The organism is Postechiella marina (genome assembly GCF_039538365.1).
Lineage (GTDB): Bacteria > Bacteroidota > Bacteroidia > Flavobacteriales > Flavobacteriaceae > Postechiella > Postechiella marina.
In genome coordinates this window covers 288,357-346,027 of sequence record NZ_BAABCA010000005.1, presented here as the reverse complement: position 1 = coordinate 346,027, position 57,671 = coordinate 288,357, and the positions used below count along the sequence as shown (strand labels likewise).

The window sequence follows — 57,671 nt, the reverse complement described above, 5'->3', positions numbered from 1 at the left end:
AGTTAGAAGATCATTCAAATGATTTTGCTTACGTTATGAATCATTTATTTTATCCATTAGCAGAATATTCTAAAACAAAAAACACCAATATTTATGTACGTACTAAGCATAATTTTTGGCAAGGTAATGTGTATCTTCCTATGTGGAAACGTTTACTGTCTGGAGAATTTGCAGATGTTTTTGTACCGTCTATGGAAGAAACAACAGATAAGTCTATGGATATAAGTATAGCTAGTAGAGTAGGTGTGTGGGCAAGCGGATCTGTAAATAATTGGGGCACACGTACTGTACCAGACAACCCAAGTTACGATAGGTCTAGACAATTTAGCCATCAACGTTTACCAAATCACTTTTTACGCCATTTAATTTATCATATGGCAAATGGAGCTACATACATTAATAATTTTGCGATAGATCCAGATTATATGAGTATAGTCTGGGATTTAGTCGCTAAAGGTGCTTTGTTTGTGCCAAAACCAAGCGAAATTGTTAGTCTTTCTCCGGTACATTTAAGTATGTTAGAGCCAGATGAAGATTTTCTTGTAGAAGGAAGTAGCTTAAAATGGGCTACACATTATAACGAAGATTTTTTAAACAACAATTCTTTTGTGTTTAGCAGGCAGAATGCCAACTGGATGGGTGCTAAAGTAACACCATGGGATTTTTCGCGTTACGCAGGAGGAGTAAAAGATAGGCGTCAAAATTATTTGCCTACTTACTCAAACGGACTCGTTTTAATTACACCACCGCAAGCAGGTATTCATGCCGATGTAAATGCTGTTCGAGGAAATTTAAAAGATAATTTGCATCCGCTTTATAAAAATATTTTAAAAGAATACTATACAGATGGGCGTCACTACTATTCTAAAAACGGAACACAATTAGAGGCATCTAATTCGTTCTACCAAACCATAGAAGCAGATATTAAAAATGCATCTGCTTTAATTCCGTTAACTGTTACTGGCAACGTGGCTTGGGTTGTAGCGCAAACCTCGCCAACAAATTTGCGTTTAACATTAATAGATGGCGAATATTTAAATCCAAACGATAGAAAAGCTGTTGTTAAGTTTCAAACCATAACTCCAGTTTCTATAACCGATATTTTAGATGGCACAACCTATAATGTATCTAGCAAAAACGCTGTAGAAGTCGAAATACCTTGTGGGACCTTTAGATTTATAGATATTAAACTAAATGCACCTTTAAATTAATTAGCTGTGAAAAAGGCGTTTTTTAATAAAATAATTTATGGTATAATTCTTTTTTATACTTCTATAATTCATGTTTCTGCGCAAGAGTATATAAATGTATTAAATAGTGATTATTATGGTTTCGAAGTGGCTTCAGGTAACAATGGTTGGTGGATGCAACAACCAAATAATTTATCAATAGAAACTAATAAAGGTGCAAACGGATCTAGTAGGTGTTTAAAATACACCAATACTACAACTTATACCGGAAGTAAAAAGGCATTTGGAAGCACAACTATTGCAGATATGTTAATAGATTTAGAAGTTGGTGTTTACGATGTAAAAGCTATGGTTTGGGTAGAGGCTGGTGCCAATATATCTAACATAAAAGTTAATTTTAGAACATCTGGATTAAGTGATGTTAATGCTGTGTTTAATTTATCTACAATTAATACAGACCAATGGGTTGAAGTTAGTACGCAATTAAATTTAACTCATAATTTTAAAGATACCAATGTTAGAATTATGATGGATAGTAGTTATGGAGGTATAGGTACCATGTACTTTGACGATCTTCAAATTTTGGTAAAAGCGCCTCCAGCTATAGAAAAAATACCTGCTAGTTCGCAAATTTCTACCTCTGGAACAGAAAATTTAACTCTAGATAAAGGGCGCTATGCTATGAGTTTAAAAGTTTGGGTAGACCAAGAGGCGACAATTCAAAATTTTTATACTTATATAGTTGAACCTTGGGTAGCCAGTAGATGGAATATAGATGATATTGCTAAAAATGAATGGGTAACGTTAAAAACTGAAATTGTATTGGAAGACGATGCCATAGACTCAGAATTTAGAATAAAAGTGAATAATAATCCAGACTATGGTGGAGGAAAAGGACGTTTTTATATTGACGATATTTATTTGGTTAAAATAAAAGAGTCTTATGAAGAAAACGATAATTTTACCATACAAACCATAGGCGAAACATGCCAAGGAGAAAACAATGGAATAATTAAAATTAATGCCAATTACACTCAAGATTATAAAGTAGATATTGATGGTGTAAGCTATAACTTTTCTAATACCTTAAGTATAGAGAATTTAGAGCCAAACACTTATAATTTATGCATATCTGTTAATAATACTAATTTTAAAACTTGTTATGCATTGGTAATTGAAGAAGGTAGAAGCATTTCTGGAAAAATATTAAATACAAAAGCAAATACAATTTCTGTAAGTATAGATCAAGGTACAGCGCCATATATTGTAAATATAAACGATACAGAAATTTTAAGAACTAACGCCCAAAATTTTAACGTAAAAACTATTTCGGGAGGAGTTTTAAAGGTGCAATCTAGTAAAAGCTGCGAAGGGCTTTTGGTAGAACATATCGAGATTAATAATGATGTAAAGGTGTATCCTAATCCTGTAAGTCAAACTTTAATTATAGAAACACCAAAAAGTTCTAGCATAGAAATTTTTAATGTTTTGGGTAAGGCTGTCTTTTTTAAACAAAATGCACCAAATTATTATAAAATACCTGTGTCTTTAATAGTACCGGGTGTGTATATTGTTAAGGTGGTTACTGCAGAAAAAATGTTTTCTAAAAAAATAATCGTAAGGTAAATTTATAACTAGAGTTTACGCACAACAACATTTTATGTATTGTTGCGCACAACACTTTACAGTTATAATCTAACTTTACAAAGTGCTATTTTATTATAGTTACTACTTATGTTGTTCGTGTTAAAGCGCATTATTTAAAACAATAATATAAGTGTTTTGAGTTATTTTTAAGTTAGAAAAAGGCTGTTCATTTTTAAATGAATGGCTTTTTACATATCTCTTTATTTTGATATGATTTTTAATTTAACTCTGCCAATTTTATTAAATTTGATATCTATGATGCATCATATTTATAAAGTAATCTTTCTTTTTTTTTGCTTACCACTATTTTCGCAAGAGAAAGCATTAAACTACTCTCAGCAGTTAACAATTTCTGAAGGGTTAGCTCATAACGGAGTAACATCAATTTTTGAAGACTCAAAAGGTTTTATTTGGGTTGGTACATACGATGGTTTAAATAAATACGACGGATACAGTTTTAAAATATTCAAAAACACCCTAGAAGAAGATCTTTTAACAAGTAACCGAGTAAGAGATATTGAAGAAGATAAAAAAGGAAATTTATGGATTGGTACCGATGCAGGTATAACCATTCGTAATTGCTCTACAGATACTTTTAAAAAAATATATTCAGAAAAAATTAATAATACAGGCATTAGTGGTCCTGTAATTCGAAAAATAATAGTAAATAAAGACGCTAATTCTATACTTTGTATTTCGGAGCGTAAAGGGCTTTTTATTTTTAACGAAAACTACGAGTTAGAAAAACGTATTAAAATGCCTTTTACTTTAATATCTGCTGGTGTTAGTTTGTATGATGGGGTTAAAATTGATAAAAATAATTTTGTTTTTGCATCTTCTAGAGGTCTTGTTCATTATAATGATATTACAGGTAATTTCGATTTTGTTTTAAGAAATAAAACCAATGGCATTATAACAACAAACTCAATTTGCACTGTTAATAAAAACACTTTATTAGTTACTTTAAAAAGTGGAGTAGGGTTTATTTCTTTCAAAAAAGATAAATCGAATAAATTAAAATTTAAATTAAAATCTGTTCAACTTTTAGATTACGAATTTAAAAATGCAAGAGTAGATTATAAAAATAATTTATGGTTGGCTCACTTGCATAAAGGTATAAGCGTTATTCAGTCTATTAAAACGGAATTAGACAATAAAGAACTTGTTTTGGATAAAACCCTAGAACTAAATACTGCAGCACTGCGAGCTAGTTGTTTCGAAATATCTAAAAATAGTGGCTGTTGGGCAGGTACTTTTAATAAAGGGATTTATAGGTTTGATTTAAACGAAAACCCTTTTAAAAGTTTTGATGTAGGTAAGGCAAATAAATTTGGTGTTAGAACAAGTACTGTAACCTCTGTAAGTATGTACGATAAAGATTGTGTATTTGTTTCTGTAAGTAGAGGAGGCGCATCTTTATACAATACCAAAACAAAAGCGTTTGAAGATTTACCATTTAATATTTCTAATGACGAAAGGTTAAGAACATCTTCCATGTTTGTAGATTCTAACAAAAACATTTGGATTAAGTTTGTTAGCGATGGCAATTTGTATCGTGTAAAATCGGGTACTAAAACCATTAAAAAAGTAGAGTTTGAGAATGGAGAGTTAAATGTATCGGGTAACTTTCGGTGCATAACAGAAGACAAGCAAGGTAATTTGTTTTTAGGCACAGATAAAGAACTTTACAAGGTTGTTGTTAATAATAACCAAAATGTACTTAAATTCGAAAAACTCTCTAATAACCCTTTCTTTAAAGGTAAAGAGATAGCGTTATTACGTTGTGTTTATGTCGATCCGTTATACGATTTTTTATGGATAGGAGACGATGATGATGGTCTGTATAGACTAAAAATGGCGGGTAACAAACCGTTATCTAAGCTTAAAATAGACCATTATTATAAAGATGCAAGCAAGCCACTATCTATATCTAGTAATTTTGTAACTAGTATTGTGCGTTTACCTAACGAAGAGCTTTGGGTAGGTACAGAAAGAGGAGGTGTTTGTAAAGTTGTAAACAGTGACACAGAACCAGAGTTTATAGCCTTTTCAGAGAAAAAAGGACTATCTAATAATGTGGTAAAAAGTATTGTTTACGATAATGAATACAATTTATGGATATCTACCAATATCGGACTAAATAAACTAAACACAAAAGATTTTTCTATAAGAAAATTTAATAAAGAAGATGGTTTGCCTTTTGAAGATTTCTGGTACGCTGCAGATAGATTGCCTAACGGTTACATTTTTCTTTCTGGTTTAGATGGGTTTTGCTACTTTAAACCAGAAGATTTAAACGAAGCCGAAGCGTTACCAGCCATAGAGTTTGGCGATTTTAAAGTGTTTAATAAAACTATAAAACCAAACGATACACTTGGTAATAGAGTGCTGTTTAATAAACATATATCAAATAAAAGTACGGTAGATTTAAAGCACAACGAAAATGTTTTTTCGGTAGAGGTAACATCGCTTCATTTCTCCAATCCATCCAATCATCATTTAAAGTACAAGCTTTCTCCAATAGATGGTAATTATATAAATGTGCCCTCTAATCAAAAACAAATTCAGTATAACGGTTTACAACCAGGTCGTTATATATTAAGCGTAATGGCATCAAATTCCATTAACGAATGGACAGAAGCAAAAGAGTTAATTATAAATATAAAAACACCTTACTGGAAAACAGGTTGGGCCTATTTTATCTATTTTTTATTAGCCTGTTTAATTATTTATTTGGCGTTTTCTATTATTATTAAAATTCAAAAATTAAACCATAAAGTAGAAATAGAGCAGTTAGAAATTAATAATGTAAGGCATATTAATGCAGAAAAATTACGCTTTTTTTCAAATATATCGCATGATATTAAAACCCCATTAACCTTAATTTCTGGACCGGTAGATGCTCTTTTAAATCAAATTAAACCAAATTCAGAGTATAAAGAAAAACTAGAAATTGTAAAGCGACAATCTAAAAAAATATCTCAGTTAATAGATCAGGTTCACGATTTTCAACGTACAGATGCCGAGGTGTTAAAAATGAATTATACACACTTTTATTTTAATGATTTTATAGAAGAGATAATTTCAGACTTTTCTTTTATGGCATCTACCGAAGGTAAAACTCTGGAAATTAAAAGTAAGGTTGGCAATGTGTATGTATCGGCAGATAAAATATTGCTAGAAAAAGTATTTAATAACGTTTTAAATAATGCTTTTAAGTACACTAATACTGGCGATGTTATTACCGTTAATTATGGACTTGAAGATAAAGATTTACTAGTGTCTATTTCTGATACAGGAAAAGGAATAGATGCTCATGATTTACCTCATGTTTTCGAAAGGTTTTACCAAACACATAAAAAAAACAATGTTTATTCTGGAGGCTCTGGTATTGGTTTAGCTTTTTCTAAACGTTTGGTAGAAATGCATTATGGTTACATTGATATTGAAAGCGAAATAGGAATAGGCACAACCCTTAACCTTAGATTGCCAATTGTAAAAAAAACGCCAATACAAGACGAGGAATCTTTAACAGAAAAAGGACTTTTAAAAGCCGAAAAAGAGCATGAGTCTAACACCTTGTTAATTAATAACGATAATATAGACTTTGTAAAAGTAGACGAATCGTTTGCCGAATCGGTAATCTTTTATGCCGAAGATAATGTAGATATGCGTCTTTTTGTATCGCAAACATTATCTAAGTTTTTTAAAGTAAAAATTTTTAGTAATGGACAAGAGTTAATTGATGCCATGGAAGATGAATGGCCTGATATTATAATTAGCGACTTGCTAATGCCAGAACTAAATGGCCTAGAGTTATGTAAGCTTGTTAAATCGGATGTAAAAACAAGCCATATTCCTATTGTTTTACTTACCGCTTGTGCTACCAACGACGACAGGATTCAAGGCTTAAGAGATGGGGCTGATGCTTACATAAAAAAACCATTTAATATGGAGCATTTAGTAACAAGAACAGAGGCGCTATTGCTAAATAGAAAGCAATTAAGCGAGCGTTTTAAAATAGGGATTCCGTTAACTAAAGAAAACAATAAAAATAATAGAAACGACAATGCCTTTCTAGAAAAACTATATAATTTAATGTCTGATAATCTTGATAATCAAGAATTGGATATTAACGATTTAGCTAAACAATTGTATTTAAATAGAACTCATTTTTATCAAAAAGTAAAGGTGTTAACCAACCATACGCCATTCGAGTTGTTAAAAGATTTTAGGTTAAAAAAAGCAGCAGAATTTCTTGTAGAAAAACGCTTAACTGTAAACGAAGTTTTTGTTGTTACGGGTTTTAAAAGTAGATCGCACTTTAGTAAATTGTTTAAAGATAAATACAACATAACACCAGGTAAATTTGCTGCCGATAGGCATAGTAGAGTTTAGTATTATTGTGGTGATTAATAATTTAGGTACAAATAATATTTTTTTATGATTTCATTTATAATTTCCATTCTAGTTTTAGTTATCGGCTATTTTGTTTATGGTACACTTATCGAAAAAATATTCGGTATAAAAAAAGATCGAGAAACACCAGCAATAACAAAGCAGGACAATGTAGATTTTATGCCATTACCAACATGGAAAGTGTTTTTAATTCAGTTTTTAAACATAGCAGGTTTAGGGCCAATTTTTGGAGCTATTGCAGGTGCTATGTTTGGTCCGTCTGCTTTTTTATGGATTGTATTAGGAACCATTTTTGCAGGTGCAGTGCACGATTATCTATCTGGCATGTTATCGCTAAGGCACGATGGTTTAAGTATAAGCGAAATTGTTGGCGTGTATTTAGGCCCATATTTAAAACAATTTATGCGTGTTTTTACAGTGGTTCTATTAATTTTTGTAGGAACTGTTTTTCTTGTTGGTCCTGCAAAAATTATTGATGGAATGACAAATGGCTATTTGGGCTTGTGGGGTTGGGTTACTGTAATTTTATTGTATTACGTATTGTCTACTTTATTACCTATAGATAAGTTAATAAGCAAATTATATCCTGTATTTGGAGCAGCAATGTTGTTTATGGCAATTGGATTGTTCATGACTCTAATTTTTGGTGATTATCAAATACCAGAATTGATACCAGAAAATTTGGTAAATATGAAATCTAATCCAGATGAGACACCTTTGTTTCCTATTTTGTTTGTAACTATTGCTTGTGGTGCTATTTCGGGGTTTCATGCTACCCAATCGCCATTAATGTCGCGTTGTTTAAAAAATGAAAAATATGGTAAATCCGTGTTTTTTGGAGCTATGGTTACAGAGGGTATTGTAGCGCTAATTTGGGCAGCAGCTGCAATGGCTTTTTTTGATAATGTTGAAGGCTTAAACTCTATGATGGCTAAAAATGGAAACAATGCTGCGTGGGCTGCAAACGAGATTTCTTTAAACATGTTAGGTGCTTTTGGAGGTGTTCTTGCTGTTTTGGGTATAGTTGCAGCTCCAATAACGTCTGGAGATACCGCATTTCGTTCTGCACGATTAATAGTGTCAGATATTTTTAAGTACGATCAAAAGAAAATAACAAAGAGATTATATATAAGTCTTCCATTATTTGCTATAGCTTTTGTTTTAACTCAAATAGATTTTGCTATTATTTGGAGGTATTTTGCATGGAGTAATCAAACATTAGCAACCGTTGTTTTATGGATGCTTACTGCATATCTTATTTTAGAAAAAAAGCTGTATTGGGTTACTCTTATTCCTGCTATTTTTATGACTATGGTTTGTAGTACGTATATTTTAATTGCACCAGAAGGTTTTAAAATGGAGCATAACATGGCATATATTTTAGGAGCAGTTGTTACTTTTCTTATTACCTTAATATTTTGGCTCTTTATAATTAAGAAGAAAACTAAAAAAGCGATTACAACCACATCTTAATTTTTTAAAATATTTATTTCTAGAGTTTTACGTTTTTTTTTAAATTGTGTATTAAACGTATTATTTTCTCGCTTTTGTACACCATATGTCACTTGGTAAACTGTGTCTTGCTTTACACAGGTGCACATTTTGTTTATTAGTAAACACACCAAAACTTATAGATATTAATTTCTTTGTTTTAAATCTTAATTTGAAGCTTAACTAGCTTCATTATTAACTATAACCATTAAAACTAAGAATTATGAAAACATCTTTACTTAAAAAATTAATAACTTTAATAACATGTCTAGCTGTTGGTTATTGCAACGCACAAATAACAGGGTTCGACTCTTCTGCATATGGTTTTGAATACGATACGGGATATGAAGCAACTCCAGGAGATATGGGAGTACTTTATGCTGGCGGAAGTTCTACAGGAAATATAGTTGAAGCTTGGACACAGGTAGCAGGTTTCGAACAGTCTACAGATTTTACACATAACGGAAGTAGCTATAGTATGAAAGCAAATTACGATTCTAACACTGCTGGAGACTTAGGTACCGTAAAAGCAAAACTTCAAACATATAGGTCTAATGTAAATAAAGAAGGGAATTTTGATATAGTAACAGGAACATATGTTTTATCTGTTTGGTTTTATATTACAGGCACGCCATCTGGTAATGCTAAATTTACAGCTCAAAAGGGTGGAAGTGTTCCAGCTAATAAGTTTAATGAAGCAGCTAATTTTGATTTAAGTACTGTTACTGCAGGTGTGTGGACACAAATGCAAACAGAAATTACAATAACAACAGCAGATGGAACAGAGGCGTGGAGTACTATTAATATATCAACTGTACCTTCTACAGATTGTGTTATTTACATGGATGATTTTACTATAACACAAGGTACGCTAAGTGCTCAAAAAGCAAAGGATATAAAGTTTTTAGTTTACCCAAATCCATCAACTAACAATATAAACATTACATCAAGCGAAGCTATTCAGTCTTATAAAATATTAGACATTCTAGGAAAAACTGTTGCGTCTCAAAAATATAATAAAGATGCTATTGATATTTCATCTTTAACTAAAGGAGTATACGTATTACAATTGGCATCAAAAAATGGTATTTTTTCAAAAAGAATAGTAAAAAAATAATTTTTTAAACATCATTTAAAAAGGCTTCTTTAATGTAACGATTAAAGGAGTTTTTTTGTTAGTATAGTTTTTGTGTATACCAATTGAGACACGAACGCACAAATCTTGAATTTAAGAAGACATTAGTATACTAGCGTTATTTTAATTTGGCAGAAGTGAAAAAATGTATGTGTTTAAAAATTATGAATATGAAAAATATAATTTCTCTTTTAATAGTATGGCTAACGTTATACTCTAGCTATGCACAGTCTGCAAAGCCTAATTTAATTGTTATTCAAACCGATGAGCACAATTTTAGAACATTAGGGTGTTATCGCGATTTAATGGAAGATAATCAAGCTTTTATGTGGGGCAAACAAGCAGTTGTAGAAACCCCTTTTATAGATTCTATAGCGCAAAATGGAGCAATTTGTACCAATTATTATGCTACTTCGCCTGTTTGTACACCTTCAAGAGCCTCATTTGTTTCTGGGTTGTATCCATATGCAACAGGAGCAGATAAAAATGATAATCCGCTTAAAGACGAAATAGTAACCTTTGGAGAAGTGTTAAGGCGAGAAGGTTATGCCACATCTTACGTAGGCAAGTGGCATTTAGAAGGACGATCTAAAGAAGATTTAGCAAACGATAAAAAGAGTAAAATATGTCATATCCCAGAGCGTAATTTTGGTTTTACAGATAATAGATATATGATTAATAATGGCCATTCGCCATACATAAGAACTTTAAAAGATGGATCGTTAAGGTTTGTAAATAAAATTAAAGTAGCAATCGATAGTAGCGGTAAAGCAGGAAATTTACAATACGTAACAGATTTTTTAACCGATAAGAGTTTAGAAATTTTAGAACGCGATAAAAAGCAACCATTTTGCTTAATGTTATCTATTCCAGATCCACATACGCCAAATGTAACGCGCGAACCTTATACGTCTATGTATAAAGATATGGCTTTTAATATACCCGAAACTATGCGATTAATTACCGAAATTAAACGCCCAAAATTTGGTTCTCCTAAAAATAAAAATGAAGCCAAAGAGTTTGATGTTAATTATATGCGTGGCTATTTTGGAATGGTTAAATGTATAGACGATAATGTAGGACGTATTCTTAAGTTTTTAAAAGATAATAAACTTGAAGAAAACACGATTGTTGTATTTACATCCGACCATGGCGATATGCTTTTCGAGCATAAACGAAGAAACAAAAGTGTGCCTTACGAAGCAGCAGCAAAAATACCTTTTGTAATTAAATATCCTGCAAAAATACCAGCCAAAAAGGTAGTAAGTAAGGCCTATACCACAGCCGATTTTGCACCAACAATTTTAAATTTAATGGATGCGCCAAGTATACCTAATTTACATGGTATGAATGATAGTGAAGTTTTTAAAAGTGATAAAAAAGAAATTGTTTCAAACAGAATAGTTTATACCAGAAGCCCGGGAGGTTTTATCGTTTCTGCAATTTCTAACACCCATAAACTTGTTGTGTCTAAAAGCGAAGCTCCTTGGTTGTTCGATTTGGTTAAAGATCCAGACGAGTTGTATAACATGTATTCTAAAAAAGGGTATGAGAAAATTAAAGATAAAATGGTTTCAGAATTAAAATCTCAACTAGAAGTTTTTAAAGAGCCTGGCTTAAAAAATGGATCGGGTTATATTTTTAAAAAAAAAATAAACAATTAGGTAAAACTTGATAAGTGCTTCTTGCATATAGGTAATAAACGCACGATGTTTATTGATTTGTTTATCTTTATTTACGGTATAATTTTTTTTGGATTGATACATACACTATTTGTATTGATAGGCACACAGAATTTATATTGTTAGACTAAGTTTACAATACAAATCACACTTTTTTATGAAAGACTATTTTAAAATTTTAAAGTCAACATGTTTATTTGTCGGTTTTGCATTAATGTTTTTTACTTCGTGTGAAGAAAAACAGAATGCTAAAACAGAGCAATTAAAATCATCTCCAAATATTATATTATTTGTAGCAGACGATCATGGTACAGATGCTTTAGGTTGTTATGGAAACCCAGTTATAAAAACACCAAATTTAGATAAATTAGCATCAGAAGGTGTTATGTTTACAAATGCGTATTGCACCAGTGCAAGTTGCGCAGCAAGCAGGTCTGTAATTCTTTCTGGTCTGTATGGACATGCTACAGGATCTTATGGACATGTGCACGATTATCATCACTTTAGTACGTTTGATGGTGTAAAATCTTTATCTAATAGATTGTCTGAAGCAGGATATTTAACAGCCAGAATAGGTAAATACCATGTTGCTCCAGAAAAAGTATATCTTTTTGATGAGGTTTTAGAGGCAGACCCAAGAAATACAGTAGAAATGGCAGATGCCTCAAAAAATGTTTTAAATTCAGATAAACCATTCTTTTTATATTTCTGTACAGACGATCCGCATCGTGGTCACCCATTTAAACCTGAGACTTGGGATATTCCAAATACATTTGGAAATAAAGTTGGCGGATATAAAGATGTAAATCAAGTGGTATACAATCCAGACAATGTTATTGTTCCAGATTTTTTACCAGATAACAAACAATCTAGAGAAGAAATTGCGCAATATTATCAAAGTATATCTAGAATAGATCAAGGTTTTGGTAAATTAATGAGTCATTTAAAAGATGCAGGCAAGTTATATAATACCATTGTTTTTTACATATCTGATAACGGAATGGCTTTTCCAGGAGCTAAAACAACTGTTTACGAACCAGGAATTAAATTGCCATGTATTATAAAAGACCCTACAAAGGGTAAAAAAGGATCTGTAAATCATGCTAAAATTTCGTGGGTAGATTTAACACCAACCATTTTAGAAATGGCAGAGGTAAGCTATAACCCAAAAGACTTTCACGGTAAATCATTTAATACTATTATAGATAACGAACCCAATCAAGGTTGGGACCAAATATATGCATCGCATACCTTTCACGAAATAACCATGTATTACCCAATGCGTGTATCTATCGATAAAAATTACAAACTAATCTGGAATATTGCTTACCGTTTAGATTATCCTTTTGCTTCAGATTTGTGGGCAGCATCAACATGGCAAAGTATTTATAAAAATGATATTGAATACTACGGAAAACGTAAGGTGAAAGACTACATGTTTCATCCAGAATTTGAGTTGTTTGATTTAGATAAAGATCCAGGAGAATTAAATAATCTTGCAACAAACGCAAATTTTGAAGCAGTTTTGGAAAACATGAAAAAGAAAATGAAAGCTTTTCAATTAAAAACAAAAGACCCTTGGTTAATTATGTGGGACCACGATAATTCGTTACAAGGTACGGGAGTAGATTTATAAAATGATAAAAATACAAATGATTTCAACTAAAATAAAATTTTCGATAGAGGTTATTCTTTGCGCTTTTTTTATGGCTTTTACAGCAAACGCAAAAGAGGTTATAGAAATAAAGCATGCAGAAGGAGATATGACTTCTAGGGTTAGACATGCTATTAAAAACGCAAAAGATAAAGATATTCAATTGGTGTTCCAAAAAGGTATTTATACCTTCAAGGGAGATTATGCAATTGGCAAGTATCTTTATATTACTAATCATGGAAACGGATTTAAAAAGATAATTTTTAATCTTGAAGGTTTTAACTCTGTCGAAATTAACGGGCAAGGTTCAGAGTTTATTTTTCATGGCGCATTAGCTCCTTTTGTATTCGAAGATTGTAATAATATTAGTGTTACTAACTTAACAATAGATTGGGATATTCCATTTGCCTTTCAAGGCGATGTTATGGCGGTTAATAAAAAGGAAAGCTACATAGATATAAAACCTTATACAGATGGTTTTTCGTGGGAATTAAAGAAAGGAAAAATTGTTTTTCCTGCCATAGATGGTTTTGAGTACGCCAATTTAGGGAGCACACTACCGCATAATAAAGAGACAAAGGCTGTAGACTTTGGTGCTTGGGATATGCATTTAGAACCAAACTATGTTGAGAAAATTAAAGGTGGACAATTGCGTCTTCATCAAAAATCTATTAGACATTTTCCAAGAGTAGGTTCGGTTTTAAACTCAAAAGGAAATAGAGAATTAGATAGATATGCACCTGCTTTTTTAACAAGAAGATCTAAAAATGTACTTTTTGATAATGTTACTATTCATCATGCATTAGGTATGGGCTTTTTGTTTGAAAGAACAGATGGTATTAATATTTTAAATTCGGGAGTTTATATTAGAGAAGGATCTAATAGAATGATTTCTGCTACTGCTGATGCTACACACTTTGCAAACTGTAAAGGCAATATACTTATAGAAAATTGTAGAATAGAAGGTATGTATGATGATGGAACTAATGTGCACGGAACTTATGTAGAGGTCGATAAAATTTTAGCGAAAAACAAAGTTCGTGTGGCGCTTAAACACTTCGAGCAAATGGGCTTTGAGTTTGCAGGAAAAGGAGACGAAATTTGGTTTATTAAAAATCCTAACCCGCAAAGAGCTTCAGAAGGTGTTATTAAAGCAGTGAATGTTATTAACGAAAAGTATATAGATTTAACATTAGAAGCTAATTTACCATCAGATTTAAAACCGGGAGATATTCTTGAAAATAAAACATGGAATCCTGTTTTTACAATGCGCGGAAACACTATTAGAGATCATAGAGCAAGAAACATCATAATAAAAACACCAAAAAAGATTGTTATAGAAAACAACGACTTATCATCTATGATGTCTTCAATTATGCTAAGGGGCGAAACGTTTTTTTGGTTCGAATCTGGAAATGTAGAAGATGTATTAATTAGAAATAATCGCTTTACGCATTGTGCTTATGGAGGTGCAGAACATGCCATTTTAAAAGTATCTCCTAGATTAGGAAAATCTTTTAACCAAACAGAATTATACGATAGAAACATTGTGTTTGAAAATAATACCATTGAAACCTTTGATAATAGAATTATTTGGGCAGATAGGCTCGATGGTTTAATAGTAAGAGGAAATACAATTAAACAAACTTTTACAGAAAAACAACAGTATCCAGACGCTTATATGTTCGATTTAATTAATTGCAAGAACGTAGAAATTTATAAAAACAAATACGAAGGTAATTGCGAAAAAGTATTGAAAGCAGACAAGGTGTCAAAACAAACCTTAACGTTTAAAAAGAACAAAGGGTTTAAAAAATAGGGACTTTAATAAATAACTTAAAATGCAAAGAAGAAATTTTTTAAAAAATGCGGCAGGAGTTACGGTAGCAGCAGCAGTATTGCCATTATCGTGCAAATCTGCAGATGGTGTTATAGAAAAAGGAATTGAGGTAGGAGTAGAAGGAGCTTCTAATAATGGAGGCGAAGACCAGTGGCACCAGTTAGGTACAGGACAAAAAGTACCACACCCAGTTAGAAAAAAGATTGAAGAATTTGATGTTGTTGTTATTGGTGCAGGTATGGCAGGTATACCTGCAGCAGTAGCATCTGCTAGAAATGGAGCTAAAACAGTTTTAGTAAACGACCGCCCGGTATTAGGAGGGAATGCTTCAAGTGAAATTAGAGTTACTGTAAATGGCGTAAACCGATTATCCACAGGTTTGGCAGAACGAGAAACTGGTATTGTTGAAGAGTTACTTCTAGAAAATAGATTATATAATGCCCAAGAGTCTTATCCTATGTGGGATCATGTGGTTTACGACTATGTAACTAGAGAACCTAATTTAACGGTTATGGTTAACACATCGGCTATGGATGCCGAAATGGATGGTGATAAAATTATATCTGCTCGTTGTTGGCAATCTACCACCGAAACAGAATTTATATTTAAAGCAGATGTTTTTATAGATTGTTCTGGAGACGGGTTAATGGCAGCAAAAGCTGGAGCGCTCTATAGAACAGGTAGAGAAGGAAAAGTAGAATTTAACGAAAAATACGCTCCAGATGAAGCAGATGGTTGGCAAATGGGAGCTTCTATTTTAATGCAAGGCAGAGATTATGGTAGGCCAATGCCTTATACGCCACCGTCGTTTATGATTCCTTATAACGGGGACAATACAAAGCATAGAAAAATTAATAACTTTATTGATGGGTATTGGTGGGTAGAACTAGGTAGCGATTTTGATATTATAGATGTACAAGATGTAAACCGACATAAATTAATGGGCTATGCCCATGGTGTATGGAATTATATTAAAAATTCTGGTAAATTTCCAGAATCTGAGAATTTTGCGATAGACTGGATTGGTTCTTTTCCTGGGAGAAGAGAATCGCGTCGTTTTATAGGCGATCATGTATTATCTGAAAAAGATTTAACAGAGCATAGGCATTTTGACGATGCCATTGGTTATGGCGGTTGGTCTCTAGATGAGCATAATCCAGGAGGTATTGAAGACTTATCTAATGAACCTAGCTTTTTTCATCAAAAATTTAAAACAGTATACCAAGTACCTTTCCGAAGCTTATATTCTAAAAATATTTCTAACTTAATGTTTGCAGGTAGAAATGCAAGTTTAACTCATATTGCATTGTCTTCTACAAGAATTCAAGGTACATGTGCTTTAATGGGGCAAGCTGTAGGAACTGCAGCTACAATTTGTGTAAAGAAAGGAATTACACCAAGAGAAGTAGCCAAGAATCATATAAAAGAATTGCAGGAGCAATTAATGAGAGACGATGTTTATATTCCTAAAGTAAAGGCTAACGATCCAAAAGATTTAGCTAAAAAGGCAAGTCATATTTTTGGTTCATCAACCCAATCAGGTAATGCTAATAACCTTATTAATGGTATTTCTAGAGATATAGATGGTGAAATTAACCATTGGCAATCAGATGGGTTAAATGCTCAATTACAAATGGAATGGGATACACCTATAAAAATTTCTAGAATAGAGATTAAGTGCGACACTAATTTGCATAAAAACATAACCATGCGTAAGCAGCCTCTATCAGAATGGCTAAAAAAGAGTCATATAGATACGGTACCGCCAGAATTAATGAAAAATTTAGATGTAGAAGTGCGAGTTGGCGGAACTTGGAAAAAAGTAGGAGAGAAAACTAATAATATAGCACGTTTAATTAAATTTAATTTCGATCAAGAAAAGATAACGGCGCTAAGAATTAATTTAAAAGAAACTTACGGACACCCAAATGCTAAGTTGTTTGAAGTGCGTTGTTACGAATCGTGAATTTAAGTTTAAAAATCATATCATTTTTATTGTTTAGCTCTATTACATTAATAGAGCTAAATGGTTCTATGTGGTCTACATTTATTTTAAAAGACATAACACATAAGGTTAATATAACACATCCAGGAATTGGTAATTCTGAAACTTTAGAATATGCATTAGTAGAAGTTGAGGAAGAAAATAAGGAAACATACTTTTATATGGATGTAGAGTCTGTTGTTTGTGGTTCTAAGGAATGTAGAGTAGATATAGTAAGACTATTTTGGGATGAACTGGGGCAATTTTTAAAGTTAGAAATGCAAAACGACGCCGAGTTAGAAAAAAATGAGGGAATTTTGTTTACAAGTGACGATTACCTTAAACTCGATAATATTTTAAAAGATGTTAACTCTCCACTTCAAAATTTTTATAAAGACGAGTTAGTTAACAATTCTCATGCTAATGCAGCCGATGCTTACTCTGGAGCAACTGTTGTTATAGATAATAATGCTATTGTAGAAGGAGCTGTTTGGACCTGTTATACACTTTGGCATTGGGCAAATGGAGATGTTGTTAAACATATTATAAATATTTCAGCAAAAAAATATACTAAAGAAAAAATATTAGAACTTCTCATGTCTTCTGCTGTAGAATATAGAACTTTTGCTTTAGAGCAATGTATTAAGAACAAATGGTTAGACACAAAAACTATAAACGCTGTTATAAACCTACCTTTTAATTCTAAAAAAGAAATTCAATCGGTTTTATTGTACATAGAAAATATTAATGTTAACCATTATTATGTATCAATTAACAAGCTTTATAATATTTACAATAACGACGAAAAAGTATTACTATTAAACGCATTATTAAATACTAAACAGCCTTTGTCTCAGTCATTTTTAGAGCGCTTTAGTACACATCTTTTAAAAGAAGAGGCTTATCAAAACATAGATTTAATACTTAGGTTGTTTTCTCGTAAAAAAACACACTCATTACAAATCCATTCTAATGTTTTACGACTGTTAGAAAATAAAGATTTTTTAATTTCTAGAAACGCCTATTACTTTTTAAAAAATCAGAATTTAGATGCAAACAGTATTATGAAGATGACACAATACGAAGAAAAGCACAAATCAAAAATTTAACTTTTAGAAAAAAAAACATGTTTAAATTATATAAAATAGTAAGTGTTTTAGTTATTATATTTTGTTTTCAAAATGTACAATCTCAAAGCTTGGAGCATGCCGCAGAAGAGAAAATTAAAGTATTAGAAAAATTAATTAAGAAAGCAGATAAGAAGGGGATTGATGTTCTTAAAGAGAAAACAACAATTAGAACAGCCGAAGTGTTTTTGCAGTTTGCTAATTGGGACGAAAAAAATGTAAGCGAGAACACCAAGGCTTTTAATTTGGTGCCATCTTATAAACAACAAGCATCTAAAATGGCAGAAGAATTAGCCAATTTTGAACGAGAAGATGTTAATGTAATGTTAGAGGAATCTATTAAAACCCTAAACCTTCTTATTTCTGGAAAAATAAGGAGAAAACCAAGTCCGCATGTAGATTGGACAAAGGTTTCTGTTGATAATGATCAGTTAACGTTTAATAATCGTCCTGTTTTTTTAGCAGATTATACATGGAAACCAGATACAAAAGCGTTATCAGAATATCATGGAAATCAAGACGGATTCTTTTTAACACCATCTTACGTAACCAATGCAGATGGGGTAATTAATCGTCAAAGAATGGAGATGTTAAATTCGAAAACAGACGGTTCTTTAGGATTTATTTTTATGAACCATAAAGGCGTGCCAAAATGGTCTGAAGAAAAATATGGACCAAACTTTAGTATGCGAGAAGATACCTATACAGCTTACGATATTGATAACCCTGGAGCCAGAGAAATTCAAACAAAATTATTAAGTGCTGTAGTTCCTAAAATGGCAGGTAAAAAATTTAGTAAATTAGGGTATATGTTGTGTAACGAACCTCATTTTTATACACATAAAGATGCTAAAAAGAAGAAATTACCTTGGGCTTCTGGTGGTGTTTCTAAATTTACAATCGAAAAATTTAAAATTTGGTTAAAAGAAAAACATGGCTCTATTAACACATTAAATAGTATATGGGGAACAAATTTTGCCAGTTTTAATGCAGTACAAATAGAGATTCCTATAGACATAAGCCTTAAAGGAACACCGGTTTGGTTTGATTGGTCTGTATTTAATATGGATAGAGTAACAGATTGGTACACCTTTTTAAAATCTGAAATAATAAAACACGATGCAGATGCTAAAGTACATTTAAAAATTATGCCAAATCTTTGGACTAATAACAAGCGTGTTCATGGTATAGATCTAGAAGCTTTAACAGATTTAAGTGGCATTATAGGAAACGATTCTGGTGCGGTACATAAATACATTTGGGGTAAACCACATGAATGGGAAAAATATTATGCTTTCGAGTGGCGAGAACTTTGCATGGGATTTGATTTTATGAAATCTGTGAGTCCTAATAAAATTAATTTTAATTCAGAATTACATTACCTATCTACAGTTAGGTCTAGAAATTTATATTTAGACCCTATGTTTGCTAGGGCTTCCTTTTGGTTGGCACATTCTTACGGAATGACAGCAAGCCAAATTTGGTATTGGCCTAGAAATGCAGATGGTTCAATTTCCAAAAAAGCAAAAAATGACAAAGGTTATGCCGGTTCTAATAACCAGCAGCCTAGAGTAACAAACGAAGTTGCAATGACTCTTATCGATTTAAACGCATATGCAGAGGATATCATGTCTATGCAAAGACAACGAAAACCATTAAGGCTTTTTTATTCTAAAACATCGGCTATCAATAAAAACACGCATATGGATGATGTTTTTAAGCTGTATGAGGCTTTACATTTCGAAGGGACACCTTTGGGATTTGTTACTAAAGATATTTTAAATAAACAAAATCATAACACATGGGATGTTGTAATAATTAGTAAAACCCCTTTTGTTACAAGCCAAGAGTCAAAAGCGCTTCAAAACTATTTAGATAATGGTGGTACAGTAATTATGGATAATTTAAGTTTATTAAAAAATGAATATGGTAGGCCTAACTTAAGTTTAAAAGCATCAAAGGGAACTATTATTAAGTTAAATTCTATAGCACAAATAAAAGACAAAGCGTTATCTGTTTTAAAAGAAAGAAAATTACTTTCTGAAGTCTCTATTTTAGAAGAAAATTCGGTAGGAACCAAAGGATGTATTTGGAAAGTTGTTAAAAATACATCTGGAAATCATGTACTGTCGGTTGTTAATGTAGGTAAGTCTAATGCTACTTTAACTATTTCGTTAAACGGAAGTAATAATATATTCTGCAAAGATTTACTAAAAGGAATAGAGGTCGATTCAAATCCTACTTTAAAGCCAAATGAGTTATTTTTTGTTGAGATAAAATCAAATAAATAGTAACCTGTATAAATGAAAAAAGTAAAGTATTTTTATGTAGTTTGTTTAATACTTCTTGTTATTTCTTGTGTATCAAGTAAAAAACAAAGTTTGGCAAAAGAAGTACATGTTGTTTTATTGGGTGGTCAATCTAATATGGCTGGTCATGGAGATTATAATAAGTTAAGCGATAATGTTAAACGTAGAATTGAAGCTGTTTCTAGTCGTGTATTATTAAGCACTTCAAATAATGAACAAATAGAATCAAGACCTTTATCTTATTATATTTCTAAAGACAATAAGAAGTACGACTTTATTAAACATTTTGGTCCAGAATTATTTATAGGTTTAACTTTAGCTGAAGCAAACCCAAATCGAGAATACTTGTTAATTAAAAAAGCAGTTGGAGGTACATCATTATACGGTGCATGGAATGTTAATTGGTCTGCAGAAAAAGCAAATATATCAGAGCGCGGTGAAGCGCGTAAAGCAATGCAACTATATAGTTCTCATGTAAAGAATATCGATATTCAGCTTAATAAAATAGTAGCGTCGGGTAAATCGTATAAAATCCTTGGAATGGTGTGGATGCAAGGCGAATCAGATACAAATAAAGAACTTACAGCAACGTCTTATAGAGATAATTTATACGATTTAATAAGTGCTTATAGAACGCATTTAGGGTTAGCTAAAATGCCGTTTGTTATTGGGCAAATAAATGCTTTGCCAAGAAAATATAAAGAAGGACCAGAGTTGGTGCGATCAGCGATGCAAGAGGTTGCAAATCAAGATTTAAAAGTAAGTATTGTTAATACAACAAACGTAAAAGGATGGATGGATTATCCAAAACATAGTGATGATTTGCATTATAATTATGAAGGGCAAAAACGTTTGGGTAAAGCTTTTGCTGCTTGCTTAATGGAGTTAAACAAATAACTATTATGAAAAATCAAATAACGTTTATATTTCTCTTTCTTGTTCTATTTAGTTTTGGTCAAGAAAAAGATGTTCAAGTTATTTTATTAGCTGGACAATCTAATATGGCTGGAGCTGGTAATTATGAAGATTTAGATGTAGCAACCCTAAAAAGAATTAATGCGGTTTCTAATAGAGTGAAATTTAGCTTTAACGGGGCTTTACCTTTACCGTTGTCTTACACTAAAAATAAACCTAGCAAAAAGTATAATTTTAAAAAGCGTTTTGGCCCCGAGATTTTTATTGGTCTTACATTAGCCGAAAAGTATCCTAATAAAACGTTTTTGTTAATAAAGCGATCTCAAGGCGGAACATCTTTATATGGTGCGTGGAATCCAGAATGGGATGCCGAAAAAGCAAAATTACTTGAAAAAGGAAGTTTTAAACAAAACTTAAAACTATATAGTCTTCACATGGAAGATATTAAATCGAATTTAAAGCGTTTAGAATCTCAAGGTAAAACGTATAATATATCTGGTTTGGCTTGGATGCAAGGAGAAAATGATGCAATTCATGAAGCTTCAGTAAAAAGTTATAAAAACAATTTGTGTAAATTAATTGATGCTTATCGAATAGATTTAAATGTTTCTAAATTACCAATGGTTTTAGGGCAAATAAATTCGCGATATGGTATTGAAGGTGGTGCAGATAGAGTAAGACAGGCTATGGTAAAGTTTGTTAATCAAGATTATTATACATCTTTAATAAAAACATCTAAAGATACGGCTTGGTTAGACTACCCCAAACACAAGGATAATGTTCATTATAACACAGAGGGACAAAAAAGATTAGGTCTGGCATTTGCTAATAGACTTATAAATTTTATTGAAAATATAAAAGGTAAATAAATTTTAAATGAATAAGTATACTATAATAATATTTACGGTTCTATTGTGCTTTGTATCATGTAAAAATACAAATACACCAATAAAAGCGTCGATTAAAAAGCCTAATATCATTTTTGTTTTAGTGGATGATTTGGGGTATGCAGATGTAGGTTTCAATGGTTCGAAATGGTTTGAAACCCCTACGTTAGACGCCTTGGCAAAAGAAAGTTTAGTTTTAGATAATGCTTACATGTATCCAACATGTTCACCATCAAGAACAGCTATATTTACAGGTAAACAATCTTTTAGAACAGGTATTTATACAGTACCTGTTTTAGAGAAAGGAACAGGTCAAGAAAATATTTTTTCTCGCTGGACAGTTGGGAGAGAGCATCCTATTTATGCAGAACCTTTAGCCAAGGCTGGTTATAAATCTATTCATATAGGGAAATGGCATATTGTAGGGCCTTACCCTAAAGAAGAATTAAAAATGAAATTTCCTTTAAAGGAAAAGTTAACACAACCAGATCCTGGAGTTTACGATTGGGCAGAAATTCATAAAACACCAGAAGTGCAACAGTATTACCCAGAAGGAAGAGGGTTTATCAAGAACGTTGGAGGTACTTATAGAGGAGATCCAGCTCTTGAAGTAGGTGGTTATAAAAGTGAAACTGGGGGCTACTGGGCGCCATTTAGTAATCCGTTTATTGAGCAAAAACCAACTGATAATTGGTTAACAGATAGACTAACAGATGAGGCTATTGAATTTATGGATGTGCATAAAGAGGAACCGTTCTTAATTAATTTAGATTATTACGCTGTACATAACCCTATTCGAGCTAGAAGCGAGGAAGGGTTACAAAAGTATTTAAATAAACCAGTAGACTCTTTACTTGGGCAAGGTATGGCTCCAAAAGAAAACAGAAGAAAAAGTCATGCAGGGTACGCAACCATGGTAGAGTCTGTAGACGATAATATAAAACGTATTCTAGAGTATCTAGATAAAAGTGGTTTAAGAGAAAACACTATAATTATATTCACTTCAGATAATGGTTTTCATGGAGGACAAAGCACTAATAAGTTAATGCGAGGTGCTAAAGGTTATATTTACGAAGGCGGTATAAAAGTGCCTATGTTAATTAATTGGCCTAATAAAGTAATACCAAGGCGTAGTGATGCAGCAGTTACAGCTTTAGATGTTTTTCCAACGTTAATGGATGTCGCTGGTGTTAATAACCATAAAGGAGTGTTAGATGGAAACTCGGTTACAGAGTTATTTAAAGAGGATACAAAATTATTTAAGGAAAGACCATTATTTTGGCATGTTGCAAGTCAATATAAACACGGTACTTGCTCTGTTATTAGAAAAAATAATTATAAGTTAATTCAGTTTTTAGCCGATGGAAAACTAGAGTTGTATAATTTGAAGGATGACCCATTAGAGCGTAATAATTTATGGGAAAAGGAACCTCAAACGGCAACGCAAATGAAATTAGAATTAACAAAATGGCGTAAAGAAAATAACGTGCCTTTGCCTCCAAATTCAGTTTTAGAGTTTTAAAGATAGCCTAAGTAGATAAGAATAGATAATTATTGATTTGATTTAGATAATATAATAACGCTTTAAGCGTATTACGTTTCTAATTTTATAAAATGAAATTAACACAAGAGAGATATGAAAATTAAAAGCAATTTATTAACTCTATTAGCGCTAGGTATTTTAAGTATTAGTACAGCACAAAGCAAAAAAACGGGTAAGCCAAACATTTTATTTTGTATTGCAGATGATGCTTCTATGAAAAGTTTTGGAGCATACGGAGATAAATTTATTAATACTCCAGAAATAGATAAATTAGCAAAAGAAGGGCTTGTTTTTAATAATGCTTACAATTGTAACCCTAAATGTGCACCAGCAAGAGCTTGTATTGTAACAGGAATGTATAGTTGGCAATTAAAAGAAGCTACAAACCATTTTCCTGAGTTTCCTAGTCAATTTAAATTTTACCCTCATATTTTAATGAAAAAAGGATATAATGTGGGGTATACAGGTAAAGGTTGGGGACCAGGGAGTTATTCTGGCAATCATAATCCGGCAGGACCTGTGTTTAATACCATAAAATTAATACCGCCACATAAGGGTATTAGTGATATAGATTATGCAGCTAATTTCGATAAATTTTTAAAAGATAAAGGCGATGATAAACCATTTTGTTTTTGGTTAGGCACTAAAGAACCACATCGCTTTTATGAGCTAGATTCGTGGAAAAAAGAAGGTAAAAAACTTGGAGATGCAGAAGTGCCACCATTTTATCCAGATAATGTAACTATACGTGGCGATATCTTAGATTACGCTGTTGAGGTTGAGTGGTTTGATACTCATATTGGTAAAGCTATTAAATCTTTAGAAAAACGAGGTTTGCTTGAAAATACTTTAGTTGTTATAAGTTCTGATCATGGTATGCCATTTCCAAGAGTAAAAGGGCAGTTGTACGAAGAAGGTTTTCATGTGCCTTTAATAGTATATTGGAAAGGACAAATAAAAGCAGGACGTACCGTTAAAGATTTTGTTAGTTTTCCAGATTTGGCTCCTACTTTTCTAGACGTTGCAGGAGTAGATCTTGATGCTCAAATGACCGGGAATAGCTTTAAAGATATTTTGTTTTCTAAAAAATGTGGACAAGTAGATAAATCAAGAGATCATGTTTTACTAGGAAAAGAAAGGCATGATATAGGGCGTTCTAATGAAGATGGAACAGATTTATCGTATCCTGTAAGAGCCATAAGAAACCATAAATATTTTTATGCTCATAATATAAAACCAGAACGTTGGCCAGTAGGAAACCCTGAGTTTGGCTTAAGGAATTGTGATAATTCTCCAACAAAATCATATTTAACTCAATTAAATACTAATGATAAAGAGTATCATTTTTATGAATTAAGTTTTGCAAAACGACCAGAAGAAGAATTATATAATATTCAAAAAGATCCGCATTGTATGAATAACTTAGCAAGTAATTCTAAATACAGAAAAATTTGTGATGATTTACGTAAACAAATGGAAAAAGAGTTAATAGCTCAAGGCGACCCTAGAACACTTGGTAATGGAGATGTTTTTGATAAATACCCATATATGGGTAAACAGTTTAACTATGAAACTGGTGAAATAGAAGGGTTTAGAAAAAAGAAATAAGGTGAATTTACACAGCTTATTTCTTTTTTTTAACGATTAAATGCGCTTGCTTAACCAATCTTTTAACTCGTAAAAATTTTGCGGGGCAACACCATGTCCAACAGGAAATTCAGAATAGGTATTCTTTATTTTAAGTAGATTTAAAAATGGTGTTGTTTGTCTTGCCCAATCTACAGGTATTACTTGATCTACACTACCATGCGAACAGTAAAAATCTAAATTAGAATAATCTTGATTTTTGTTCTCAGGTAATATATCATGATTTATATAACCACTTAGGGCTACGATATTTTTAACTTTTTCTGGATATGATAACGCTACAGAATAGCTTAATATAGAACCTTGACTAAAGCCTAAAAGCGATACATTATTTTTGTTAACAGGATATTTTGTAACTATTTCGTCTATAAATTTAGCAATTAAATCTCTTGAAGAGGCAGCTTGTACGTTGTCATTCCATTTGCCTTGTTCTGCATCAAAATTAATGGCATACCAAGCATTGCCATGTGGTTGCATTGGGTAAGGAGCTCTAACAGAAATAATAAAAAGTTCTTCAGGCAATTCGTTTGCAAAAGAAAATAAATCGTTTTCGTCGCTACCGTAACCATGCATCATGATTAACAGTGGTGCATTTTCAGAAAGACTAGATTTACGAGTAACGTATTGTAGAGATAAGGATGTATTTATCATTTATTTACCTAAATTTTTAAATATTTTTTGATAAAAGGCGCCAACTAATGGCACTTCTTGAGCTTTTCTACTAATGGCGTTAGAGAATCCGTATATAAAAAGAACAGCAAAAAACAGGTAGAAACTAGAAGTTACTAGCCAACTATCAAAACTTCCAATAATATAACCTAAAGCCCAAAAAGTTAGCCATAAACCCAACGATTGTCTAATATGAAAACTAGCAAATACGCTTTGTTTATCGTCTTCATTATTTAAATAATAAGCTATAATAACTCCAATTATGGTTATATAACTTATAATGGCATTTTTTCTGCCTTTTTCTATATCTTGTTCAGTCATTTTTATAATTAAGCGTTTAAAGCAATCTGGTTGTTCGAAATAATACCGTAAACTTTGCCTTTTAAATTTTCATTTTCGAAAATGGCATTTTTCGATTTAGATACTATGTCTTTAGAGGTAAATGTGTATTTAGTATCTGGGTTAAAAAGTGTAATATTAGCTTGGTTGCCTATATTTATAGGTGTTGTATCTATACCAAACCTAGATTTACCTTTAGTTAATAGGTCTACCGTTTTTTTTATTGTAAATAACGTTTGTAGTGCTCCAAAAGCACTTTCTAAACCAATGGTTCCGTATTTTGCATGATCGAATTCTACCTTTTTATGTTCTACATCAATAGGGTTGTGGTCGCTTGTAACCATATCAATAGTACCATCTTTTAAACCTTCAATTAAGGCTAATTTATCGTCTAAGGTTCTTAGAGGAGGTAAAACTTTAAAATGCGTATTAAAATCGGTTAAAGCAGAATCTGTAAAATATAAATTGTGTATGGCCACACTACAGGTAATGTTTAGTTTTTTCTTTTTAGCGTCTCGTATTAGTTGTACAGATTTAGCTGTAGAAATGGTTGGAATATGTAGTTTCCCGCCAGTATATTCTAGTAAAAATAAATCGCGAGCTACTTGCAACTCTTCAGCCAAACAAGGGTTTCCTTTTAAACCAATATATGTGCTTACTACATTTTCGTTCATTACACCAGAACCTGCAATTTTATTTTCTTGTGGGTAAGAACAAACCAAACCATCAAAATTGCTAGCATATTGCAATGCAATTTTCATAAGGTTAGGGTTGGAAATTGGTTTTTTATAATCGTAAAAAGCTTTAGCCCCAGCAGTATTCATGTCAAAAAGTTCTGCTAAATCTTCTCCTTTACTTGCCACTGTAAGCGCACCAATAGGAATTAAGCTAACAGCATGGTTTTGGGCTTTGGCGTTTATAAACGTTATATCTGCATTTGATGCAATTACAGGGTTACTGTTGGCATTTAATCCTACTGTAGTAAAACCAGAAGCAGCTGCTGTTTTAAGTCCGTTTTTTATAGTTTCACGTTCTTCGTAACCAGGTTCTCCAAAAGAGACACTACTATCAAACCAACCTTGAGAAATGTGTAAATTCTCTAGTGTAATTTCTTGGTAATTGTTAGGGTTTTTAAGTGTGCTACCTATGTTGGTAATTATACCGTTTTCAATTAAAATATCTTGAGTTAAATTGTGAAACTCGCTTTTAGAATCTATAATTGTGGCAGACTTTATTAGTATGTTCATTTAAAGTATTTTAAGATGAGCATTTCTATAATCAGTAATACTAATGCAAAAATAACAAACCATTTCCATAGGGCGTTAATTTTTGAGTTACTTTTTATAGTATCGAATATTTTGGTAATAGAATTGCTAGAAGTAATATTTTTAAGCGCAGAAATATCGTGGTAATTTAAATTACTTTCTGTTCTATTATAATTGTAACTTACGTTTTTAATAGTTTCAGTTTTACTTTTAATAGTATAAATGCCAGATTGGTTAGGCAAATTTGTAGTTTTTATAGATACTTTGTTATTAAAATATTGTTGCATTGGTATAATATTAATGTCGTTATTAACCAATTTTAAAACGTCGTCTTGTTGTAAACTTGTAACCACATCAAAATTATTTTCTTTTCCAATATTATAATATAAAATAGGAGACTTTAAACTGTTTTTACCAATGTTGTATAAGGTTGGTACAATAAGTGGTGAATTTGTAAAATTAGAGTTTACAGAGTTTATTGCTGCTAAAAATAGGTAGGTGTTATTGCTTTGTACTAAAAATGGATTTCCGTCTTCATATTTTAAAACCGAAGATCCGTTTTTTAACGTTGTGTTAAAGTGGCTGTTTACCTTAGGATATTGAAAATTTTTAACTTCTTTTTCAAAAACATCATTATTAAAAAGAGGATGATTATAATTAATAGAGGTAATACGTTTTTCGTTTTCTACCAAACCATTTAATACTATTTGATAATTAGATAATAACCCACTGTATGAAGAAGTATTACTGGTTTTAGAAGGAATAATTACTAGGTAACCACCTTGGCTTGTAAAACCTTTTAAAGCATTTATTAGAGCGTTTGGTATGGTTTCTAATTCGTTTAAAATAATAACATGCTGCTTGTTAATTAAATTATAATTTAATTCGTTTGTTTTTGTTGCTGTATAATTAAATTCATCACTTGTATAGATGCGTTTTAAAAAGGAATGGTTAGCAGCATTAATAGATAATATATTGGTTTTTGTAGGCTTGTTTATGTTAAAAAACAAGGTGTTATCAAAGCTTAAATTAGCATCATTAATAACAACTTTTCCGTTTATAATAGTATTGGTTGGTAAAGTAAATGTGGTGTTGGCTGATTTATTTATAGATACCGATGTTTTTGCAATTAATTTGTCGTTATTGTAAAGTGAAATAGGTATATTTTCTATAGTTACGCCTGTGTTTTTAACCAATACAGTAAGCTCTGTATTTGCAGCAGTAGTTTGAGATATATAAACACTATCTATAGCTATATTATTAATATTAACAGGCTTTAACTGTATAAAATGCGATTTGTAAACAGAGTCTGGTTTAATATTAGGTAAATCGCTGTTTTTTTGAAAATCTGAAATAAAAATAATATGTTTTTTAGTATTATTTTGTTTACTAAAAAAAGTTTTAGCTTTAATAAAAGCCGATTGATATGGTATGCTGTTGGATGAAAAACCTAATTGTAATAAATCGTTTTTTAAAGATTTTATTGTTGTGTTTTTATACGTTTTATTGTTTGTTATTAATGTAAATTTATCGTTTTCTGTAACATTGCTAATTATATCTTGTATTGCACGATTTAGTAATTCGCCTTTGTTGCCTTTTGCTTGCAGGCTAAACGAGTTGTCTAAATAAATAACAGTTTCGTTTTTAGTTTTAAACGAGTTATTTTTAGATGTGTAAGGTTGTGCAAAAGCTAGTATTATAGCTGCTAAAAGTAATAACCTAACGCATAGTGTAAGCCATTTTTTTAGTTGAGCACTTTTTCTAGTTTGTAAAACAACATGCTTTAAAAAGGCAACATTGGTAAAGGCTACTTTTTCAAACTTACGCAATTGAAATAAATGAACAATTACAGGAATAAGCAGTAAAAATAAAGCGTAAAGAAGTTCGGGGTGTTTAAACTGCATGTTTTATAAGATTGAACAAATATAAATGAATTATTTTATTAATTTCAAGATATTTGGATATAGTCCGTGTGTTTTTCCTTGACTTGTTTTTATGGCAAAGAGAATGGGTAAAATGATGTTTATTAAATTAGATATTAACCAAAAGAATATTAGGAATTTAAAATTTAGAAAACTATTTGTAATATGAAATATATGTGCCACTATAAATAAAATAAGGCTTAAGTAGGTTACAGCACTCCATAAAACTTGAAAATTTAAAAGGTTTGCTCCAATAGGTTTTAAATGATTTATCTTATCTTTTTGTGTTACCCATATTATTAAAGGGATTAGAATATTGCCTAACGGAATTATAAACATAGATAAAACAGAAAGGTGTAAGCCAATTGAATAATTGGTGTTGTTTTCTTTTTTAGAATCTAGTAGGTTTTCAATATTTATATTTAAAGCATTACAAATTAAAAGTAGCGTTTTTCCCCTTGGTTCGTTTTCGTTATTTTCTATACGCTGTATGGTTCTTAAATTAACCTTAGAGGCTTCTGCTAGTTCTTCTTGTGTTAAACCTTTTCTTTTTCTAGCGTCGTTAATTTTATTTCCAATTTTATTCATAATTACTTTTTATTATTCTTTGTCAAAGTTAATTATGAAAAGGAGTTTTTGATAGCGGTTTATTAATGACATTTTTACGACATTTTTGTTTAATCTTTGTATTTGCAGCACTTAACAAAAGAAAACATAATCTTCTATATTCTTTTTATCTAAACTTTTTAAATGGTCTAAAATTTGAGATTGCTCAGTTTTATTAGCAACCGTAATTATGCTTTGCGTATTTTTATTTTTATTTAAAAAAGTAGTAGGCTTTAAAATTTTGCCATAAATATTATGACCAATTTTATTTGGGTTATCGCAAATCCATTCAAAATTAATTTTTTTATTAATTAGATACTTAGCAATTTGTTTCCCTTTTTTGCCTGCACCCCAAAGTATTAAGGTTTTATTTTTATCAAAATCTAAATCTAAAAAATAATTTAATTTTAAAGGTATAAAATGGTTTTCTGCGTAATGTTCGTCTGTTCGCGATGCACGAGAACTGTAATCGCGCCAATTATGTATTACTTCGTTGCACGAAATACATTTAAAATTGTGTTTGTAAAAACGAAAAGCTAAATCGTAATCTTCAGGGTATGTGTTAAAATTAAAAGCTCCGCAAGCCTCTAAATCTTCTCTGTAAACCATCCAGCAAGGCGATGGAATAACACATTCTTTATAAATTTCAGAGTAATTACTTCCTGTTTTAGTTAAGTTATTAAGCCAAATCTCGTAATTTTTATAGCCATCTTTAATACCATCTTTAGAAAAATAATTAACTAAGCCCAAAGCCACATGCTGTTTTCCGTGTTTTAATAAACTGTTGGCTAAAACATTAAGTTTATTAGAGGACATAACATCGTCGCTATCCATGCGAGTAATTAATTTGCCTTTACTTGTTTTAAAAGCAAATTTTAGCGCATCAATAATACCTTTTCCGGGGTTTTTTAAAAGATTAATTCTAAGGTCTTTATCTGCTAATTTTTTAACTATAGTGTAACTAGAATCAGTAGATCCGTCGTCTACAATAAGTAATTCCCAATTAGTATAATTTTGTTTTATAATAGACGTCACACATTCAGCTATAAAATTTTCAGTATTTTTAAAAGGAATAAGAATGCTTATTAATAAGTTTTGCATGTAGCGAATATAGTAAAAACATGTTTTTAACATAACCTTAAGAAGGCAGAATGTAACATAATATTATTTTCGGCGTCACTTAGTAGATTTAAAAAAAATATATATGAATTTAAGAGTATTTGCAGCAGTATCTGCTGTGGTATTATTGGCAAGTTGTAAATCGGTAAATAAAACGAACGATTTAGCAGTTAGTACACCTATAGAAGCATCTATAGATTTAACAAGTATAACAAACGATAAAGCACCAGTGCTAATTAATCCAGGCAGATTTACAATAAATACGGTAACTTATAGATTGCCTAAAGTTATACCTGGAACTTATTCTATAAGTAATTTTGGTAAGTATGTAGAGGGTTTTAAAGCTTTTAATTACAAAGGAGAAGAGATGCCAGTTACCAAAACAGACGATAACTCTTGGGTAATAGAAAATGCTAAAAAACTAGACAAAATATCGTATTTAGTAAACGATACTTACGATATAGAAACCGAAGGCGGTATTGGCAAAGATCAGCCTTTTTCGCCAGGCGGAACCAATATAGAGCCTAGTAATTATGTGTTAAATTTACATGGTTTTATTGGTTATTTCGAGTCGTTAAAAAGTAACCAATATAAATTAGATGTTGTTGGTGCATCTAACTTTGTAAGAAGCTCTGCTTTGCCAGAAGTAGCATCGAAACTAAGTAGCGATAGTAAGGTAAAAACAACGAGCTATTTAGCTACACGATATTTCGATCTTACCGATAACCCCATGATGTATGGCGAGCTAGATTTAGAAGAGTTTATGGTTGGCAATATAAAAATTGTGTTAAGTGTATACTCGCCAAATAATGTACATAGTGCAAAATCTTTAAAAGATACCTTTTATAAAATGATGTTAGCACAAAAAGCATATTTAGGCGATATTAATAGTACGCCACGTTACGATATTTATCTGTATTTATCAGACGGAGCAGAAACTTCGCCAAAAGGTTTTGGAGCCTTAGAGCACCACACATCTACAGTTGCTGTAATGCCAGAAGCTTATCCAGCAGAAGGATTAGCAAAAAGCTTAACAGATATAATTTCTCATGAGTTTTTTCATATTGTATCGCCTTTAAGTGTACACTCTGAAGATGTACATTATTTTGATTATTACAATCCTACGTTTTCAAAGCATTTATGGATGTACGAAGGTGTTACCGAGTATTTTGCAAGTCTGTTTCAGCCTAATAAAGGTCTAGTTACAGATGCTGAATTTTATAATAAAATTATGAAAAAAATTCAAGCAGCATCAAACTTAAACGATACTATGAGCTTTACTATAATGAGCGAAAATGTATTAAAAGCACCATATAAAGATCAATATTTAAACGTATATCAAAAAGGCGCATTAATAGGTATGTGTATCGATATTTTATTAAGAGAAGAAAGTAATGGTAACCGTGGTATTTTATCTTTGATGAAAGAATTGTCGAATAAATATGGTAAAAATAAACCTTTTGAAGATGATAAACTTATAGACGAAATTGTGGCTATGACTTACCCATCTTTACGTACTTTTTTCGATGATCATGTAATTGGCGATACTCCAATTAATTATAGCACTTTTTTTGAAAAAGTAGGATTAGAAATAGGAGAGGGGAAAATAGAAACGAATTATATATTAATGAATGGAGCACCAATTGTAGATGGAGATGGGCAAAAAGGCACCATATTTTTCTCTGATATGGTAGCTCAAAATAGTTTTTGGGTAGAAAATGGAGTAAAACCAAAAGATGTTATTAAAACTGTAAATGGCACAAAACTAACCATGTTAAATGCAAACCAAGTATTGCAGGGTATATTGGGTTGGCGTGTTGGCCAAGAGGTAGAAGTTGTATTAGAACGAGATGGTAAAGATGTTGTAATTAAAACAAAAGCAACGCAACCCTATACAAAAGGCGAAGCTTTAATAGAAAAAAGTAACGCTACAGCATCTCAAATAGCTTTAAGAGAAGCTTGGTTAAGAGGTTAAAATATAATATTTTAAGATAAATATATAGCGGTTGGTAAATTAAGATTTATCAACCGTTTTTTATATCGCTAGAAAATGGTAGGTTTTACAGCAGTAGCATTTTATTAGTAAGGCATGCTAAATGCAGGAATAATAATATCTCCTAATAGGGCAAAGGGTAATTTATCGTCTGGAGAATTATAAGCGCCACCAGTAAATACAGCAACGATTTCTAATTCTGGAATAATCATAATATACTGACCTCCATTTCCTGTTGCAGTTTTAGAAATAAACACTTTTTGATTTACGTTAAAAGGAATATTCCACCACAGGTAACCATATTCAACATTAGCAATTTTGGTATTTGTTGTTGTAGATGCTTCAACCCAATTTTTTGATACAATTTGCTTTCCTTTCCAGGTACCATTATTAAGTATTAATTGCCCAATTTTAGCTAAATCTCTTGAGGTTAAATACAATCTTTTAGCAGAGGGAATAACTGCTTCTTTAGATGTGTGTCCCCAATTAGCTTGAGTTATTTGCAAAGGATTAAACAAGTATTTTTCTGCAAACTCATTTATAGTCATCCCAGAAGACTGACTAATAATTTCAGCGATTAAAACAGTTCCCATAGAACAATAGTTAGATACAGTTCCAGGTTTATTTATCAATGGCAAGTCTAGTGTGTATTGAATCCAATCTTTTTTTCTAGATACTTTATCTTCTTGTCCTTTAGATTTACTGTCCCAATCGTTACAGTCAAGTCCGCTAGACATAGTTAAAAGATTTTTTATAGTAATATTCTTTTTTCTATTGTCAAGATGTTTTTTGGGCACATGAGTTTTAAGGTATTTTAATATGGGATCGTTAATGTTTTCTATAAAGCCTTTATCAATAGCAATACCTAATAAAATAGACCTTATACTTTTGGTAACAGAGCGAATATCGTGAGGAGTTTTAGCATTATGTTTTTTAAAATATTCTTCTATAATAAGCTTGTTGTTTTTAATTAATAAAACACTATGAATTTTATTTTCTCTATTTTTTATTTGATTTAAAGCCTTAAAAATTAATGATGTATCAATATGTGTAAATTTTAAATTTTCTGTTTTCCAACCATCATTAAGTGTTTTAGGCTGCTTATATGTATAAGGGTGTTGCGCATTACAAAACGAATAAATAAAAAAAACTAGTATAGCTAAAGTGGTTGTATTTTTTTTCATAGCAACTTACATTATTATTGCACTAATATAATAAAACTAAATACTTATTATAGAGGTATTTAGTGTATGTGTTGTAAAAAGCAGTTATTTAAAATTGCCTCAATAAAAAAGCCACTTGGCGTAAGCAAAGTGGCTTTTTTTAGTGATAATTTTCTTTTTCTATTTATCTATAGATCCTAAAACTCGACTCATAAAACTATTTAAAGCTTCCTTTTTAGGAGTGCCATCTTTAGTCATTTTGTTAACCTCAATAGCACCATACATATTAGAGATTAACTCTCCAATAACATCTAGTTCTTCATCTTTTAAAGACGATACTTCAGTTAAAGCCTCAAGAGTTTCTATGGTTTCAATAACAAAATCCTCGTCATTATCTTCAATAAATTGAGTAAGATGTTTAATTACTGGCAACTTCATTTACTAAATCTTTTAAAACATCAAACTTATTAGTTTGCGTTTGGTTAACAAATGTTCCGTTTTTAAATGTAGCAAATGTTGGTAAATTATCTACAGTTGCTAGTTTTCTCGATTCTGGAAATTTTTCCGCGTCAGCGATAACAAAAGTAATAGCATCTAACTCTGAAGCTAATTTTTTTACTTTTGGTTTCATAATTCTACAGTTACCACACCAGGTAGCAGAGTATTGTACAACTACAGTGTCGTTGTTGTTTATAATTTCCTGAAGATTGTCTTGATTTAATTCTTGAACCATAATATTAGAGTTTAATACTTATTACAAGCAACAAATTGGTTTTATGTTACTTGTAATAATGTGTTATAGTTTTTAGTGAGATGCTAAATATTCGGCAGTACCTTTAGCATTTGGAGACATAGCGTCTTTTCCTTCTTCCCAGTTTGCAGGACAAACTTCTCCGTTTTTTTGTACGTGAGTTAAAGCATCAACTAAACGAATATATTCTCCAACATTTCGTCCTAATGGCATGTTATTAATACTTTCGTGTTGTACTGTTCCTTCTTCGTCAATAATATAAGTAGCTCTGTAAGTTACGTTATCGCCTTCAACTTGTACAGTTCCTGTTTCTTCATCAAAGGTTTCGTTTGTAATATCTAGAATACCTAAAATGCTAGATAAATTACGGTTGCTATCTGCTAAAATTGGGTAAGTAACACCTTCAATTCCTCCGTTATCTTTAGCTTGGCTTAACCATGCAAAGTGTACTTCTGGAGTATCACAAGATGCACCAATTACAATTGTATTTCTTTTTTCGAATTCAGGTAACGCAGCTTGAAATGCGTGTAATTCTGTAGGACAAACAAAAGTAAAATCTTTTGGATACCAAAAAAGTACTACTTTTTTCTTGTTGTTTACAGCTTCTTCAAGAACGTTTACTTTAAAGGTATCGCCTAATTCGTTCATTGCGTCAACGTTTAAATCTGGGAATTTTTTTCCTACTAATGCCATTGTTTTATATTTATGTGTTAATAATTTTATACTACAAATATAAAGCAGAAGTATAGTTTAAGTTAAAAAAGGAAATTTTAATTTTTTATTTAACGATAGATTTATGTTATAGTCTTTTTTGAAATCGATAATATAAACTTATAACTTGGTGATTTGCCTAATTTTAATGTTTAATGCAGCAAAAAGTAAAGTGGTAAAAGGGCTTAGCCAATTGAATATGGCGTAAACAAAATATTCGGCAACCCCAACGCCTAAAACACCAGATTGGTAGGCTCCACAGGTATTCCATGGAATAAGTACAGAGGTAACTGTGCCAGAGTCTTCTAGTGTTCTGCTTAAGTTTTCTGGCGCTAAACCTTTATCTTGGTATGCTTTTTTAAACATTTTACCAGGTATTACTATGGCTAAATATTGATCGGAAGCAATGGCATTTAAACCTAAACAACTTATTATGGTACTTGCAAACAAGCCAAAGATAGATGTTGCTATAGATAGTAATGCGCGTGTTATTCTTGCTAAAGCACCAATACCATCCATAATACCTCCAAATATCATGGCACAAGTAATAAGGTAAATGGTCCAGAGCATACCTTTCATACCTCCAGCAGCAAAAAGGTCGTTTAACTTTTCGTTATCTGTATTAATTTGGGTATCGCTTAAAATGGCATTAATTATTGAAGTTATTTTAGAACTGCTTAAATTATCCAAAATAATGGGTTGAAACATAAAAGCAAAAATAGCAGCTAGTAAAACACCTGTGCCTAACGCTATTAAAGGTTTTGTTTTTAGCAAAATAAGAGCAATTACTGTTGCTGGCACTAAAAATAACCAAGGTGTAATGGTAAAGGTTGTAGCTATAGTTTTTAATAAATTGCTAATATCTGCATTACCAGATGTATCTATATTAGCGCTAAAAATGGCAAAAACAATTAATGTAATTATTACTGTTGGTACAGTGGTAATAGACATGTATCTTATATGTGTAAACAAATCTGTGCCAGCCATAGCAGGAGCAAGGTTTGTTGTATCGCTTAAAGGAGACATTTTATCTCCAAAATAAGCGCCAGAAATTACTGCTCCAGCAATCATACCTGGGCTAATTCCTAAAGCACTACCAATACCAACAAGAGCAATACCAACGGTTGCCGATGTAGTCCAAGAACTACCAGTGGCAATAGATATTACAGCTGCAATAATAACAGATGCCGGTAAAAATATTTCGGGACTTAAAACTTGTAAGCCATAGTAAACCATGGCAGGAATAACACCACTAACCAACCAAGTGCCAGCTAAAGCACCAACCAAAAATAAAATGGAGATAGGTATAAATACACTTTTTAAATTCTCCCATATTTCGGTAAGCATTGTAGAGAACGATACTTTATTATAAAAACCAACAGCAGCAGCAACTATACCGCCAATTAAAAGAATAATTTGATTGGAGTATTCTCCAAATAGCTCACCACTAGCAAAAAAGATATTATAGGCTAGAAATAGCATTAGTACAATTACAGGAATAAGTGCTTCCCATATATTTAACTCTTTATTCTCTATAATGTTTTGATTATTAATACCTATTTTAGAAATGTTATTTTCGTTTTGCATTTAATGGTTTTTGATTACGTAATGTTACGATTTTCTTGTTTTTTTAGCAAGTATTATTCAAATTTTCACTTTTAGTCGATTATTAGATGTTGTTAATCTAAAAATAGTGACTAATGTTTGATTTTGAGTGTCTTAATTAAAACAACAAGTCTTTTTTTAATTATAACTATTTTTAATGAGCGCTATTTTACTTTCTCTATTGTTCGTTTTATTAATTGTTTTTTTACTTAAAAAACATATTTTTTATTTTTTTAATACTGTGGTTAAATCTGAAATAGATAGTTTGAAAGCAGTTTTTAAAAGAAATTTTGATGATGATGATGATACGATTAATATTGCTAATAACACGGATAGTGTAAATATAGAGTATCAAAAAGAAATTAATAACTGGAAACTTAAAAACAATTTGAAAACGCTGCGATATTTGTCTCAAATGGAGTTTGTTTATAAAGACCAAAACATATCAAAGGATAATTTTCAAAAATATAAAGATTTAAAATTAGATTTACGTTTAAGCACGATTGACATTTCTAATAGAATTACAAAACAAGGCGATAAATTAAAAGAACAAAACATAATGGATAAAAAAAATAGCGCCTAGCAATTTTGTTTGATATGTTGATTATAAGATATTTAGATTAGTCATGCAGGTTTTCATCATGTTGTAAGTACGTTCTATATCGGCATCTAATCCTATAGAAAAACGAATTAAGCCATCGCTTAAACCCATTTCTTTTTGTTCATCTAAAGAAATTTCTGAAGATGTAGAAGAGCCAGGTGCGCTAAACAAAGTTTTATAAAACCCTAGGCTAACAGCCAAATACCCTAAGTTTTTATCTTGCATCATTTCCATTAAAGCATTTGCTTTTTCTAAAGAGCCAACATCTATAGTTAGCATGCCTCCAAAACCGTATTCGGTATTCATCATGGTTTTATATAACTTGTGCGATGGATGCGATTGTAAGCCAGGGTAAACGGTTTTTAAACCATCGGATTCAAACTTTTGGGCTATAAAAAGAGCATTTTTACTGTGCTGTTGTATTCTAATATGTAAAGTTCTTAAGTTTTTTAAAATAGACGATGCTCTCAAACTGTCCATAGTAGAACCGAGTAGCATAGATGCACCACTGTTTACATTTCGTAAATCGTTTATAAGCTCTTGTGTGCTACAAACCACACCGCCTACAGTATCGCTAGAGCCATTAATAAACTTGGTTAAACTATGCGCAACAACATCTGCTCCTAATTTTGCAGGAGAAATAGATAAGGGCGAAAATGTATTGTCTACCACCAATTTTAAGTTGTATTTTTTTGCTAAAGCAGATAAACCAGCAATATTAGCAACTTCTAAAAGCGGATTACTAACAGATTCGCAATACAAAACCTTAGTGTTTTGAGTTATAGCAGCTTCAACAGTTTCTAAATTTGTAATATCGACAAAAGTAGTTTCAATATTAAAACGTGGTGTAAAATTTTTTAAAAAGGCATACGTTCCTCCGTAAATAGTTCTACTAGAAACAATATGATCTCCAGCTTGACAAAGCTGAAGTAAAACGGGTGTAATGGCGCCCATACCAGAAGCCGAAACATTTGCTGTTTCTGTACCCTCCATTGCTGCAAGGGCTTTGCCTAAGTATAAATTAGATGGCGATGTGTGGCGCGAGTATAAATAGCAACCATCGGCATTGCCTTCAAAAGTATCGAACATAGTTTTTGCAGATAGAAATGTATAGGTTGATGAGTCTGAAATAGAAGGGTTAACACCTCCAAATTCGCCAAAGTATTGTAAATCTTGTATGTTGTTTGCGGGTTTAAATGCCATTACGTTGCTGTTTGAGTTTTATCAAATTTCGATTATAAATGATTAAAAGTCAATAGTTAAGTGTTTTTATGGTTTATAAAACTGCATTTGTTTGATTTTTTAGATTTTTTATCAGTATTTTTGATAGTAACCTCTTTATTTAAGAAAAATTTTCGATTATGACTTTTGATGCAATAGACAAAAAATTAATTTCCTTTTTACAAGAAGACAGTAAACAAACCAATAAAGAGTTATCTAATAAATTGAATTTATCTGTTACAGCTGTTTACGAGCGTATTAAAAAACTAGAAAAAGAAAACGTTATTAATAAATATGTAGCGTTAGTTAATAAAGAAAAAGTAGACAAAGCCTTTGTAGCCTTTTGCCATGTAAAATTAACAAGGCACAGTCAAGATTACGTAGTTAAATTCGAAAAAGAGGTCGCTAACATAAATGAGGTTTTAGAGTGTTACCATTTAAGTGGCGATTACGACTATCTTTTAAAGGTGTTGGTAAAAGATATGGTTGCTTTTAGAGAGTTTATGGTTAAAAAATTAACAAATATAGATCATATAGGGAGTACACATAGTATGTTTGTAATAAACGAAGTAAAACACAGTACCGTAATAAATGTTTAATTATGAAAACATTAAAATATAAAACCGTAGAGTTTGCCATTATATTTATAATATTACCCATAAGTTTTGCTTTAAATTACGCACCGCAAATTAAATTAGGGATTGGTTTAACTGGTTTTGTATACATTATTTATGTGCTTTTAAAAGTAGAACAGAAGAAATTTAAACTCGCTAAAAACTTAAATTTTAAAGTTTTTTTTAAACACACTTTATTAAAATTAATTGTAATTGTAGCAATAACCACTTGTTTTGTTTGGTTTACAAACCCTGCATTATTGTTTAACGTTATGCTTACTAAGCCATTACTCTGGCTGTTTATTTTGTTTTTTTACAGTTTTTTTTCTGTTTATCCGCAAGAATTAATTTATAGAACTTTTTATTTTGAGCGTTATCTGCCTATCTTTAAAAGTAAAAATGTGTTTTTAGTAATAAACGCTTTAGTGTTTTCTTTAGCTCATCTTTTATTTAAAAATATATTGGTTTTAGTACTAACCTGTATTGGCGGATTGTTGTTTGCATTAACATATTATAAAACAAAATCGACAGTATTGGTTTCTATAGAGCATGCTATTTATGGTTGTTGGTTGTTTACTGTTGGTATGGGCGATATGTTGGGGTTTCCTGCTTAAATAGGTAACGAAAACTTTATTAATTATTTTTTTTCTATTTTTAGCCTGCTATTAACCAACCAATCTCTTAAAATGAAAAAAGTAGGACTAATTCTTTTAGGCTTTATTATAGGTGCAATACTTACTTATAAATTTTGCCCAAGACCTATTGATGGACCACATGCAGTCGATACTAAATATAAGGTGCCAAAAGATACTATTAGTGTAGCTCAAGCTAAATTGTTAAGCAATAATTGGGCGAAAAATAATGATACAGAGGTCGATCCTCTTTTAGATGTAGAAGGATCAAGAAAAAAAGTACGTTCGGTATGGTGGTCTTTAAAAGAAGTTAATGAATATTTGGCTTATGCTCAAGAAAAATCAGACTCTTTGGGCTACAAAATGACAGGTATTCGTGTTTACTTGGGTAACTATGGTAAAAATGGAAAACTAGGTAAAAAGAATAGAAACACGATGTTTATAGTGCCTACAGGCCCTAAGTCTACTTCAAAAGCAAGTACATTAAATATGCTTCTCCCACCTAGTAATAGAGATATTCCTTTACCGCCTTTGAACAAAGGAACTGGAGGACAAGGTGGATATCCAGAATAATTAATGAATGAATTTTTATTAGAATATTATAATAACATTACGTTTTCTGTAGAAATTTTGGCTGCTGTTACAGGTTTAATACTTTATAAAAAGTATAAGTTAACTGCTGCTAAATATTTTATATGGTTTTTGGTATACCTTTCTATTTGTGATTTTTCAAATTCTTACGTTCATTATATATATAATGATGGTTTTTTTAGTTTTTTAAAGGACACTGTTTTTGTTTGGAATTATTGGTGGGCTACCTTGTATTGGGATATTGCTGCTATTATTTTTTTTGCATTTTACTATTTTAGAATTCTAAAAAAAAATACATTTAAAATTATTATAAAAGTTAGTGCTATTATATTTTTATTATTTTCCATTATTTATATAATTCTTAATTGGGATGCTTATTTTGTTAGCTTTTTTCCAATAATTAGTATTTTAGGAGCTATAATTATATTCTTCTGTTCTGTTTTTTATTTTATTGAAATATTACTAAGCGATAAAATTCTTACTTTTTATAAGTCTTTAAATTTCTATATAAGCGTTGCTATTTTCATTTGGTGGCTTATAAGTACGCCTTTAGTTTTTTATGATGTTTATAACTCAAGTAAAGATTGGAATTTTATTTTCTTGAAATGGCAAATCTATTTATTCGCTAATATTGTTATGTATTCCACGTTTACCTTTGCTTTAATATTTTGTAAACCAGAACACGATAATGTCTAGTTTACTGGTTTAATGGAAGATTTTTTATTAAAATATTATTCTATAATTACGCATTTGGTAGAGTTTATACCAGCTATAATTGGCGTATTGTTATATAAATATTATAAAAACACACCTGTTAAGTACTTTATATATTTTTTGGTATATGTTTTTTTTCTCGATTTGTTTGGGAGGTATTCATATCTTGTAATAAACGATGGTTATTTAAGTTTTTTAAGCGGTACACCTTTAGCAGCAAATTATTGGTATTTTAATTTGTTTTGGAGCGTAATTGCCATCGTCTTTTTTGTGTTTTATTATTTTAAAATAATAGAAAATAAATTATTTAAAAACGTTTTAAAATATATAGGTTTGGGGTTTATACTGTTTTCAGTATTGTACATTGTAGCAAATTTTGACGCCTTTTTTCGAAAGCATGTTTGTTTAATAGACTGCCTTGGAGCCTTGGTTTTATTAGTTTGTATAAGCTTTTATTTTTTAGAAATTTTGCAAAGTGATAAAATATTAAATATTTTAAAGTCTATTAACTTTTATTTTACTGTAGCAATTTTTATCTGGTGGCTCATTACATCACCTGTATATTTCTTTGATTATAATGGCACTAATTTAGATTGGAATTTTATCTTTTTAAAATGGCAAGTATTACTATTTGCTAATATGTTTATGTATTTAACTTTTGCCTTTGCACTAATATGGTGCAGGCCAAAGAAACCGTTGTAGTATATGCTAACATTAGTAGTTGGTTAAAAGAATAAATTTGCCATTGCAACAATACAAAACATGATATTAAAATATCTTACCGAAAATTTTAATTTTATAACCTATGGTTTAGAATTGCTAGCAGCTATAGTAGGTGCTTTTTGTTATGGAGCATATAAAAATACCACTACAAAGTGGTTTATTTATTTTTTGTTTTATGTAGTTTTTGTAGAGTGTGTTGGTGCTAGTCTTATGTATTTTAGGGCACACTCAATAATTAAGTTTATTAACCGTTTTGGTGTAAGATCTACAAGTTGGTACAATCTGTTCTGGTTTTTTGGTAGCACTTTATTCCTTTTAGTATTTTATTATAAACTAGTACAGAGCAAACTATACAAGCAGTTGTTATTAGGTTTAATGCTTGTTTTCGTTATTATTTTTGCAGGTTATACCGTGTTTAATTTTCAAGGTTTTCTTAAAAGTCACCCTTTGTTTTATTCTATGCTTTGTGCAGGTGTTATTCTTTTAAGTGTGTCTTTATATTTTATAGATTTTATAAAAAGAGATGCCATAATTAAAGCCTTTTCCACCTTTAGCTTTTACATATCTATTGTATTTTTAGTTTGGTGGATTATAATTGCACCAACATTAATTTTTAATCCTTACAATACCGAAAACGATTGGGATTTTGTTAACTTGAAGCGCAGAATATTTCTGTTTTCTAATATGTTTATGTATTTAACTTATACCTTTGCTTTAATATGGTGCAGACCAGAGCAAAAATAAATGATGATGTGTGAAAAATTTTTTGATAGAACATTATATTTTACTCACTAAAAGTTTTGAAATATTAGCTGCAATAACAGGAATTGTTGTTTACAAAAATTATAAACATTCGCCAGCTAAATATTTTATATTCTTTTTAATTTATGTTGCTTTATTAGAGCTGGTTGGTGGTTATGTAAGGCAAGTAAGACCAGATAAAAGTTTACATTTTTTAATGGGAACTTTATTCGAAAAAAACTATTGGCTTTATAATTTAGGCTGGCATCTTGGAGCTATTCTGTTTTTTGTTTTTTATTATTATAAAGTTCTAAAAACGAAGAGTTTTAAAACACTTTTAAAAAATATAGGTTATTTTTATCTCTGTTTTTCAATAGTATATATCTTTTCAAATGGGATAGATTTTTTTTACAAGTCCTTTATCATTTTAAAGGTTACAGGCGCAATAATAATCTTTACATGTTGTGCATTATACTTTATAGAACTGTTACAAAGTCAAAAGATTTTACTTTTTTTTAAATCCCTAAGTTTTTATATTACTGTTGTTATTTTAATTTGGTGGTTAATTATTACACCACTATCATTTTACGATGTTTATTACAGTTCTGTAGACCTTAGTAAACCATTTCGACATCCAGATTTTTTTGGTGATTTAAACTATGCAACATTAAAAAAACGAATTTATTTATTTTCTAATACTTTTATGTATTTAACTTATACCTTTGCTTTAATATGGTGCAGACCACAAAAAATATAGCCAGCACAGCTTCAGAACGTTATTTATTAATTTACATGATTGCTGTTTTAGTTATTGTAACAGCTTTGGTTATTTTGTTTTTTGTTGTGTTTTTAAAACGAAAAAACAAATTGTTACAAGATAAAATTAAGCAACAGCAGGCATTTGAAGCAGAAATTGTACAGGCGCAAACCGAGGCGCAGGAGCAAACCTTAAAAAATATAGGTTGGGAATTACACGATAATGTAGGCCAACTATTATCCTTTGCTAGTATGCAATTAAGCATGCTTAAAATGCAGGTAGATAAAGAAACTAAAGACAAGTTTAAAGATACAACTGCAGCGTTAAGCAATGGCTTAAAAGAAGTGCGAGCACTATCTAAAACCTTAAATAATGATGTGATTTTAAATATAGGTTTCGAAAAATCGATTACTAATGAGCTAGATCGCATGAAAAAAATGAAATTTACATCGGCTGAGCTTAAAATTATTGGTAATAAGGTTGAGTTTAACGACCGAAAACACGAAATTATTATATTTAGAATTCTTCAAGAATTTTTATCTAATTCGGTTAAATATTCTGAAGCAAAAAACATTAGCATTGCCTTAAATTATAACCCAGAAAGAATTAAAATTACAGCTACAGATGATGGTAAGGGGTTCGATATGGATAAAGTAGAAAAAGGATCTGGTTTAATAAATATGAACAGTAGAGCTACTTTAATTGGTGGCAGTTTAAGCATAAAGTCTAAGCCAGACGAAGGGGTGAAATTAATTTTAAACTACCCTTTAAAAAGGGCTTAGTTTTATTAAAAATCAATAAAATAAAATTTTAATCTAGACTTAACTTTTAGTACACATTCAACTAATACATTTGAGCCTTGCAAACTATATTATATAAATGAGCTTATTTACTATTAGTAGTCTTAAAAAGACTTTAAATCTTGAAAAATTAGGATTTATTGGTACTTTTATTACTTGGTCTGTTTTAAAAATATCTAAATTAAGTGAGATTAATAAACGATATGCTCGAAACCAACATCTTTCTTGTCAAGAATTTATAGATATAACCCTTAAAGAGTATGGTATTACTTATCGTATACCTGAAGAAGACCTAGAAAATATTCCTAAAGCGGGTGCTTTTGTATCTATATCAAATCATCCTTTTGGAGGTATAGAGGGCTTAATTATACTAAAAACATTTCATAAAGTACGTGGCGATTATAAAGCTATAGCGAATTATTTATTACAAAATTTTAAGCCTTTGCGTACTTCGATAATTGCGGTAAATCCTTTTGATGAGAAAACGAGTAGCAAATCGAGTCTTGGCGGATTAAAAGAAGCTATTTTTCATTTAAAACAAGGCAAACCTTTTGGAGTATTTCCAGCTGGAGAGGTTAGTAATATTAAAAATGGTGATACCTATGTTGATATACCATGGAACGACGGAATAATGCGTTTAATTAAAAAATCGAAAGTGCCAGTAGTTCCTTTTTATTTTCATGGTAAAAATAGCAAGTTGTTTTATCTATTAGCTAAAATTCATCCATTACTACAAACAGCCAAACTGCCTAGCGAATTGTTTTCTCAAAAAAATAAAATTATAAACATTCGTATTGGTAAGCCTATTTCTGTCGAAAAACAAGCAGCCTTTTCTAGTACAGAAGAGTATACAGCCTTTTTAAGACGAGAAACTTATACCTTGTCCAGTAGTTTTAATAAAAATCAAAAAGCAGATGAGAATGTAACATCTGCTGCGGTATTAAATAAAGAAATACTTTTTCAAAAGTAAGTAACCATTTATTTTACGCAAACCACTTAAACATGGTTTTTAGAATGCTTAATTTGCTTTTATAAGGTGCGTATCTTACAGGCGGATCTATCCAATTGCCACGTTTTATAATAGATTTTTTATGCGAAAAGGTATCGAATCCAAGTTTACCATGGTAAGCACCTAAACCACTATGGCCAACACCTCCAAAGGGTAATCTATGGTTGCCAAAATGAATGAGCACGTCGTTAATAACTCCACCACCAAAACTGTATTTTTTTATTAATTGATCGTAAAATTTAGCGTTGTTAGAAAATACGTAAAACGCAAGAGGTTTTTCAAAATGCCATACTAAGTTTTCTATATCTTTTTCGGTATTGTAGGTTAAAATTGGAAGTATAGGGCCAAATATTTCGTCTTGCATTATGGCCGAATCTAAACTAGGATTATCTATTAATGTAGGAGCAATGTAATTTTTATCTAAATCGACCTCTCCGCCAAAAACAATATTAACATCTTTTAAATACTGAGCTAAGCGTTCTGTGTTTTTTAAATTAATTATTCTCGGAAAATCTACAGAGTTTTTTGGCGTACTACTGTAATAGCTCTCAATTTGACTTTTAAGCACCTTAATAAGTGCATCTTTTACAGTCGACTTTACTATTAAGTAATCTGGAGAAATACACGTTTGACCAGCATTTAATAGCTTGCCCCAAATTAATCGTTTAGCAACAAGGTTTAAATTTACTGTATCGTCTATAATACAAGGCGATTTGCCTCCAAGTTCTAAAGTTACGGGAATTAGGTGTTTAGCAGCAGCTTTTGCTATTATTTTTCCAACGTTAACACTTCCTGTAAAAAAAATATAATCCCATCGTTTTTCTAATAACTTTGTAGATGTTTCTACATCTCCTTCAATAGAAGTAGCATGGTTTTGTTTAAAAACAGTTTGTATTATTTCTGTTATTAACTTTGAGGTGTTTGGTGTTAATTCGCTAGGTTTTAAAACCACAGTATTTCCTGCAGCAATAGCCATAATTAAGGGCTCTAAAGAAAGAAGAAACGGGTAGTTCCAGGGCGAAATAATTAATACGCTTCCATAAGGTTCTGCATAAATATAATCTCTAGAAGGAAATGTTAGTATAGATGATTGTACACGTTGCGGTTTAGCCCAGCGTTTTAAGTTTTTTATAGCTAAGTTTAATTCTGAAATCACAATTCCAAATTCACTTAAAAACGATTCAAATTCAGATTTATTAAAATCTGATTTTAAGGCATCATAAATGGCTTGTTCTTTTAAAACAATTTCAGTTTTTAAAGCTTTTAATTTTTCTAACCTAAAAGAAACATTTTTTGTTTTTTGAGATTGAAAAAAAGTATGTTGATCGGAAATGATTTGGGAGATAGAATTCAATATGTATTTTTCTTAAATATAAGAAATTAATCTAAACAAGCATCCCAAATAACATCTTTAGGTAAAGGCGCTGTAATATTTAAAGGCTCTTTTTTAACAGGATGGATAAACGAAATATGTCTTGCATGTAGGTGTATGCTAGCATCTGGATTACTTCTGTTAAAACCGTATTTTAAATCGCCTTTAATTGGACTACCAATAGAGGATAACTGTGTTCTTATTTGATGATGCCTACCGGTTTCTAAATTTATTTCTAAAAGATGATAATTATTTAAGCTTTTTAAAGTTTTGTAATGTAAAATGGCTTTTTTACTATCTTTTATTTCTTTAGAATAGGGGGTAGATTTATTATTTTTTGGATTCTTTTTTAACCAATGGATAAGCGTATCACTGTTTTTTAATGGTTTGTTTTTTACAACTGCCCAATAGGTTTTCTTAGCTTCTTTATCGACAAAAAGTTTATTAAGCCTTGGCAAAGCCTTGCTAGTTTTAGAAAAAATAACAATGCCTGTTGTTGGTCTGTCTAATCTATGTACAACGCCTAAATATACATTTCCTGGTTTATTATATTTATAAGCTATATAGTCTTTAACAACCTCGCTAAGTGGTTTGTCTCCTGTTTTATCGCCTTGTACAATATCTCCAGCACGTTTATTTACAACAATAATATGATTGTCTTCGTAAAGGACCTGAAGATTATTTTTATTGGAAACTATTTTAGACATGTTAGATTTTTATACGATTATAAATCTTAGATTATTTAGTATATGCATTAAGCATTTAGTTTAAATTTAAACGTGTTAACTATTTTAATAATTCTATAGAGAAAGTATAACCTACTTCTTTACCAAATTACCAATACGTTAAAAATGATGCTTGTAAATAAGTCTAAATAATATAATTAATACTGCTCGTTATCGTTAGGAAAATCTCTTGTTTTTACATCGTCTACATATTGCGATATAGCAGTAGTCATATCTTCATATAAATTTAAGTAACGACGTAAAAATCTAGGGTTAAACTCATGAGTCATTCCTAGCATATCATGAAGTACAAGCACTTGTCCATCAACATCATTACCAGCACCAATACCAATAATAGGAATGCTAACACTCTCTGCCACTCGTTTGGCAAGTGCAGCGGGTATTTTTTCTAAAACAATGGCAAAACAACCTACTTTTTCTAGCATTTTTGCATCTTCAATAAGGCGTTCTGCTTCCTCTTCTTCTTTAGCTCTTACGGTATAAGTTCCAAATTTGTATATAGATTGTGGTGTTAAACCAAGATGTCCCATAACAGGAATACCTGCATTTAAAATTCGCTTTATAGATTCTTTTATTTCTTTTCCTCCTTCTAATTTAACAGAATGTGCTCCGCTTTCTTTCATTATTCTAATGGCAGAACGAAGTGCTTCTTTTGGATCACTTTGGTAACTACCAAAAGGTAAGTCTACAACAACTAAACATCTGTCTATAGCTCTAATTACCGACGAGGCATGATATATCATTTGGTCTAATGTTATAGGTAATGTCGTTTCGTGACCTGCCATAACGTTACTTGCAGAGTCACCAACAAGAATAACATCTATACCAGCACCGTCTACAATTTTGGCCATGGTATAATCGTAAGCGGTTAACATAGATATTTTTTCGCCATTGGCTTTCATGTCAACCAATGTTTTTACGGTAATACGTTTATATTCTTTTTTTGCTACAGACATAGTATTTTTAATAAATTGATAGATTGTAAAAGTAATGAAATAACTAGATATGGTTAAATTTTATTTAAGTAGCTCGTAGATTGATTAGTACGTTATTTTTTAAGTTAAAAACAGCAATTAGAATATAATGAAAAGGCTTAGTTTTTAATTTTAAAGCGGAGTTTCTATTAGCAATCTGTCATGTGTACACCTACAGCTAAACCACCTTCGCTAGTTTCTTTATATTTAGAATTCATATCTTTTGCAGTTTCCCACATGGTTGCCACAACTTTATCTAAAGGTACTTTTACGTTTTTGGGGTTGGTATCTAGCGCCAATTCTGCTGCATTAATAGCTTTAATGGCTCCCATGGCATTACGTTCTATACATGGTATTTGTACAAGGCCACCAATGGGGTCGCAGGTTAAGCCTAAGTGGTGTTCCATGGCAATTTCTGATGCTACTAAAACCTGCTCTGGAGTACCTCCTAATAGTTCTGTTAATGCGCCAGCAGCCATGGCAGACGATACGCCAATTTCGGCTTGACAACCACCCATGGCTGCGCTTATAGTTGCGCCTTTTTTAAAGATGCTACCAATTTCGCCTGCGACTAGTAAGAATTTTTTAATATCATCGAAATCGCCATCGTGGTTTTCTATAACTAAATAGTACATAAGCACCGCAGGAATTACACCTGCACTGCCATTAGTCGGGGCAGTAACAACACGACCTAAAGAGGCATTTACCTCGTTAACAGCTAACGCAAAGCAACTTACCCATTTTAATATTTGTCTAAATTTAACTTCGGTATCTCGAATAGAATATAACCATTCTATAGGCGTGTTATATGGCGATGTGCCTTGTAATTTTTTATGCATATCGAAAGCACGTCTGGTTACATTTAAGCCTCCAGGAAGTTTCCCTTCTGTATGGCAACCTACGTACATGCATTCTAGCATTGTATCCCAAATGCGTTTTATTTCTAAATTTATATCTTGTTCTGTACGTAAAGATTTTTCGTTTTCTAAAACCACCTCTGATATGGATTTGTTTAACGTCGAACAATAATTTAAAAGTTCTGTGCCTTTATCTATTGGATATGGAAAAGCACGTCTTATTTTAACGTTTTTTTTGGCATTTTTACGTTTCTTTTTTACCACAAAACCACCGCCAATAGAGTAATATTTAGAAGTTCGCTTTTTTTCTCCTATGTAGTATGTAAAACTCATACCATTGGCATGAAACGGTAAAAACTCTTTGTTAAATATAATATCTAGGCTAGGAGTAAAGGGTATGTTTTTTTCGCCAGCAAAGTGTAACGTTTTGGTTTCTTTAATGGTGTTAATTAGGTGGTCTATATTTTCTGTATCGATGGTTTCTGGATCTTCTCCACTTAAGCCTAGCATTACAGCATAATCTGTAGCATGTCCTTTACCTGTTAAAGATAAAGACCCGTAAAGGTTAACCGTTATTTTGTCTACCCGCTCGAATTTCCTCGATTTTTTTAGTTTTTTTATCCAGCGTTCTGCAGCTCGCCAAGGCCCAAGTGTGTGTGAGCTAGAGGGGCCAACTCCAATTTTTAACATATCGAAAATAGAAATACACTCCATAGTTTACGCAATCGTTATAGTAAAGGGCAAATATAGATAGATTGTTTTGATTGAATTATTAATTTTATGTGAATTTATTGGAATAAAATAGAGGTGTTTTTATTACGCTAAGTTTCATGGTGTTTTAAATATAAATGTTTGTTTTTTTTAGAATGCCACAGAAGTTTTGATGTAAACACTTAACACAACACCTTTATTATGTTGCTGCGAGCTATGCGCAAAGGATTGAACGGTATGTTTGAAATCCTTTTTGTTTTTTTACAAAAAGATTGAGTAGTGAAAGCCTGACCCTTGTGGTTGCGCCCAAAATTAAATTTGTACTATACAAATGTCAGTTACTTAATTGTTTTGGTATGTAAATTTAAATTATGACGCTTTTAGCCTTTAAATATAGCTATTAAGAATAATTTGCACTTCTTGTTTTTATTAAAATATGACACTATGACATATATTTTGAGTTGGCATAAAGATTGACTTATACAACCTGAAATTAAAAATGAACACAACGTTTCTGAGAAAACAGAAATATATAAACAATAAAAAAAAAGATTATGAGTAAAATAATTGGAATCGATTTAGGAACAACCAACTCTTGCGTTTCTGTAATGGAAGGTAACGAGCCAGTTGTAATTCCAAATGCAGAGGGGAAACGTACAACACCATCTGTAATCGCTTTTGTAGAAGGCGGTGAAATTAAAGTTGGAGATCCTGCAAAACGTCAGGCTGTAACTAACCCAACAAAAACAGTTTATTCTATTAAACGTTTTATGGGTAACAAATATTCTGAGTCTAAAAACGAAGCAGAACGTGTACCTTATAAAGTAGTAAAAGGTGATAACGATACACCTCGTGTAGATATTGATGGGCGTTTATATACACCACAGGAATTAAGTGCAATGATTCTTCAAAAAATGAAGAAAACTGCTGAAGATTATTTAGGAGCAGATGTTAGTGAAGCTGTAATTACTGTACCTGCTTACTTTAACGATGCACAACGTCAAGCTACTAAAGAGGCTGGAGAAATTGCTGGTTTAAAAGTAAGACGTATTATTAACGAACCTACTGCAGCTGCTTTAGCTTATGGTATGGATAAAAAAGGTACAGACCAAAAAATAGTTGTATTTGATTTTGGTGGAGGTACGCACGATGTATCTATTCTTGAATTAGGAGATGGTGTATTTGAAGTATTATCTACAGATGGAGATACACACTTAGGTGGTGATGATGTTGATGAGAAAATTATTAACTGGTTAGCTGATGAGTTTAAGGCTGAAGAGAACATGGATTTAAGACAAGATCCTATGTCTTTACAACGTTTAAAGGAAGCTGCAGAAAAAGCGAAGATTGAATTATCGTCTTCTGCGCAAACAGAAATTAACTTACCTTATATTACAGCTACTGCTAGCGGACCAAAACACTTAGTACGTACATTAACTAAAGCTAAATTTGAGCAATTAATTGACGATTTAGTAAAACGTACTATCGAGCCTTGCCAATCTGCATTAAAAGCAGCAGGTTTATCTAAATCTGATATCGACGAAGTTATTTTAGTAGGTGGTTCTACACGTATTCCTGCTGTACAAGCTGCAGTAGAAGCATTTTTTGGAAAAGCACCAAGTAAAGGTGTTAACCCAGACGAGGTTGTATCTTTAGGAGCTGGTATTCAAGGAGGTGTTTTAACAGGAGATGTTAAAGATGTATTACTTTTAGATGTAACACCTTTATCTCTTGGTATTGAAACTATGGGTAATGTTATGACGAAGCTTATTGAGGCTAATACAACGATTCCTACTAAAAAGTCGCAAGTATTCTCTACAGCTGCAGATAACCAACCATCGGTAGAAATCCATGTATTACAAGGAGAGCGCCCAATGGCACAACACAATAAAACAATTGGTCGTTTTCATTTAAGCGATATTCCACCAGCACAAAGAGGTGTACCACAAATTGAGGTTACTTTTGATATTGATGCCAATGGTATTATTAAAGTAAGTGCCGAAGATAAAGCAACTGGTAAGAAACAAGATATTCGTATCGAAGCTTCTTCTGGTTTAACAGAGCAAGAAATTGAGCAAATGAAGGCTGATGCTGAAGCAAATGCTGAAGCAGATGCTAAAGCAGCAGAAGACGCTAAGAAATTAAACGAGGCAGATTCTATGATTTTCCAAACGGAAAAACAATTATCTGAATTTGGTGATAAATTATCTGATGATAAAAAACAGCCAATTGAAGCTGCTTTAGAAGAACTTAAAAAAGCATTCGAAACTAAAGACATCGCTGTTATAGAGCCAGCTTTAGAGAAAATAAACGAAGCTTGGAAAGTAGCTAGCGAAGAAATGTACAAAGCACAGGCAGAAGCACAAGGTGGAGCGCCAGGACCAGATGCAGCAGCAGGAGATTCTGCTCAAGCTGAAGGAGATAATGTGGAAGACGTAGATTTTGAAGAAGTGAAGTAAGTTGAGTTTCCATTTTGTTAACAAAAGGAAGTAAATTACTTATCCTGAGCATAGTCGAAGGATCTATATAATTGGCTTAAAGTTTTAATACAGAAGCTAAAAATTAAAACGCAATCATTAATTTGATTGCGTTTTTTTTTATAAAAAAATAAAAATGTAAGAATAGTATTTTAAGTATTTAGTTAAATTAGCAGAAATAAAAACTCTCAATATGAAAAAAATTACTTTATTATCCCTCTTTCTAATTACAACATTAACTAGTTTAGCACAATCTAATGCCAATTGTAGTGGTGCCACACCTTTATCTCCTGGTGTAACAGCTACAGGTAATGCTAATTCTGGCTCTCATTCAGGAATCTTCCCTTCTTGTGGTTTTGGAGCTAATGATTATTGGTATTCTTTTGTAGCCCCAGCATCTGGCGAAGTAAATGTGGTAACCAATGAAGAGTATGCTATTTATATAACTTGCCCAATAGATAATGATGACACTTCAGACAAAGAAATATTTTGTGGTAATGGTAATAACACTATTAGTTCTCTAAACAGTGGCGAAACCTATTATATACAAGTTATGCCATTGCCTATAGCTTGTAAAGGTAGTGCTTGTGGCGATTTTAATATAACAGTAACCGAAAATGCACTGTCTAATAACATTGTAGAAAATAATTTGTTTAATATATATCCAAATCCTGTGCAAGATATTTTAAGTGTAAAATCTAAAAGTAAAATAACTAGTATACAAGTATATAATGTATTAGGTAAAGTGTTATTAACGCGTACACCAAATGCACTAAATACAGAAGTAGATTTATCTAGTTTTTCAAACGGATATTACCTTCTAAGATTAAATTCTGGTAGCAAGTCTAAAATGCTAAAGGTGCTTAAAAATTAAACTAAAGACTATAGAATTATAAAAACGCAATCGTTAATTTGGTTGCGTTTTTTTATGGCATAACCCAAAGGTAGGGCTTTATACTATATTTTTTAACAGTATTGTTTGTGGCATTCTGTTTCGTAATTACGTATGGATTTTAGAAAAATAAACTGCTTAATAGTTAAAATAACTTATGTGTTAGATTTAAAAACTGTATAAATGTATTAATCTAGTTTTATTTTAATCAGGTGTGATATATGGTAGAATAAAAGAAATTATAAACATAGCTTTGCCATAAATTTATAATACAATTTTCAGGTATGGAATTAACAAAAAGCGATAAAGAATTATTAGTTGATTTAGAAAAAAAACTTCAAAAAGCAAGTAATACTTTTTTAGGCTACCCTGTTTCTAAAGATTTTAATTACGACGAAATTAACCCTTTTTTAAAATATCCAATTAACAACCTAGGAGATCCTTTTGAAGACGGAACATATAAAGTACAAACACATCAAATGGAAAAAGAGGTTATTGCCTTTTTTGCAAAAGCTTTTAGGGCAAACCCAAAAGATTATTGGGGCTATGTAACCAATGGAGGGTCGGAAAGTAATTTATACGGGTTGTATTTAGCTAGAGAATTGTATCCAAAAGCTATGGTGTATTATTCTGAATCTACCCATTATAGCATTCGAAAAAACATTCATTTATTAAACATTCCAAGTATTATTATAAAATCTCAAGATAATGGAGAAATGGATTACGAAGATTTTGAAAATACTGTAAGAATGAATCGTCATAAACCAGTTATTGTATTAGCAACTTTTGGTACTACCATGAAAGAAGCTAAAGACGATGTTTCTAAAATAAAAGCCATTTTAAAAAACTTAGCGGTACAAGACCATTATATACATTGCGATGCAGCATTATCTGGTAGTTTTGGTCCGTTTATGTCGCCAAGAATGCCTTTCGATTTTCAAGATGGCGCAGATAGTATTTCTATTAGCGGACATAAATTTATAGGCTCACCTATACCAACAGGAGTATTAGTTGCAAAGCGGTCTAATAGAGATAGAATAGCTAAAGGGATATCGTATATTGGCTCTTTAGACACAACCATTACAGGATCTAGAAATGGCCATTCACCTTTAATATTATGGTACGCATTAAAAACATTAGGTACAAAAGGTTTAAAAGAACGTTTTGAGCACAGTCTTGAAGTAGCCCAATATTGCGAAAAACAATTAAATAATATTGGTGTAAAAGCATGGAGAAATCCTAATGCAATTACTGTCGTTTTTCCTAAAACATCAAAATCTATAAAAAATAAATGGCAGTTAGCCACAGAAGACGATATATCTCATGTAATATGTATGCCTAATGTTACTAAATCGCAAATAGATTTATTTATTGAGGATATGAAAAATAGTAAAGAATTGGTTGAGGAAGACATTGATTTTGATGTTGCATTCTTATAAAGAAAAATTATATTGATAATTGGGTATTATTTTAGATTAACAGATTAGGATTCAATCAAAACAAGTATTTTTGCACAAATTCTATTCATGTCATTTTCAGCACATATAAAATCAAATTTAAAGCCAAAACGATTAGCAGTTAAGTTAAACTCCAAAGGCGAACAGTTTGTAGTACAAGGGCATCCATGGGTGTTTTCTAATAATATTACAAAAATAAATGATGATGCAAAATCTGGAGATTTGGCTATTATCTTTGGTAAAAATAAAAATAGAGTTGTAGGTTTGGGCTTGTATGATGCAAACTCACCCATACGAATTAAAATGCTTCATAGCAGCCCAGAAAAAGTAGAGATTAATGCTGCATTTTTTCAAAATAAAATAAAAGAAGCCTACAAAAAAAGACAAAGTTTATTAAAAACAAACACCAATAGTTACCGTTTGCTTTTTGGCGAAAACGACGGTTTTCCTGGACTTATTGCCGATGTTTATGCTAAAGTATTGGTTGTTAAAATATATTCTGAAATATGGTTGCCTTATTTAGAAACTATAATTCCTAGTTTGCAAGTAACTGCGCAAGCTAAAACTGTAGTTGTGAGGTTAAGTCGTAGTTTAGAAAACTCGAAAGCTCATAAAATAATTAATGGCGAAGTGGTTTACGGTACATTAGAAAACGAAGTTGTTAAGTTTGTAGAGCATAACGTAAATTTTTCGGCCAATGTTATTAAAGGGCATAAAACAGGTTATTTTTTAGATCACCGTGCTAACCGAAAACAAGTAGGAGAGTGGAGTAATGGTAAAACAGTGTTAGATGTATTTAGTTATGCTGGCGGATTCTCTGTTCATGCTTTATACAATAACGCTAAAGAAGTAACTAGTTTGGATATTAGTAAACAGGCATTAGAAATTGCTGTACAAAACGGAAAACTAAATAGCTATACAGGTAAGCATAAAACCATAGCGGGTGATGCATTTAAGGAATTAAATAAATTAATAAAAAACAAAATTACCTTTGACGTTGTTGTTATAGATCCGCCTAGTTTTGCTAAACAAACCTCAGAAGTGGAATTGGCAAAAAAGAAATATGCACAACTCGCAGAATTAGGAGTAAAGCTTACATCAAAACATGGTTTACTAGTTTTGGCTTCTTGTTCGTCTAGGGTAGTTAGTCAAGCTTTTTTTGATGTGAATAGCCAAACGTTAGCCACCTCAAATAGGCCTTATAAATTAATACTTAAAACGGGCCACGATACAGATCATCCTATTGGCTTTCCAGAAGGTGCTTATTTAAAATGTGGTTACTACCGTTTTATGGATTAATCAACAATTATAAAATTTATTATGCATGCATAGTATAATTCACTATATTTGATAAATAAATTTTCTTTGTTATGTCGACTAAAATCACTCAAATTCTAAATATAAAATATCCTGTAATTCAAGCGCCAATGTTTTTAGTATCTAATACCTCTATGGTTATAGAAGCTATGAAGGGCGGTATTGCTGGTTGTATTCCTGCATTAAATTACAGAACTCTAGATGAATTGAGAGCTGCTTTAAAAGAGTTAAAAGAAGCCAAAGTAGAAGGCGGATCTTTTGGTTTTAATTTAATAGTTAACAAATCTAATTTAAAATATAAAGATCAATTAGCTGTAATATGTCAAGAAGGCTGCGATTTTATTATTACATCTTTAGGTAGTCCAGAAGAAACCATTAATCAAGCCCATAAGGCAGGTATTAAAGTGTTTTGCGATGTTACCGATTTAAAATTTGCACAAAAGGTAGAAGCTTTAGGTGCAGATGCAGCCATAGCTGTAAATAATCAAGCAGGTGGACATCGTGGAGATAAATCGCCAGAAGATTTAATAAAAGAATTGGTTGCCAATTGTAATATTCCAATAATCTCTGCTGGAGGTGTAGGTTGCAAAGCAGATATAGATAAAATGCTAGGCTATGGGGCAGAAGGAGTTTCTGTTGGAAGTCCGTTTATAGCATCTATTGAGGCTGGTGTTACCAACGAGTATAAACAGGCTTGTGTAGATTATGGAGCAAAAGATATTGTGATGACTGAGCGTATTTCTGGCACACCTTGTACAGTAATAAAAACCCCTTATGTAGAAAAAATTGGTACTAAGCAAACTTGGTTAGAGTCTGTATTAAACAAAAACAGAAAACTAAAAAAGTGGGTTA

Annotated in this window: 46 protein-coding genes (2 of these 46 cut by a window edge); 30 read left to right on the top strand and 16 right to left on the bottom strand. The window is 31.3% G+C overall.

The annotated features are described in order from the left end of the window. The 15 genes from ABD715_RS13020 to ABD715_RS12950 all read left to right on the top strand — a co-directional run. On the top strand, nt 1-1,211 hold the 3' end of the coding sequence (locus ABD715_RS13020) for an outer membrane protein assembly factor BamB family protein (protein WP_344788701.1). It extends 1,738 nt beyond the left edge of the window; the window shows 1,211 of its 2,949 coding nt (coding positions 1,739-2,949); its start codon lies off the left edge, out of view; it ends in the stop codon at nt 1,209-1,211. A gap of 6 nt (nt 1,212-1,217) precedes the next feature. Then, nucleotides 1,218-2,816, top strand: a complete 1,599-nt coding sequence (locus ABD715_RS13015) for a T9SS type A sorting domain-containing protein (RefSeq protein ID WP_344788700.1) — start codon at nt 1,218-1,220, stop codon at nt 2,814-2,816. 276 nt (nt 2,817-3,092) lie between these two features. Beyond that, nucleotides 3,093-7,235 carry a hybrid sensor histidine kinase/response regulator transcription factor gene (locus ABD715_RS13010; protein ID WP_344788699.1) on the top strand — a complete coding sequence of 1,381 codons (4,143 nt, stop codon included), beginning with the start codon at nt 3,093-3,095 and terminating at the stop codon, nt 7,233-7,235. A gap of 45 nt (nt 7,236-7,280) precedes the next feature. Further along, nucleotides 7,281-8,729: a carbon starvation CstA family protein gene (locus tag ABD715_RS13005; protein WP_344788698.1), complete on the top strand. Its 1,449-nt coding sequence runs from the start codon at nt 7,281-7,283 to the stop codon at nt 8,727-8,729. A 241-nt stretch (nt 8,730-8,970) separates the two neighbouring features. Further along, the gene (locus ABD715_RS13000; RefSeq protein ID WP_344788697.1) at nt 8,971-9,864 is read left to right on the top strand and encodes a T9SS type A sorting domain-containing protein; all 894 of its coding nucleotides are present in this window, start codon (nt 8,971-8,973) and stop codon (nt 9,862-9,864) included. A 188-nt stretch (nt 9,865-10,052) separates the two neighbouring features. Then, nucleotides 10,053-11,546, top strand: coding sequence for a sulfatase-like hydrolase/transferase (locus ABD715_RS12995; RefSeq protein ID WP_344788696.1), 1,494 nt, complete (start codon nt 10,053-10,055; stop codon nt 11,544-11,546). A 175-nt stretch (nt 11,547-11,721) separates the two neighbouring features. Then, nucleotides 11,722-13,200, top strand: coding sequence for a sulfatase family protein (locus ABD715_RS12990; protein WP_344788695.1), 1,479 nt, complete (start codon nt 11,722-11,724; stop codon nt 13,198-13,200). A gap of 1 nt (nt 13,201) precedes the next feature. Further along, the gene (locus ABD715_RS12985) at nt 13,202-15,037 is read left to right on the top strand and encodes a right-handed parallel beta-helix repeat-containing protein (protein ID WP_344788694.1); all 1,836 of its coding nucleotides are present in this window, start codon (nt 13,202-13,204) and stop codon (nt 15,035-15,037) included. A 22-nt stretch (nt 15,038-15,059) separates the two neighbouring features. After that, the gene (locus ABD715_RS12980) at nt 15,060-17,024 is read left to right on the top strand and encodes an FAD-dependent oxidoreductase (protein ID WP_344788693.1); all 1,965 of its coding nucleotides are present in this window, start codon (nt 15,060-15,062) and stop codon (nt 17,022-17,024) included. A gap of 29 nt (nt 17,025-17,053) precedes the next feature. Then, entirely contained in the window at nt 17,054-18,151 is a 1,098-nt protein-coding gene (locus ABD715_RS12975; RefSeq protein WP_344788692.1) for a hypothetical protein, read from the top strand. A 17-nt stretch (nt 18,152-18,168) separates the two neighbouring features. Then, on the top strand, nt 18,169-20,460 hold the full coding sequence (locus ABD715_RS12970) for a beta-galactosidase (protein WP_344788691.1): 2,292 nt from the start codon (nt 18,169-18,171) through the stop codon (nt 20,458-20,460). Between the two features lie 12 nt (nt 20,461-20,472). After that, nucleotides 20,473-21,375 (top strand): sialate O-acetylesterase, encoded by a 903-nt coding sequence (locus tag ABD715_RS12965; RefSeq protein ID WP_344788690.1) that lies wholly within the window; start codon nt 20,473-20,475, stop codon nt 21,373-21,375. Between the two features lie 5 nt (nt 21,376-21,380). Continuing rightward, nucleotides 21,381-22,262, top strand: a complete 882-nt coding sequence (locus tag ABD715_RS12960) for a sialate O-acetylesterase (protein WP_344788689.1) — start codon at nt 21,381-21,383, stop codon at nt 22,260-22,262. Between the two features lie 7 nt (nt 22,263-22,269). After that, complete coding sequence (locus ABD715_RS12955; protein WP_344788688.1) at nt 22,270-23,802, top strand: sulfatase; 1,533 nt, start codon at nt 22,270-22,272, stop codon at nt 23,800-23,802. 114 nt (nt 23,803-23,916) lie between these two features. Continuing rightward, nucleotides 23,917-25,431, top strand: a complete 1,515-nt coding sequence (locus ABD715_RS12950) for a sulfatase family protein (protein ID WP_344788687.1) — start codon at nt 23,917-23,919, stop codon at nt 25,429-25,431. A 36-nt stretch (nt 25,432-25,467) separates the two neighbouring features. Here the strand turns inward: ABD715_RS12950 and ABD715_RS12945 are convergent, their stop codons facing one another. From ABD715_RS12945 to ABD715_RS12920, 6 genes are all read right to left on the bottom strand, one after another. Beyond that, a complete protein-coding gene (locus ABD715_RS12945; protein WP_344788686.1) occupies nt 25,468-26,121 on the bottom strand; it encodes an alpha/beta hydrolase in 654 nt (217 codons plus the stop codon). Further along, nucleotides 26,122-26,460: a hypothetical protein gene (locus ABD715_RS12940; protein ID WP_344788685.1), complete on the bottom strand. Its 339-nt coding sequence runs from the start codon at nt 26,458-26,460 to the stop codon at nt 26,122-26,124. It abuts the gene before it with no gap. Nucleotides 26,461-26,468: 8 nt separating this feature from the next. Next, nucleotides 26,469-27,725, bottom strand: a complete 1,257-nt coding sequence (locus ABD715_RS12935) for a dihydroorotase (protein WP_344788683.1) — start codon at nt 27,723-27,725, stop codon at nt 26,469-26,471. Continuing rightward, on the bottom strand, nt 27,722-29,647 hold the full coding sequence (locus ABD715_RS12930) for a BatA domain-containing protein (RefSeq protein WP_344788682.1): 1,926 nt from the start codon (nt 29,645-29,647) through the stop codon (nt 27,722-27,724). The genes ABD715_RS12935 and ABD715_RS12930 overlap by 4 nt, the downstream gene beginning before the upstream one ends. Before the next feature lie 30 nt (nt 29,648-29,677). Next, nucleotides 29,678-30,253 carry a magnetosome magnetite crystal formation protein family gene (locus ABD715_RS12925; protein ID WP_344788681.1) on the bottom strand — a complete coding sequence of 192 codons (576 nt, stop codon included), beginning with the start codon at nt 30,251-30,253 and terminating at the stop codon, nt 29,678-29,680. A 111-nt stretch (nt 30,254-30,364) separates the two neighbouring features. Continuing rightward, a complete protein-coding gene (locus tag ABD715_RS12920) occupies nt 30,365-31,372 on the bottom strand; it encodes a glycosyltransferase family 2 protein (protein ID WP_344788680.1) in 1,008 nt (335 codons plus the stop codon). A gap of 103 nt (nt 31,373-31,475) precedes the next feature. On the opposite strand from ABD715_RS12920, the gene ABD715_RS12915 reads away from it, so the two are divergent. Next, nucleotides 31,476-33,365 (top strand): M61 family metallopeptidase, encoded by a 1,890-nt coding sequence (locus ABD715_RS12915; RefSeq protein ID WP_344788679.1) that lies wholly within the window; start codon nt 31,476-31,478, stop codon nt 33,363-33,365. 104 nt (nt 33,366-33,469) lie between these two features. Here the strand turns inward: ABD715_RS12915 and ABD715_RS12910 are convergent, their stop codons facing one another. From ABD715_RS12910 to nhaC, 5 genes are all read right to left on the bottom strand, one after another. Beyond that, nucleotides 33,470-34,567, bottom strand: a complete 1,098-nt coding sequence (locus ABD715_RS12910) for a serine hydrolase domain-containing protein (RefSeq protein ID WP_344788678.1) — start codon at nt 34,565-34,567, stop codon at nt 33,470-33,472. 159 nt (nt 34,568-34,726) lie between these two features. Further along, the gene (locus ABD715_RS12905) at nt 34,727-34,984 is read right to left on the bottom strand and encodes a DUF6952 family protein (protein ID WP_344788677.1); all 258 of its coding nucleotides are present in this window, start codon (nt 34,982-34,984) and stop codon (nt 34,727-34,729) included. After that, complete coding sequence (locus tag ABD715_RS12900) at nt 34,965-35,279, bottom strand: thioredoxin family protein (RefSeq protein ID WP_344788676.1); 315 nt, start codon at nt 35,277-35,279, stop codon at nt 34,965-34,967. Before ABD715_RS12900 ends, ABD715_RS12905 begins: the two co-directional genes overlap by 20 nt. A gap of 72 nt (nt 35,280-35,351) precedes the next feature. Next, complete coding sequence (locus ABD715_RS12895) at nt 35,352-35,990, bottom strand: peroxiredoxin (RefSeq protein WP_344788675.1); 639 nt, start codon at nt 35,988-35,990, stop codon at nt 35,352-35,354. Nucleotides 35,991-36,128: 138 nt separating this feature from the next. Next, entirely contained in the window at nt 36,129-37,595 is a 1,467-nt protein-coding gene (nhaC, locus tag ABD715_RS12890; protein WP_344788674.1) for a Na+/H+ antiporter NhaC, read from the bottom strand. Between the two features lie 283 nt (nt 37,596-37,878). Between nhaC and ABD715_RS12885 the strand changes: the two genes are divergently transcribed. Continuing rightward, the gene (locus ABD715_RS12885) at nt 37,879-38,196 is read left to right on the top strand and encodes a hypothetical protein (RefSeq protein ID WP_344788673.1); all 318 of its coding nucleotides are present in this window, start codon (nt 37,879-37,881) and stop codon (nt 38,194-38,196) included. 21 nt (nt 38,197-38,217) lie between these two features. On the opposite strand, the gene ABD715_RS12880 is transcribed toward ABD715_RS12885, so the two are convergent. Next, a complete protein-coding gene (locus ABD715_RS12880; RefSeq protein ID WP_344788672.1) occupies nt 38,218-39,417 on the bottom strand; it encodes an aminotransferase class I/II-fold pyridoxal phosphate-dependent enzyme in 1,200 nt (399 codons plus the stop codon). A gap of 158 nt (nt 39,418-39,575) precedes the next feature. On the opposite strand from ABD715_RS12880, the gene ABD715_RS12875 reads away from it, so the two are divergent. The 8 genes from ABD715_RS12875 (at nt 39,576) to ABD715_RS12840 (ending at nt 45,977) form a co-directional block, all read left to right on the top strand. Further along, nucleotides 39,576-40,034, top strand: coding sequence for an Lrp/AsnC family transcriptional regulator (locus tag ABD715_RS12875; protein WP_344788671.1), 459 nt, complete (start codon nt 39,576-39,578; stop codon nt 40,032-40,034). A gap of 2 nt (nt 40,035-40,036) precedes the next feature. After that, nucleotides 40,037-40,663, top strand: a complete 627-nt coding sequence (locus tag ABD715_RS12870) for a CPBP family intramembrane glutamic endopeptidase (protein ID WP_344788670.1) — start codon at nt 40,037-40,039, stop codon at nt 40,661-40,663. A gap of 72 nt (nt 40,664-40,735) precedes the next feature. Then, nucleotides 40,736-41,254 (top strand): hypothetical protein, encoded by a 519-nt coding sequence (locus ABD715_RS12865; RefSeq protein WP_344788669.1) that lies wholly within the window; start codon nt 40,736-40,738, stop codon nt 41,252-41,254. A gap of 3 nt (nt 41,255-41,257) precedes the next feature. Further along, nucleotides 41,258-41,968: a hypothetical protein gene (locus tag ABD715_RS12860; RefSeq protein WP_344788668.1), complete on the top strand. Its 711-nt coding sequence runs from the start codon at nt 41,258-41,260 to the stop codon at nt 41,966-41,968. 780 nt (nt 41,969-42,748) lie between these two features. Continuing rightward, nucleotides 42,749-43,453, top strand: coding sequence for a hypothetical protein (locus ABD715_RS12855; RefSeq protein WP_344788667.1), 705 nt, complete (start codon nt 42,749-42,751; stop codon nt 43,451-43,453). A 10-nt stretch (nt 43,454-43,463) separates the two neighbouring features. Next, on the top strand, nt 43,464-44,207 hold the full coding sequence (locus tag ABD715_RS12850; RefSeq protein WP_344788666.1) for a hypothetical protein: 744 nt from the start codon (nt 43,464-43,466) through the stop codon (nt 44,205-44,207). Continuing rightward, nucleotides 44,183-44,989 (top strand): sensor histidine kinase, encoded by an 807-nt coding sequence (locus ABD715_RS12845; protein ID WP_344788664.1) that lies wholly within the window; start codon nt 44,183-44,185, stop codon nt 44,987-44,989. The genes ABD715_RS12850 and ABD715_RS12845 overlap by 25 nt, the downstream gene beginning before the upstream one ends. A 97-nt stretch (nt 44,990-45,086) precedes the next feature. Further along, nucleotides 45,087-45,977, top strand: coding sequence for a lysophospholipid acyltransferase family protein (locus ABD715_RS12840; protein ID WP_344788663.1), 891 nt, complete (start codon nt 45,087-45,089; stop codon nt 45,975-45,977). Nucleotides 45,978-45,990: 13 nt separating this feature from the next. On the opposite strand, the gene ABD715_RS12835 is transcribed toward ABD715_RS12840, so the two are convergent. The 4 genes from ABD715_RS12835 to ABD715_RS12820 all read right to left on the bottom strand — a co-directional run bounded on the left by ABD715_RS12835 (nt 45,991) and on the right by ABD715_RS12820 (nt 50,679). Continuing rightward, the gene (locus ABD715_RS12835) at nt 45,991-47,370 is read right to left on the bottom strand and encodes an aldehyde dehydrogenase (protein WP_344788662.1); all 1,380 of its coding nucleotides are present in this window, start codon (nt 47,368-47,370) and stop codon (nt 45,991-45,993) included. 26 nt (nt 47,371-47,396) lie between these two features. Then, a complete protein-coding gene (locus ABD715_RS12830) occupies nt 47,397-48,095 on the bottom strand; it encodes an RluA family pseudouridine synthase (RefSeq protein WP_344788661.1) in 699 nt (232 codons plus the stop codon). 176 nt (nt 48,096-48,271) lie between these two features. After that, nucleotides 48,272-49,090, bottom strand: a complete 819-nt coding sequence (gene panB / locus ABD715_RS12825; RefSeq protein ID WP_344788660.1) for a 3-methyl-2-oxobutanoate hydroxymethyltransferase — start codon at nt 49,088-49,090, stop codon at nt 48,272-48,274. A gap of 167 nt (nt 49,091-49,257) precedes the next feature. Beyond that, entirely contained in the window at nt 49,258-50,679 is a 1,422-nt protein-coding gene (locus ABD715_RS12820) for an L-serine ammonia-lyase (RefSeq protein WP_344788659.1), read from the bottom strand. Nucleotides 50,680-51,230: 551 nt separating this feature from the next. On the opposite strand from ABD715_RS12820, the gene dnaK reads away from it, so the two are divergent. The 5 genes from dnaK to ABD715_RS12795 all read left to right on the top strand — a co-directional run. After that, nucleotides 51,231-53,135, top strand: a complete 1,905-nt coding sequence (gene dnaK / locus ABD715_RS12815; protein WP_344788658.1) for a molecular chaperone DnaK — start codon at nt 51,231-51,233, stop codon at nt 53,133-53,135. 211 nt (nt 53,136-53,346) lie between these two features. After that, nucleotides 53,347-54,027, top strand: a complete 681-nt coding sequence (locus tag ABD715_RS12810; protein WP_344788657.1) for a T9SS type A sorting domain-containing protein — start codon at nt 53,347-53,349, stop codon at nt 54,025-54,027. 302 nt (nt 54,028-54,329) lie between these two features. Next, the gene (locus ABD715_RS12805; RefSeq protein WP_344788656.1) at nt 54,330-55,484 is read left to right on the top strand and encodes a histidine decarboxylase; all 1,155 of its coding nucleotides are present in this window, start codon (nt 54,330-54,332) and stop codon (nt 55,482-55,484) included. Between the two features lie 87 nt (nt 55,485-55,571). Next, a complete protein-coding gene (locus ABD715_RS12800) occupies nt 55,572-56,801 on the top strand; it encodes a class I SAM-dependent rRNA methyltransferase (protein WP_344788655.1) in 1,230 nt (409 codons plus the stop codon). A gap of 71 nt (nt 56,802-56,872) precedes the next feature. Next, nucleotides 56,873-57,671 carry the 5' portion of an NAD(P)H-dependent flavin oxidoreductase gene (locus tag ABD715_RS12795; RefSeq protein WP_344788653.1) on the top strand. The gene runs 149 nt beyond the window's last position, so only the first 799 of its 948 coding nucleotides appear in the window; the start codon lies at nt 56,873-56,875; its stop codon lies beyond the right edge, outside the window.

Bases quoted from the DNA above. Each gene is read 5' to 3' on its own strand.
- ABD715_RS13010 (WP_344788699.1), top strand. From the start codon at position 3,093: ATGATGCATCATATTTATAAAGTAATCTTTCTTTTTTTTTGCTTACCA.
- ABD715_RS13005 (WP_344788698.1), top strand. From the start codon at position 7,281: ATGATTTCATTTATAATTTCCATTCTAGTTTTAGTTATCGGCTATTTT.
- ABD715_RS13000 (WP_344788697.1), top strand. From the start codon at position 8,971: ATGAAAACATCTTTACTTAAAAAATTAATAACTTTAATAACATGTCTA.
- ABD715_RS12995 (WP_344788696.1), top strand. From the start codon at position 10,053: ATGAAAAATATAATTTCTCTTTTAATAGTATGGCTAACGTTATACTCT.
- ABD715_RS12990 (WP_344788695.1), top strand. From the start codon at position 11,722: ATGAAAGACTATTTTAAAATTTTAAAGTCAACATGTTTATTTGTCGGT.
- ABD715_RS12985 (WP_344788694.1), top strand. From the start codon at position 13,202: ATGATAAAAATACAAATGATTTCAACTAAAATAAAATTTTCGATAGAG.
- ABD715_RS12980 (WP_344788693.1), top strand. From the start codon at position 15,060: ATGCAAAGAAGAAATTTTTTAAAAAATGCGGCAGGAGTTACGGTAGCA.
- ABD715_RS12970 (WP_344788691.1), top strand. From the start codon at position 18,169: ATGTTTAAATTATATAAAATAGTAAGTGTTTTAGTTATTATATTTTGT.
- ABD715_RS12965 (WP_344788690.1), top strand. From the start codon at position 20,473: ATGAAAAAAGTAAAGTATTTTTATGTAGTTTGTTTAATACTTCTTGTT.
- ABD715_RS12960 (WP_344788689.1), top strand. From the start codon at position 21,381: ATGAAAAATCAAATAACGTTTATATTTCTCTTTCTTGTTCTATTTAGT.
- ABD715_RS12955 (WP_344788688.1), top strand. From the start codon at position 22,270: ATGAATAAGTATACTATAATAATATTTACGGTTCTATTGTGCTTTGTA.
- ABD715_RS12950 (WP_344788687.1), top strand. From the start codon at position 23,917: ATGAAAATTAAAAGCAATTTATTAACTCTATTAGCGCTAGGTATTTTA.
- ABD715_RS12945 (WP_344788686.1), bottom strand. From the start codon at position 26,121: ATGATAAATACATCCTTATCTCTACAATACGTTACTCGTAAATCTAGT.
- ABD715_RS12940 (WP_344788685.1), bottom strand. From the start codon at position 26,460: ATGACTGAACAAGATATAGAAAAAGGCAGAAAAAATGCCATTATAAGT.
- ABD715_RS12935 (WP_344788683.1), bottom strand. From the start codon at position 27,725: ATGAACATACTAATAAAGTCTGCCACAATTATAGATTCTAAAAGCGAG.
- ABD715_RS12930 (WP_344788682.1), bottom strand. From the start codon at position 29,647: ATGCAGTTTAAACACCCCGAACTTCTTTACGCTTTATTTTTACTGCTT.
- ABD715_RS12925 (WP_344788681.1), bottom strand. From the start codon at position 30,253: ATGAATAAAATTGGAAATAAAATTAACGACGCTAGAAAAAGAAAAGGT.
- ABD715_RS12920 (WP_344788680.1), bottom strand. From the start codon at position 31,372: ATGCAAAACTTATTAATAAGCATTCTTATTCCTTTTAAAAATACTGAA.
- ABD715_RS12915 (WP_344788679.1), top strand. From the start codon at position 31,476: ATGAATTTAAGAGTATTTGCAGCAGTATCTGCTGTGGTATTATTGGCA.
- ABD715_RS12910 (WP_344788678.1), bottom strand. From the start codon at position 34,567: ATGAAAAAAAATACAACCACTTTAGCTATACTAGTTTTTTTTATTTAT.
- ABD715_RS12905 (WP_344788677.1), bottom strand. From the start codon at position 34,984: ATGAAGTTGCCAGTAATTAAACATCTTACTCAATTTATTGAAGATAAT.
- ABD715_RS12900 (WP_344788676.1), bottom strand. From the start codon at position 35,279: ATGGTTCAAGAATTAAATCAAGACAATCTTCAGGAAATTATAAACAAC.
- ABD715_RS12895 (WP_344788675.1), bottom strand. From the start codon at position 35,990: ATGGCATTAGTAGGAAAAAAATTCCCAGATTTAAACGTTGACGCAATG.
- nhaC (WP_344788674.1), bottom strand. From the start codon at position 37,595: ATGCAAAACGAAAATAACATTTCTAAAATAGGTATTAATAATCAAAAC.
- ABD715_RS12880 (WP_344788672.1), bottom strand. From the start codon at position 39,417: ATGGCATTTAAACCCGCAAACAACATACAAGATTTACAATACTTTGGC.
- ABD715_RS12875 (WP_344788671.1), top strand. From the start codon at position 39,576: ATGACTTTTGATGCAATAGACAAAAAATTAATTTCCTTTTTACAAGAA.
- ABD715_RS12870 (WP_344788670.1), top strand. From the start codon at position 40,037: ATGAAAACATTAAAATATAAAACCGTAGAGTTTGCCATTATATTTATA.
- ABD715_RS12865 (WP_344788669.1), top strand. From the start codon at position 40,736: ATGAAAAAAGTAGGACTAATTCTTTTAGGCTTTATTATAGGTGCAATA.
- ABD715_RS12860 (WP_344788668.1), top strand. From the start codon at position 41,258: ATGAATGAATTTTTATTAGAATATTATAATAACATTACGTTTTCTGTA.
- ABD715_RS12855 (WP_344788667.1), top strand. From the start codon at position 42,749: ATGATATTAAAATATCTTACCGAAAATTTTAATTTTATAACCTATGGT.
- ABD715_RS12845 (WP_344788664.1), top strand. From the start codon at position 44,183: ATGGTGCAGACCACAAAAAATATAGCCAGCACAGCTTCAGAACGTTAT.
- ABD715_RS12840 (WP_344788663.1), top strand. From the start codon at position 45,087: ATGAGCTTATTTACTATTAGTAGTCTTAAAAAGACTTTAAATCTTGAA.
- ABD715_RS12830 (WP_344788661.1), bottom strand. From the start codon at position 48,095: ATGTCTAAAATAGTTTCCAATAAAAATAATCTTCAGGTCCTTTACGAA.
- panB (WP_344788660.1), bottom strand. From the start codon at position 49,090: ATGTCTGTAGCAAAAAAAGAATATAAACGTATTACCGTAAAAACATTG.
- ABD715_RS12820 (WP_344788659.1), bottom strand. From the start codon at position 50,679: ATGGAGTGTATTTCTATTTTCGATATGTTAAAAATTGGAGTTGGCCCC.
- dnaK (WP_344788658.1), top strand. From the start codon at position 51,231: ATGAGTAAAATAATTGGAATCGATTTAGGAACAACCAACTCTTGCGTT.
- ABD715_RS12810 (WP_344788657.1), top strand. From the start codon at position 53,347: ATGAAAAAAATTACTTTATTATCCCTCTTTCTAATTACAACATTAACT.
- ABD715_RS12805 (WP_344788656.1), top strand. From the start codon at position 54,330: ATGGAATTAACAAAAAGCGATAAAGAATTATTAGTTGATTTAGAAAAA.
- ABD715_RS12800 (WP_344788655.1), top strand. From the start codon at position 55,572: ATGTCATTTTCAGCACATATAAAATCAAATTTAAAGCCAAAACGATTA.